This is a genomic window from Pseudomonas peli (genome assembly GCF_900099645.1).
GTDB classification, from domain to species: Bacteria; Pseudomonadota; Gammaproteobacteria; order Pseudomonadales; family Pseudomonadaceae; genus Aquipseudomonas; species Aquipseudomonas peli.
On record NZ_FMTL01000004.1, the window covers coordinates 285,341 to 330,546 of the forward strand.

Genomic DNA, 45,206 nt, shown 5'->3' on the forward strand with positions numbered 1-45,206 from the left:
CAGCAGCCTGTCCAGCTTCATCGATGCCAATGTCAGCGATGCCTGGAACAGTCGCCTGGAAATCGGCCACAGCGAAGACAAACGCGACACCGTTAACGACCAGCCAGACGCCAGTGCCGACGCGTTCTACAGTTTCAGTACCTACCGTGACTCGGTCAACTGGGTGAATACCTTTGCCCTTAACGATCGCCACCAAGTGCTGCTGGGTGCCGATTGGTACGAGGATCGCCTGCGCAGTGACACGGACTTCGTCGAAGACTCGCGCTGGAATCAGGCCGCATTCATTCAGCACCGCTACAACGCTGAATATTTCTCAACCGAGCTGGGTCTGCGCCATGACAAGAACCAGCAGTTCGGCAGTAAAAACACTTGGAACACCGCACTGACCGTGCCGCTCAATGACGACAATGATGTGATCCTGTCCTACAGCGAAGGCTTCCGCGCGCCTACCTTCAACGACCTATACTATCCAGACCTGTGCTATCCAGGCTTCGGATGTTTTACCAGCGCCAACCCGGAACTTAGCCCGGAAACATCTAAAAGCTATGAGGCTCAATGGCGCAGTCGCTTCAGTGAAACTAGCGCGATGGAACTTTCGCTGTACCGTATCGACCTGCAAGACGCGATTGTTCTAGATCAGAATGACATTCCTCAAAACGTCCAAACCGCTCGCATCAACGGTTTCGAAGCGGCGCTTCAGCAGGAGCTGTTCGGCTGGCAGGGCAATCTGGCTCTCGCGCTGATCGACCCACGGGATCGCGACACTGGCCACACCCTCGCCCGCCGCGCCAAACGGACCCTAAGCCTGGACCTGGACCGCCCGTTTGGCGAGTTTGCACTGGGCGCCAGCTGGCGCGCGGTCAGCGGTCGCTATGACGACGCCGCCAACACACGTGAACTGAGTGGTTACGGCCTGATTAGCCTGCGCGGCAAATGGCAAGCGACCGAGGAAGTGGCCTTTGACCTGAAACTGAACAATCTTTTCGACAAGGACTATGCCGAGGCGACTTACAAGACATCTAACGGACGCTTCGGTTACAACAGCGAGGGCCGCACTGCGCTGTTTGCTGTGACCTGGACACCTGAGCTCTGAGTTAGCCACTATCCGCTCAATAGCGCCCTAAAGAGACCCCGCCTGAGTGCGGGGTTTTTCTTAGCGAGCCTCGCTCAACACCTCACACAACCGCCCCACCGCCTCCAGCATCTGAAAGCTTGGCCGCTCCAGTCCCGCATCCGGCACCAGCCACAGCTGCTTACGCTCAACCGCCGCCACGCCTGGCCAGATGCGCCAGGCATCTAGCTGCTCTTGCACACTGGCCAGAATCACCTCGGGGTTTGCTTGCAGCACCGCTTCCACACTGACCTGAGGCGCCGGCAAGCTGAGTTCGGCAAAGACATTCTCGGCGCCGCAGATACGCAGGGCATCACTGATAATCTGCTCGCCGCCGATGGTGTACAGCGGCGTATCCCAGACCTGATAGAACAGCCGCAAAGGCTGTTCACGCTGATAGCGCTGACGCAGTGAGGCTAGCCCGTTATTGAATTGCTGTTGCAGCGCCCTACCATTGTCGAGGCGACCGATACGCGCGCCGATTTCGACGAAGTTCTCCGCCAGATCAGCCAGTTTGCGCGGTTCCACAATCAGCAGGGGAATCCCGATGCGCTCTAGCTGCTGACGTTGCGCACGGCTAATGCTGTCAGGCCAGAGCAGCACTAGGTCAGGCTGCAATTTGAGCACGCTTTCCAGCTCAAGCTGGCCATAGCGGCCCACCGAAGGCAGTTGCGCCACCGCTGCAGGGCGCTCGCCGCCATCCAGCAGGCCAACCAAGAGTTCGCCCGCATCCAGCTCCAGCATGATTTCAGTCAGCGACGGGGCCAGGGTGACCACCCGCTCGACGGCTGCTGCGGGTAACGCCAGCAACAGCAGCACACAGAGAGTGGCAGCGCGCATCAGCCGAGTTGGCGTGGAATACGATAGAGGTACAGCAGAACGATGCTGGAAATCGCGAGAAGGATCAGCGGGATCGCTTCCAGACCGGCGAAGACTGCGATAGCGGCAACCCAGGCTGGCAACGCTGCGCCGAGAAAGGCCAGGCGGCGTACACGCGCCAGTTCCAGCCAGGCATCGTGTTCCGCGGCGGTGTCGAGCGCTTGTTCCGTGGCCACCAGCGCGCGCTTGTAGCCACTGAACAGCGGCAGGCTAACAAACATTGAGGCCAGGCCGGCGATAAACAGCGGCATGGTCAGCAGACCGGTTTTCTGTTCGGCGCCAAACAGCAGATTGAGCACGAACAATGGCGCCAGGGTCACGGCCAGTTGCCGCCACCACTCCAGCGCCAGTCGACGGCGCACTTGACCGCGCGTCACAGGCTTTCCTCGACCTCGCCCTGGTGCAGGCTGCCGAGCATATGCCCGAGTTTGCCGGCCTTGGTCGCGAGGTATTTTTGGTTGTGCGGGTTGTGGTCGATCTGCAGCGGCACACGGGTCGCTACATTGATACCCATGTCGCCCAGCGCCTTGACCTTGCGCGGGTTGTTGGTCATCAGCTTGAGCTGGCTGATACCCAGGTGATCGAGCATCGGCAAGCAGATGGCGTAGTCACGCTGATCCGCGCCAAAGCCCAAGCGCTCATTGGCTTCTACGGTATCCGCGCCGCCATCCTGCAGCTCATAGGCGCGGATCTTGTTCAGCAGGCCGATACCACGGCCTTCCTGACGCAGGTAGAGCAGGACACCGCGGCCTTCATGGGCAATCGCACGCAGCGCCGCTTCGAGCTGGAAACCGCAGTCGCAACGCAAACTGAACAGCGCATCGCCCGTCAGGCATTCGGAGTGCAAACGGCCCAATACGGGCGCGCCATCGGCCACATCACCAAAGGTCAGGGCTACATGTTCCTTGCCTGTGGCCTCTTCGAGGAAGCCATGCATGGTGAACACGCCAAAAGGCGTAGGCAACTGGGAGGCGGCGACAAACACGACGGACACCGGATGCTCCTAAAGAAAATGGGCAGGAATAATCAAGCCGGCATTGTAACAGCAGGCCCTGGCAGCCGCTTAGCTTGAATTACTGATGATAAGAATCGAACCAACGCAAGAGCTAGTATTTGGACTCCAGCACCAGCACATCCTGTTCAACCTTCCAGCCAACGCGACCGAGAAAGCTCATGCCAAGCAGCGCCTCGGTCGGCGAGCCGCCTTCCAACACCACCGCATCAACGCCCAGCACTTCCAGCTCACCAACCTTCACCCGATCCAGCGTCACGCGCCAACCGCGCGCAGTACCGTTGGCAGTGTTGACTTGCAAAGGCGAACCCATCACTCGGTAATCGATCCCCAGACGGCGCGCATGCTCATCATTCAGGGCCACCGAAGTGGCGCCGGTGTCCACCAGGAACTGAATGGACTGACCATTGACCGAACCTGCAATCCAGTAATGCCCACCGATGCCCTTGGCCACACTGAGCTGTTTCTTCTGCGCTTCGGCAAAGCCATCGCTGTACTCACGACTCAAGCTGTAGCTGCGCTCCACGCCATCGACACGCAACACCGCGCCACGACTATCAGCACTGACCACCATGACCCCACCTGGACCAACCTGATCGACTCTGACCAGTTTGCGCTGGCCATCGACATTCAACACCGCAGCGCCAGGGAACAGACCGACAACCCGTACCTGGGTGGCCGCCATGACGCCACTGCTCAGCAGTAGCGGCAGGCTCAACAACAGTACTTTCAAGGCGTACATGGAGCGTCTCGCACAGGTTAGTCAAATGGGTAAGGTTGCTGCCAGCGCTGAAAAATAGGCCGTAGGCTGCCGTCCGCCACCAGGCTGTCCATGCGTTTATCGAACAGCTCAGCCAGCGCCCGGCCACGCGGCGTATCGGCAAAACCCAGGTAAGTCGGCAGGTCGGTCAGCTGAGTAACACGGTAGCGCTCGGGCTGGCTGGTCGTGCGCAACACATCGTCAACTTCGGCCAGGGCATCGATATAGAAATCCACATGGCCCATGTCCAACATACGTAGGATACCGCCGCGACGCAGCACTTCGCGGTACTGGTGCAAATTTGGCAGATAGCGCTGGTATTCATAACCGCGCATCCAGGCCAGGCGGAATTCGCCAAGGGTCTGCTGGGTCGGGATGGGTTTGTCCAGCAAGCCCAGTGCAGAAATCTGATCGAAGTCGTAGTTCCAGCGTGGATAGAACACGCCTTGCTCGACTTCGTTAAGGTAAGAACCCACCCAGGCATCGGCAGCGCCGCGCTGCACCAGACCGATGGAGCGGGTGTAAGGGACCGTCTGGATATCCAGCCTCACGCCAGCAGGCTCGAACACCGTACGGAAAATCTCCCACACCATACCGCTGCCATCAGGATGAGTGCGGCCTTCCCAGGTGTCACTGGCTATACGGATCTGCGTAAGCTCAACGGCGCACAGCGGCCCGCTGACAGCACTTATCACCAGCCACAGCAACCACCGACAGCAGCGGCCCATTTTCAATCCCTTCTGATTACCAGCCCAGCGCAGCGGCCAGCCCATTGCCCCAACCCCAGACAATCAGTTGCAGAGCCATCCAGGCAAACACACCGGCAAGTACGTCATCAAGCATGATGCCGACACCGCCATGCACATGCCGATCAATCCAACGAATCGGCCACGGTTTGAGGATGTCGAACACACGGAACAATAAAAAGCCTAGCAGCAGCCAGCCCCAGCCGTCGGGTACTAACCAAAGCGTAATCCACATGCCGACCATTTCGTCCCAGACGATACCTTCATGGTCATGCACCCGCAGGTCATCCGCCACTTTGCCGCACAGCCAGAAGCCAAACAACATGGTGATGCCAAGCATCAGCCAGTAACCCCAGTCGGGCAGCATCTGAAACAACGGCATAAAGGGCAGCGCCACCAGCGACCCCCAGGTGCCTGGAGCTTTCGGCAAAGTACCGGAGCCAAAGCCAAAGGCCAGGAAATGCCAGGGGTTGCGCCATACCGAAGGTGGTACGAACTCGGCGGGAACTTGCTTGGGATGATCAGTCACTGACACGTCCAAAATGTTGATAGCCGCTAAACGGCAGCTTTACGGGCTGACCTTGCGCGTCCAGCAGGGTAACGCCCTCACCGGCCACAACACGACCAATAACACGTACCGGCCAACCGGCTTGCTGTAAATCCGCCAGATGGGCCGTCGGCAGGGTAAATGCCAGGCGGTAATCATCGCCACCGCTCAATGCGCACTGGCGCGACGCTGACTCACCCGCAAAGGCCAACAGGGCGGCAGACATCGGCACCCGTGCCTGCTCGATGATTAACGCTACGCCAGAGGCGGCGGCGATATGACCACAATCGGCCAGCAAGCCATCGGAGATATCCAATGCAGCCGTCGCTTTGCCGCGCAGTGCCTGGCCCAAGTCGAGCTGCGGCATAGGTGACCAGTAGCGCGCCAGCAAAGGCTCGGCCACTGCGGGCTCGGTTTCCCGTTGCCCCAGCACCAGTTGCAAGGCCCCCGCAGCATCACCCAACTCACCGCCAACGCAGAGCAGATCACCGACATGCGCCCCCTTGCGGGTCAGCGCCATGCCAGCCGGTACGCGGCCAAACACGGTCAGCGTGAGGCTCAGTGGCCCACGGGTGGTATCACCACCGATCAGGCGGATGGCGCACTGCTGGGCCATCCGATCCAGACCAGAGGCGAACGCCTGCAGCCAGTCGGCATCAGCACTGGGCAGGGTCAAGGCCAGGGTAAAGCCAACAGGCGTCGCGCCCATGGCGGCCAGATCGCTGACCGATACGCCCAGCGCACGTTGCGCCAGTAGAAACGGGTCAGGCGATTCAGGGAAATGCACCCCCGCAACCAGGGTGTCAGTAGAAATGGCCAGCTGCTCGCCGACCGGCACCTGCAACAAGGCACAATCGTCGCCGATCCCCAATGCCACGCCTTCGCCGGCCTGCGCACAAGACGCAGCGGCGAAGTAATGACGGATCAGCTCGAACTCACCCAAAACAGGCTTAACGCTTGTTAGCGCGAACTTCATCCGCGCGCAGGCGCGGTGCCAGCTTGTCCAGCACACCATTGACGAACTTGTGTCCGTCGGTTGCACCAAACACCTTGGCCAGCTCGATGCCTTCGTTGATCACCACGCGATAAGGAATATCGATGCGGTTTTTCAGCTCGAAGGTCGACAAGCGCAGGATCGACAGTTCAACCGGGTCGATCTCATCCAGCGGACGATCAAGCAGCGACTCGAACGCGCCATCAATCTCGGTTTTCTGCCGCGGCACGCCGTGCAGGATTTCATGGAAGTAGGCACCGTCCACCGCCGTGAAATCATTGTCGACACGGAACTGTGCTTCGATCTCGTTCAGCGACTGGCCTGCCATGTGCCAGGAATACAGCGCCTGCATGGCCAACGTACGTGCCTGACGGCGCGCCAGCGTCTTGGTGCTGGGGCCTTTTTTGGGTGCTTGAGGCTGCTGCCCGTTACCGTCGTGCTGGCTCACTTGGCCTCCAACTGCGCCAGCAGGCTGACCATTTCCAGGGCGGACAGTGCTGCTTCCGCACCCTTGTTGCCGGCCTTGGTGCCGGAGCGCTCAATGGCTTGCTCGATGGAGTCGACAGTCAGAACACCGAATGCAACCGGCACGCCGAATTCCATGGACACCTGAGCCAGGCCCTTGGTGCACTCGCCTGCCACGTACTCGAAGTGCGGAGTGCCGCCACGGATGACCGCACCGAGGGCGATGATGGCGTCGAAGTCACCGCGCTGGGCGACCTTCTGCGCGACCAGCGGAATCTCGAAGGCACCCGGTGCGCGAATGAGGGTGATGTCGCTTTCGCTCACACCATGGCGCACCAGTGCATCCACCGCACCGCTGACCAGGCTTTCAACAACGAAGCTGTTGAAACGGCCGACAACCAGAGCAAAACGGCCCTTGGGGGCGATAAAAGTACCTTCGATGGTCTTCAGGGTCATAAAACAATTCTCATATAGCGTTAAAGAGCCAGGGGGCAAAAAAGTTATAGCCCAACGGAACAGCGCGTAGCGAGCGCAGGACAGGTGAGGCGGAACAGGTAAGGCCGCGACATTTACCGAGGTAAAGGACAAGCCAAACCTGTTTGCAACGCCGTCTATCCATGCGCAGTAGCGCGGCGGTCGTTATTCAGCGGGCAAGTATTCTACAACTTCCAGGTCGAAACCGGATATCGCGTTGAACTTCATCGGCGAGCTGAGCAAGCGCATCTTGCGCACGCCCAGGTCACGCAGAATCTGTGAGCCGGCACCCACCGTACTGTAGGTCGCCGGGCTGGCTGACTTGCTTTCTGCACTCTGGCTGCGCTCCAGTTGAGCCAACAGCTCCGGACCATTGATCGGATTGCCCAGCAACAGCACCACACCGCTACCAGACTTGGCCACTTCGGCCATGGCCGCACGCAAGCTCCACCGTCCAGCCTGCTTGACCATCAGCAAGTCACGTAACGGATCGGCGTTGTGCACGCGCACCAAGGTTGGGGTCTCGGCGCAGATGGCGCCCAGGGTCAGGGCCATGTGCACGCTGTCATCCAGATCATCGCGGTAGCTGACCAGGTTGAACTGGCCCAGCTCGCTGTCGATCGTCTGTTCGCTGACACGCTGCACAGTGCGCTCGTGGATCAGCCGGTAGTGGATCAGGTCAGCGATGGTGCCAATCTTCAGGCCGTGCTGCTCAGCAAACACTTCCAGCTCCGGGCGACGAGCCATGGTGCCGTCGTCGTTCATGATCTCGCAGATCACTCCGCTCGGCTCGAACCCGGCCATGCGCGCCAGGTCACAGGCCGCTTCAGTATGCCCGGCACGAGCCAGCACGCCACCAGGCTGAGCCATCAAAGGAAAGATGTGGCCAGGGCTAACGATATCGTCGGCGGTCACATTCCGCGCCACCGCAGCCTGCACGGTACGCGCACGGTCAGCGGCGGAAATACCGGTCGTCACGCCTTCGGCGGCCTCAATCGACACGGTGAACTTGGTGCCGAAACCAGAGCCGTTGCGCGGCGCCATCAGCGGCAGCTTGAGCAGCTCGCAGCGCTCACGGGTCATGGGCATACAGATCAGGCCGCGAGCGAAGCGGGCCATGAAGTTAATGTGCTCGGCGGTAACGCATTCCGAGGCGATGATGATGTCGCCTTCGTTCTCACGATCCTCGTCATCCATCAGGATGACCATCTTGCCGGCGCGGATGTCTTCGATCAGTTCTGCTGCAGTATTCAAGGCCATGCGGGCGATCTCACTTATTCAGGTAGCCGTGTTCGGCAAGAAAACTGGCGGTCAGGCCCGAGGCGGCAGGTTCAGCGGCTTTGTCACCGAGCAACAGGCGCTCCAGGTAACGCGCAAGCAGATCCACTTCGAGGTTGACCTGACGGCCAGGGCGGTAGTCGAGCATGATGGTTTCGGCCAGGGTGTGCGGCACGATGGTCAGCTCAAATTCGGCGCCGTTGACCGCATTGACGGTCAGGCTCGTGCCGTCGACGGTGATCGAGCCTTTGTGGGCAATGTACTTGGCCAGTTCGCGTGGTGCACGAATGGTGAATTGCCACGCCCGGGCATTTTCCGCCATCGAGACGATCTCACCGACACCATCAATATGCCCACTGACCAAGTGACCACCCAAGCGACTGGTGGGTGTCAGGGCCTTTTCCAGGTTGACCTTGCTACCGGCCTTGAAGTCGATAAACGCGGTACGAGCCAAGGTTTCGCGGCTGACATCAGCCCAAAAACCATCGCCGGGCAACTCAACTGCAGTCAGGCACACGCCGTTGACCGCAATGCTGTCGCCCAGCTTGACGTCTGCAAGGTCAAGCTTGCCGGTTTCCACATACACCCGCACATCGCCACCCTTAGGTGTCAGGGCACGGATACTGCCAATAGCTTCGATTATGCCGGTAAACATGCCACCCCCTGTATCGCAGCCACAGCAAAGCACTGGCGCACAACGCCAGTAGCCTGAGGCTTGGAATAAAAATCAGACATCTAGACCAACTCCTGTTTTATAAAAAACAGGGCGTGATTGATCGATAGGGATTTCGAGGCACGCCTGAACGCGCCTTCTTGAGGCAATCCCGCTCTCTCTTTATCCGGACTTTAACCGTCGGCCCCGGAATCACACCGGGTCTGCTGACCTTGCCAAGCGGTTTACGCCACCGGGCAAGCGCTCGCGGGCTAGGCTGTGCAGCCATTACCGCCGGTGGGGAATTACACCCCGCCCTGAGAACGTTACGGCCGCTTGCGCAGCCGAGACGCGTTTTACCACATATTGCACGCGCCCTGCACCGGCAAACGACCGTCTGAATGGCGGGCCATTGCGGATAACGGCTGGTTAAACAACCGGCTGTGGCACCGCGATAATCCGCCAATCATCACCGACTGCGCGCATCTCAACAATTTTCAACGCTGGCGCATCGGCCATTCGCGCCAACGGCAGATCAAGCAGTGGCCGCGCGCTGGACCCCAGCAGCTTGGGCGCGACAAACAGCTGGTACTCATCCACCAGGCCCAGACGGGCAAACGCCCCGGCCAACCGCGGCCCGGCTTCCACCAGCACTTCGTTGGCACCACGATTGGCCAGCTCGACCAGCAGACGACGCAGGTCAACATGCCCGTTGCTACCGGGTACGGCCAATAGTTCGTGTCCATCGTCCAGATAGCGATCACGCGCCGAAGCCGCTGCGCACGTCGCCACCAGCGCCGCGCCAGCCTGAAAGAACGGCACGCTCAGCGGTACCCGCAGGCGTCCATCAACCAGCACCCGCAGGGGTGGCCGCGCCTGCGCCAGCGCACTCAACTCTGCCCCAAGGCCCAGCTCGTCAGGGCGTACCGTCAGCCGGGCATCATCGGCCAGCACCGTGTCGGCGCCGGTCAACACCACACTGGCGCGCGCGCGCAGCCGCTGAACCGCCGCTCGGGCGGCGGGCCCGGTGATCCACTGGCTTTCACCACTGGCCATGGCGGTGCGCCCGTCCAGGCTCATGGCCAGCTTGACCCGCACAAACGGCAAGCCCTTCTCCATCCGTTTGATAAAGCCGGCATTCAGCGCCCGTGCCTCGGTTTCCAGCACGCCGCTCTGCACGGCGATACCGGCATGCATCAAGCGCAGCAGACCATCACCACCGACTTGTGGATTGGGATCCTGCATAGCCGCCACCACACGGGCAACGCCGGCATTGATCAAGGCATCGGCACATGGCGGTGTACGCCCATGGTGGCTGCAGGGTTCCAGCGTGACGTAGGCCGTTGCGCCACGAGCCTTGTCGCCTGCCTGACGCAGCGCGTGCACTTCCGCATGCGGTTCACCGGCTCGGGCATGCCAGCCTTCGCCGACGATACGCCCGTCACGCACGATCACGCAGCCCACGCGCGGATTAGGGTGAGTGGAGTACAGGCCTTTACGGGCCAGCTCCAGCGCGCGCGCCATAAAGGCGTGATCTGAATTCATCATCAACCTTTAATAGGCTCGCGGGACAGTCGATCGATTTCCTCGCGGAACTCGTTAAGGTCTTGAAAACGTTTGTACACCGAGGCAAAGCGGATATAAGCCACTTCATCGAGTTTCTGCAGTTCGCCCATCACCAGCTCACCCAGAACCAGCGATTTGATCTCGCGTTCGCCAGTGGCGCGCAGCTTGTGCTTGATGTGGGCAATTGCGGCTTCGAGGCGCTCGATACTCACCGGGCGCTTCTCCAGCGCACGCTGCATGCCGGCACGCAGCTTGTCTTCATCGAAGGGCTGGCGGCTGCCGTCCTGCTTGATCAGACGGGGCATCACCAGCTCAGCGGTTTCAAAGGTGGTGAAACGCTCTTCACAGGCCAAGCATTCACGCCGACGACGCACCTGCTCGCCCTCGGCAACCAGGCGCGAGTCGATCACTTTGGTGTCATTGGCACCGCAGAAGGGACAGTGCATAAATAAGGCCAGCCTTAGAACTAAGGTAGCCATGGTAGCGCATCCCGCAGGCAAGACAAGCCGAGGGGTTTGCGGTATACAGGCGCCCATGTAAACCAGCGCAGTTGAGACCTTCCATGAAAGCCACCACGCCGTTACAACCGCTGATTCTCGTAAGCCTGATCGCTTTGTTGACGGCCTGTGCCAGCGACAGCCCGCCGCCCGCAAAAACCACCGTGCAGACGCCGACGCCTACACCGGTCGAAGCCAAGCCTCTGCCTGCTTATCAACGCGAGCTGAGCGGCAGTCTGTTGAATGTGCCCAATGAAGCGGATGTCGAGCTGGCCCTGCTGGCGGTCGATCAACGCGGCCGGCCACAAACGCTGCTGGGCAATATCCAACTGCGCGGTACCGGCAACCCGCTGGCGTTTCGCTTGCCGTTCAACCCGGAAACCTTCAATAAACACAGCCGTATCGAGCTGCATGGCCGCGCCAATCAGGCTGGCCGGCTGATTCTTCGCCTGCCCGAGCAACCGATTGCTCGCGGCGAAACCCAGAACCTCGGGGAGTTGCGCCTGGTACCTGCGCCATGACAGCACCGGCCGCCCTGCAGGCTGCGCTCAGCGAACTGCTGGGTGACGCCCAGCTCAGCGCGCAAACCCTGCCCGGCACGGAGATCAAGCTGTGGCTGATCGACCCGGCGAACATGGACCGCTGCTTCAGCCCGGAAGAAACCCGCCTGATCCTCGAAGAACCGCCCTACTGGTGCTTCTGCTGGGCCAGCGGGCTGGTCCTGGCGCGCTGGCTGGCCGAGCACCCTGAGTGGGTGCGCGGCAAGCGCGTGCTGGATTTCGGTGCGGGCTCCGGTGTGGCGGCGATTGCTGCTGCCAAAGCCGGCGCGCTGGAAGTAGTGGCCTGTGACCTTGATCCATTAGCGCTTGCATCCTGTCAGGCGAATGCCGCACTCAATAATGTGCAGCTGAGCTACTCCGCAGACTTTTTTGCCGAGGCTGACCGCTTCGACCTGATTATCGTCGCCGACGTGCTCTACGACCGCGCCAACCTGCCGCTGCTCGACCAGTTCCTCAGTCGTGGACGTGAAGCGCTGGTGGCAGATTCACGCGTGCGCGACTTTCAGCACCCGCTGTACCAGCGCCTAGGCATACTCGAAGCCTGCACCTGGCCGGACCTGGCCGAGCCGGCTGAGTTTCGTCATGTCAGCCTGTACCACGCCGAACGCAGCTAGCAGCCCTTGTATCCGCCAGCCCTAGCCCGCATTTATAGTCCATCCCATTTTTCGCATCGCCGAGACCGATCATGAGCACGTCCCCTTACATCGTTGATATCGCAGGCAGCGCCAGCTTCGAACAGCTGGTGATCGAGAACTCCTTCCAGAAGCCGGTGCTGGTGGATTTCTGGGCGGAATGGTGCGCGCCCTGCAAGGCACTGATGCCGCTGCTGGCGAAGATCACCGAGGAATATAACGGCGAGCTGCTGCTGGCCAAGGTCAACTGCGATATCGAGCAGGACATCGTTGCCCGCTTCGGCATCCGCAGCCTACCGACCGTGGTGCTGTTCAAGAATGGCCAGCCGGTCGACGGCTTTGCGGGCGCGCAACCAGAGTCGGCGATTCGCGAAATGCTCAAGCCTCACGTCGCCGAACCGGCACCAGCCGCCGCTGACCCAATGGAAGCCGCGCAGGCGTTGTTTAACGAAGGCCGCTTTGCCGATGCCGAAGCGGTGCTCAAAGTGCTGCTGACGGAAAACAATGAACACGCGGCCGCGCTGATTCTCTATGCACGCTGCCTGGCTGAGCGCGGCGAGCTGGGTGAGGCCGAAGCCGTGCTGGGTGCGGTAAAAGGCGATGAACACAAACAGGCCCTGGCCGGTGCCCGCGCGCAGCTGACTTTCCTGCGTCAGGCCAGTGAGCTGCCAGATGTGGCCAGCCTGAAAACTCGTTTAGCGCAAAATGCAGACGACGATGAAGCCAGCTACCAGTTAGCGATTCAACAACTGGCGCGCCAGCACTACGAACCAGCGCTGGACGCCCTGCTGATGCTGTTTATTCGCAACCGCAGCTACGCCGACGGCCTGCCGCACAAGACCCTGTTGCAGGTCTTCGACCTGCTGGGCAATGACCATCCTCTGGTCACCGCTTACCGGCGCAAGCTGTACCAAGCAATTTACTAATTTCTACCCGCGTCGATGGGTAACCCCATCGACGTGACCTAGCCCACCCAGTGGTAAATCGGCGCATCGACGCCGGTTTCAACGCGCGCCTGTGCGCAATGGCGCAGCCGCACCAGCAGGCGTTTGCCCGCTGCCTCACCACCCGCCAGCCCAGCCAATTGCCCGAGCAGCTGCGGCCCGTCGATCTGCCCCGCCTGGCGCAGCAACTCCAGCGTGGTTTGCCACAGCGCATCATTGGCCACAGGCGCGACAGCGGCTGCGGGGGCTGCAGGCGGCTCAAGGCTTACGTGCTGAGCCAGCTGCGCCCAGTCCTGCGCATCCAGCTCAACCGTAAGGTCCACCGGCCAGGCGCCGATCTGCCCACGAATTCGCACCATCACTCTGCCCTCAGCTAATAAGCGGCCATGCTCCCACGTCCGCTGCAGGCCGCCAAGCAAGGCTGGCCATGAACGTTAAAAAATTGTTATAACGTAACAAGCATTAACTTCTGATCGGAGATCACCATGCGCCGCCTGCTACTTGCCCTGCCGTTTGCCTTACTGCCCCTGGCCGCCCTCGCGGCCGAACACAGCCATGAACATGACCACGCGCATGATCACGCCGAGCACAGCAGCCTGGACGCTCACGAGCACGGCGCCGCGCAACTCAACGTGGTACTCGACGGCAAGGTGCTGGAGCTGCAACTGGAAAGCCCGGCAATGAACCTGGTGGGCTTCGAGCATGCTGCCAAGAGCGACGCCGACAAAGCCAAGGTTGCCGCCGCACGCAGCCAGCTGGAACAACCGCAGCCGCTGTTCGGCCTGAACGCGGGCGATTGCCAGATCAGCAAGCAGGAGCTGGAAAGCCCGCTGTTTGCTGAGCATAAGCACGAAGAACACCACGACCATGACAGCGAGCACAGTGATATCCACGCGCACTACACACTCGACTGCCAGAAGCCTGAAGAATTGAAACAACTTAACCTCGGCGAACTGTTCAAGCGCTTCCCCGCCACAGAGAAAATTCAGGTACAACTGATCGGCCCGAATGGCCAGCAGGGCATGGAGCTGACGCCCGCGCAGCCGACCCTGAGTTTCTAACCACCTTTTTGCAGCAGAACGGCCGGGGTAACCCGGCCGCTTACTTTATGAGCTCAGCCCTTATCCACCTGTCCAACCTCGGCTTTGCCTGGCCCGGCCAGCCTGAGCTGCTGGACATCGCCGCGTTCACCCTGCAACGCGGCGAAAGCCTGTTTCTCAAAGGCCCCAGCGGTAGCGGCAAGACCACCTTGCTCGGCCTGCTCGGCGGTGTACAGAAACCTAATCGCGGCAGCATCCAGCTGCTTGAGCAGGACTTAAGTACACTGTCCGCCAGCGCTCGCGACCGTTTCCGGGTCGATCACACCGGCTACATCTTCCAGCAATTCAACCTGCTGCCGTTTCTCTCGGTGCGCGAGAACGTCGAGCTGCCCTGCCATTTCTCCAAGCTGCGCGCCAGCCGCGCTGTGCAGCGCCATGGCAGCGTGGCCAAGGCCACCAACGCCCTGCTCGCCCACCTTGGGTTACACCAGCATGAGCTGCTGCAACGCCGCGCAGGTGATCTGTCGATCGGCCAGCAGCAGCGCGTCGCCGCTGCCCGTGCGCTGATCGGTCAGCCGGAACTGGTGATCGCCGACGAACCCACCTCGGCGCTGGATGCCGATGCCCGCGAAGCCTTTCTCGAACTGCTGTTCGCCGAATGCCGCGAGGCTGGCTCCAGCCTGCTATTTGTCAGCCACGACCAGAGCCTGGCACGGCTGTTTGACCGCAGCCTGTCGCTAGCCGAGCTGAACAAAGCCACCCGCTTGGCGGAGATTTAACGATGTACCTATTGCGTCTCGCCCTCGCCAGCCTGGGCAACCGCCGCTTTACCGCCTGGCTAACGGTGTTTGCCATCGCCCTCTCTGTATGCCTATTGCTCGCGGTCGAGCGGGTGCGCACCGAAGCCCGCGCCAGCTTTGCCAACACCATCAGCGGCACCGACCTGATCGTCGGCGCACGCTCCGGCAGCGTGAACCTGCTGCTGTACTCGGTATTCCGCATCGGCAACGCCACCAACAATATTCGCTGGGACAGCTTCGAGCAGTTAGCCCAGCACCGTCAGGTCAAATGGGCCATCCCGATCTCACTCGGCGATTCGCACCGTGGCTACCGGGTGATGGGCACCAGCCCGGCGTATTTCGAACACTACCGTTATGCCCGTAGCCAACCGCTGCAACTGAGCAGCGGCCGCGCCTTTGCCGATGACCCGTTCGAGGTTGTACTTGGCGCAGAAGTTGCGCAAGCGCTCAACTACCAGCTCGATCAGGAGCTGGTGCTGGCCCATGGCGTGGCCACCATCAGCCTGGTCAAACATGACGACAAGCCCTTCAAGGTGGTCGGCATCCTCAAGCGCACCGGCACACCGGTGGACCGCACCCTGCATATTTCCCTGGCCGGCATGGAGGCCCTGCATGTCGACTGGCAAAACGGCATGCCCGCACGCGGCGCGGCAAAGGTCAGTGCTGAGCAGGCGCGGGCGATGGACCTGCAACCCAAGCAGATCACCGCCGTCATGCTCGGCCTGAACAGCAAGATCGCCACCTTCAGCTTGCAACGCGAGATCAACGAATTTCGCGGCGAACCGCTGCTGGCGATTCTCCCCGGCGTTGCGCTGCAGGAGCTGTGGAGCCTGATGGGCACCGCCGAGAAGGCGCTATTCGTGGTTTCGCTGTTCGTGGTGCTGACTGGATTGATCGGCATGCTTACGGCGATTCTCACCAGCCTTAACGAGCGCCGCCGCGAGATGGCGATTCTGCGCTCGGTCGGTGCGCGGCCCTGGCATATCGCCAGCCTGCTGATCGTCGAAGCCTTTGCGCTTGCCCTGGCCGGCGTACTGCTCGGTTTGCTGTTGCTGTACCTGGGCATCGCCGGAGCGCAGGGCTATGTGCAGGCGAATTACGGCTTGTACCTGCCACTGAATCTGCCGACCCGCTATGAGTGGACGCTGCTCGGCGCTATTCTGAGCGCCGCCCTGTTGATGGGCTGTGTACCGGCCTGGCGCGCGTACCGCCAATCCCTGGCCGATGGCTTATCGATCCGTTTATGAGGCTCTTGCATGCACCGCTCCCTGCTCGCCACCCTGCTGCTCACCCTGGCCCTGCCCCTGGCGGCTGCCGAGGTGCGCGAGCTGACCTGGTCGGAAATGGTCCCAGCCGATGCACCACCGCAAGTCGTTGAGCCGGCACCGATTCATGACCTCTCGCAGTTGGCCGACGCCCTCGCCGAATCTGGCCCGGCGGCCATGCAGCAATCGCCCGCAGCGCCGGTGGTGCAGGCACTGGATGGCCAATCGGTAAAACTACCGGGCTATATCGTACCGCTGGATGTCACCGACGAAGGCCGGGTGACCGAGTTCCTCTTGGTGCCGTACTTCGGTGCGTGCATCCACGTGCCACCACCGCCGTCGAACCAAATCGTACATGTCACCAGCGAGCTGGGTGTGCTGCTCGATGCGCTGTATCAGCCGTTCTGGATCGAGGGCCCGCTCAAGGTCGAGCAGACCAGCAGCGAGCTGGCCGAAGCCGGTTATCAGATGGAGGCGGAAAAGATCTACGCCTATGAGCTGCCAGATAGCTAAGAACCTATCCACGATCTGCTGCGCGTCGGCCCTGCTGCGTTAAAAACAGGTTCGGAATGCTCATGTACAACTCGTACACTCCGCTTCCTCACCGCTTTGACCAGCCGGAGGCTGTTACTGCGTAGCGCCTTACATGGCTCTAGCTCGCGAGAGCGTGAACAGGTTCTAGGCAGCCCCGGGGACAAAAAAGCCAGACCTTAGGTCTGGCTTTTTTATTGGGCGCTACACACCGATAGTCGACTAGCCGGCGCTGGCCACGTGTTTTTCACGCTGATAGCTCAACTCGCTTTCCGCCCACTGGCGCCAGGCGCGCACTTTGCTGCGTTCGGCGCCAGCACGTTCGGCCTTGGCCAGGGCGTCGAGCCCGGCCTGCCAGCGCGCCTGTTCCAGCTCCAGCTGGGCCAGGTGCAGCCAGTGCTTGGCACTGCCCGAGCGCTGCGCCAGTTCACGGAAGATCAACGCTGACTTGCTGCGTTCACGTGCCTGCCACCAGAGCAGCCCCAGCCGCTCTTCGCGGGCACTGGTGCGCGGCAACAGGCCCTGGTCGAGCATCCCGGCGAGCAGCTTGGCGCCTTGCCAAGGTTGATCGGCAGCGCCAGCCAGCAGCACCAGGTTGTCCAGCTCGCTTTCATTGAAGCGCAGGCCCTTGTGGTACGCCGCGCGCAAGGTTGCCAGCGACTTGTCGTGACTGCCGCTCAGCTGCTGCAAGGCCGCCAGCTGACGCCAACCTTGAGCGTTATTCGGCTGGCGCGCAAGCAACTGGCGCTGCCAGCGCTCGGCGGCAGCGTACTTCTTCAGATCAGCGTTCATTGCGACGAGAAACTGCAACCAGCTATCGGCGGCCTGCGGATTAACCTGCACATAACGCTCGGCCAACGGCAGCGCCTTGGCCGGCTGACCGAGGCCCTGATAGGCCTGCACCAGCATCTGCAGCACCTCTTCATTGGCGTTGGCTTGCCCCGGGGCCAGCAGGGTCACCACCTGGGCGTAGCGGCGCTCGACCAGGTTTAGACGGGCTAGGTTCAGCTCTTCAGCGGCCTGCAGCTCGGCATCCAGCTTGCCGCTCTTCAGTACCTTTTCAAGCAGCTCGATGGCCTGAGCATTCTGCCCTTCGGCCCAGGCCAGATAACCGCGGCTGCGCCACAGCAACGCTTCTTCCAGGCTACCCGGCGTGCCCTTGGCAGCATCCAGAGCGCGGCGCGCGGCCGTGTAGTCGCCCTTCTTCTGTGCGGTCTGCGCCGTATCCAGCGCGCGAAACACGCCCGGATCAACACTCTGTCCAGCCGCCTGCGCAGCACCAGCGCCGCACAGCGCGATCAGCAGCAGTAGACGATACATATCAGCGAGCTCCTTCCAGGCGGAAGTACAGGGTTTTCACCGCTTCACGGGCCACCGCCAGACCGCCTTCGGTGCGCGGCGCAAACCGCCAGCGCACGGCAGCGCGGCGGGCTTCGCGTTCAAACACGTTCTGCGGGCTGGCTTCGATAACTCGCACGTTTTCTACCGCACCTGCGCGGTTGATGGTGAACGCCAGCTTCACATGCCCTTCAATGCCGCGCTGCAAAGCGTAGCGCGGGTAATCCGGGCTGACATCGTTGAGCGGCATCACTTCACTTTCCGGGCCACCTGGCTGACCACCGGCATCGCTCGAGGCCGGTGCGCTTGGCGCCGAGGCACCCGCTGCCAAACCCGTCAGGCTTGGTGTCGGCGCGCTGTTCACGGCAATCCCCGTGCTCAGGCTCGGCACCGGCAGATCCAGGGCCGGCAGATTGGCGCTTGGGGTAGCAGCCATCGGCGTTGGCGGTGTCGGGGTTTGCGGCGTTTGTGCTTGCGGCGGCTGCGGTGCCTGCTGGCGGGTACGCGTCGCGGTGTCGCTGGAGTCGCCGTCGAGACGGACGAAATTGGCCACCGTCAGCGGTTCCTCACTCGGCTTGCTGCTGGGCGGCGCGACCATGTAAAGCATCAGGCCGAACAGCGCCAGCGCCATCACACAGGCCGCGACAAAGGACAGTGGCAAACGCATCAAAGCGCTCCCGCCGTAGCGGCCAGGGCCACGTCATGTACTCCGGCCAGGCGCGCCTGATCCATCACCTGCACGACCAGGCCGGTACGCGCATCCTGATCGGCCTGAACCACCACAGCGCCGTCCGGCTGGTCGACGCGCATGCGCTCGACATGGGCACGCACGCTGCGCACATCGACGACTTTCTTGTCCATCCACACCTGCCCATCGGCGGTGATGGCGATGAGGATATTGCCTTTGTCCTGCGGGCTGGCGGTTTCCGCCTGGGGCCGCTGCACTTCGACGCCGGCTTCCTTGATAAAGGAGCTGGTGACGATAAAGAAGATCAGCATGATGAAAACCACGTCGAGCATCGGCGTCAGGTCGATGCCGGTGTCTTCGTCTTGCTGGTGATGACGGCGCATTCTCATGTGTCGAATCTCAGTCGTGACGCAGCTGGTCAGCCAGCCGCTCTAGAGCCCGGCGTGCATCGCGTTCGAGGCGCGCCAGGCTGAACAATCCACTAATCGCCAAGACCATGCCGGCCATGGTCGGCAGAGTCGCCTGCCAGACCCCGGCCGCCATGCCGCGCGGGTTACCGGTGCCATTGATGGCAAGCACGTCGAACACCGCGACCATACCGCTGACCGTGCCAAGCAAGCCCAGCAGCGGGTACATCGCCACCAGGGTCTTGCTCAGGCGCAAGGGCCCGAGCAGGTGCTGCTGCGCCTGCGCCAGCCAGGCACTGCGCACCGCGCGCTGCCAGTTGCCGGTGTCGTCGCTCAGCACCTGCTGCCAGGCCTGACGGCGCTCGGCGACCCACTGCGGGAATACCCGGCGCATGTACCAGAAGCGCTCGAATACCAGGGTCCAGAACACCACGCACAGGCCCGCCAGCGCCCACATCGCCAGCCCACCGGCGCTCATGAAATCGAGCAGGGCATGGCTGCTATCGACCAGGCGCAACCACAGCGCCAGCCAATCAGTCACGACGCGGCGCCCCGGACAGGTGCAGGGCAATCAACCCGGCGCTTTGCTGCTCGAGCAGCTGAATCAGGCCCTTGCTACGGCTGGCCAGCATGGTGTGTAGGAACAGCAGCGGAATCGCTACTACCAGCCCCTGCACTGTGGTCACCAGCGCTTGCGAGATACCGTCGGCCATCAGTCGTGAATCGCCGCCACCGCCCTGGGTGATCGCCTGGAAGGTGACGATCATGCCGGTCACGGTGCCGAGCAGACCGAGCAGCGGCGCCACGGCACACAGCAACTTGAGCAGGCCTTGGCCTGTTTCCAGCGGCGGGGTCTCTTGCAGGATCGCCTCGTCGAGCTTCAGCTCCAGGGTTTCCAGATCAGCCAGCTGCGGTTTCGGTCCCAGTACGCCGATGATCCGCCCCAGCGGGTTGTCGGCACGCGGAGCGCTGAGGTCATGCATCTGCGCACTGACGCTGCGGGCGACGCGGGCCAGGTAAATCATCCGCCAGGCTGCCAGCAGCAGGCCGAATATCCCCAACGCAACAATCACCCAGCCCACCAAGCCACCTTGCTGCAGGCGATCCCAGAAGCCTGGCTCACGCTGCAACTGCGCCAGCAAGGTGCCACGGCTTGGGTCTATTGGCAGGCTGGCTACCGTTGCATCGCTGTCCAGATAATCCGCAACCTGGCCCAAACCAGACGGCTGACGCGGCGGCGCAAGCAGCTCGCCGGCATCGGCGTCATAACGCAGGAAGGCATCGGCAGCGTAGGCGGAGAACGCGCCGACCCGCAGCACATCCTGCGGATTACGCGTACCGTCGGCAGCCACTACCGGCAGTTGCAGCTGTTCAACCCGGCCACTGGCGGTGAGGTCTTCGAGCAGCAGCATCCAGTAGCCATCCAGGTCGGCGGCCGAGGGCAGCGTGCGGCTTTCGGCCAGCGCCTTGAGACGCGCCAGGCGCTGGGGGTACTGAGCATTGAGCAGGCTGTCCTGCCATTGGCCGGCGACATCACCGGCGCTCTGGCGGACCACGCCAAACAACTCGCCGAGGTGACCGGCACGCTGGCTGAGGAGTTTTTCCTGCTCAGCCAATTCGGCTTCCTGGCGGTCAAATTCAGCCTTCAGTCGCTCGGCTTCGGCCTTCTGTGTGGCCAGGGCGCTGCGGGCAGTGGCCAGCAGCTGGGCACGCTCGCCACGTTCGGCAATAAAGGTCTGCTCGCGGCTTTGCATGGCGCTGACTTCAGCCGCGCGCTCGCTGCGAATCCGTTGCAGCAGTTGATCCGGGCTCAGCGGTTCGGCAGCTCCAGCCAGGGCAGGCAGCAGGGCCAGGGTAAAAGCGAGAACGCGACGATTCATGGCTTGGCCTCCAGCGCCAGGGTCTTCACGGGCAGGTCAAGCACGGCCGGGGCCTGCTCCTGGCGGGCAATCGCAATAGCTTGGCGCAACGGGCGCCGGGCGCTGCCGTCGAGGATCTGCCAGCTGCGGGTTTGCGGGTTCCACCAGCCACTTTCATGGCCATCGAGGGTCTGGAAATACAGCATCACGCGACCCAGACGGAGGAATTCGACGCTGCGCGACGTGCCTTCATTCGGCAGTTCACCGCGCCAAGCTTCCAGGGTGCGGCCGTAATCGCTCTCCACCTGATACGCCTCGAGGATGCGCCGGTATTTTTCGGCCAGGCTGACATCCGCACGCGGCAGCAAGTCCTGCAACTGAGCCAGGCGATCACTGCGCTCATCCGGTAGGAACGGCAAGTCAGCGGCAATAAACTCACCCAGCACCTCAACCATGCGGCGCATCTGTGGCGTCACCGCCTCCTGAGTGCGCTCGATGCCATCGAGCTGCTGCTGATAACCAGCAAGCTCTTTGCGTTGCGCCGCTACCAGCTCGCGTAATTGAGCGTTATAACCCTGCAACGCTTCAGCCTGCTGCAATGCGTTACGGTACTCGGTGAGCATCTCCCGGCTGGCGTCATCGAGCTGCTCGATACGCGCCTGCGAGGCCTTGGCATCGGCAGCCAATTGCTGACTTTCATCCAGCGCGGCATCCAGAGGGGTCGCCGCTAAAGGCGCACTGGCCAGAACCAGAGCGACTGCCAACAGGCGCTTCGGCAGAGGGATCATGAAATATTCCTTGAACTGAGTGGCGCAATAAAGAGAACTATTATCAACTGCATCCCGCCTTTTGAGCAACCAGCAGCAATACTTATTCGCTTGGACACGCACAAAAAAGATACAATATAACATGTTATTTGCGACACGCTCGCAAACGCAACCCTACATAATTAGATAGCCAGCTACTTTATTGAGCTGGATCAACAGTCGTTTTTTTCGCGCCCCTAACATCGTACTCAGCCAATACGAACCGATGCTTTATGGGAGCACACCATGCGTACCTCACTGTTTACCGCTTCACTGCTGGCCCTTGCTATCGCCGCCCCACTGGCGCACGCGCACCAAGCTGGCGACATCATCGTGCGGGCCGGCGCCATCACGGTTGACCCACAGGAAAGCAGCAGTGACATCTGGGTCGGCGCACTCGGCACTGACGTAGCCGGTACCAAAGCGACCCTGGACAGCGACACTCAGTTGGGCCTGAACTTCGCGTATATGCTGACCAACAACATCGGCATTGAGCTGCTGGCAGCCACCCCATTCAGCCATGACGTTGGCGTCAAAGGCATGCCCGGCGGCTTTGCCGGCCTGAACGGTAAGCTCGGTGAGCTCAAGCACCTGCCGCCGACCCTGAGCGTGGTGTATTACCCACTGGATTCCAGTTCGGCATTCCAGCCCTATGTAGGCGCAGGCATCAACTACACGTGGTTCTTCGACACCAAACTGAGCAGCGAAGCAGAAGGTAAAGGCTTTAGCGGCCTGGACATGAAAGATTCCTGGGGCCTGGCCGCGCAGGTGGGCATGGACTACATGCTGACCGACAACATCATGCTCAACGCCCAAGTGCGTTATATCGACATCGAAACCACTGGCACCACCAACTTTGGCGGCAGCAAGGTTAAAGTCGATGTAGACGTAGACCCGTTCGTTTACATGGTCGGCCTGGGCTATAAGTTCTAAACCATCAGCCATAAAAAAACCGGCCATCAAGGCCGGTTTTTTATGGCAAAGTGCATTCATCCTTGCGCCAGCAAACGCCGCAGGCCTTCACCGATCGGCGTGGCTGTGGGCAGTTGGTACTGCGCCTGCAAACGCCGGTTATCCGCACGCGAGTGGCGAATATCACCCGCGCGCGGCGCCTGATACTGCACATCAGGCAAGCCACCACACAGCCCACCAATCTGCGCCAGCAGCTGATTCAGACTGACCGCCTGATTCCAGCCAACGTTCACCGCCCCCTCCACCGCCTGCGACGCAGTCAGCGCTTGAGTCAGCAGCACAACCAGGTCCTCGACATAGAAAAAGTCGCGGGTCTGCTCACCATCGCCGAATACGCTGATCGGCAAGCCCTGCTGGACGCGCTGGGTGAAGATGCTGATCACCCCGGAGTACGGCGAAGACGGATCCTGACGCGGCCCGAAGATATTAAAGAAACGAAAAATCGCTGGTTCGAGGCCATGCTGGCGACGATAGAAATCCAAGTAATGCTCACTGGCCAGTTTGTCAGCGGCATAAGGCGTCAGCGGCGCCTTCGCCGTGGCTTCATCAATCGCCTGGCCTTCACCATTGTTGCCATACACCGCTGCACTGGAAGCAAACAGCACACGCTTGACGCCATGCAGGCGCATCGCCTCACAGACATTCAGCGTGCCGACAAAATTGCTCTGGTGCGTCGCCACCGGATCATCCACCGAGGCCTGCACCGAAGCCACTGCAGCCAGGTGCGCCACTGCCTCACATCCGGCCACCGCCTGCGCGACCACTGCAGCATCGGCCACATCGCCCTCGATGAACTGCAACTGCGGATTATCCAACGGCAGATTAGTCAGCTTGCCCATCGACAGGTTGTCCAGCACACGGACGCTGTAGCCCCGAGCCAGTAACGCATCGACCAGGTGCGAACCGATAAAGCCAGCGCCACCAGTAACCAAAACAGAACGTGAGTCAGACATGGCGATAATAACGATCCAGTAGGCTCGGCAGCCCCGAGCGCCAGGCTCGCGGTTTGATGCCGAAGGTGTGAAGGATTTTCTTGCAGGACAGCACCGCATGTTGCGGCTCTTCGGCGGCATCCGGCCGCGCGCTGTGCGCCTGCGGCCCCACGTCCTCAACCAGATTGCTGCGGAAGTGGCGCGCCTCACTGAGTACCGCCTGGCCCAACGCCAGCGAGGTGGTCGCCTCATGCCCACCGTAGTGGTAAGTGCCCCACAGCGGTGTCTGGCAATCCAGCTGCTTGAGCACCGCGAGAATCACCCGGGCTGCATCATCGATTGGCGTCGGATTACCGCGCCGATCATCCGCCAGTAGCAGGGGTTCATCATGCGCAGCGCGGGTCAGAAAGCGTCCGAGCAGGCCATTGGCACTGTCATCCAGCAACCAACCAAAGCGCAATAGCACATGCCGCGGACAGGTGGCACGCACGCGCTGCTCGAAGCGCCACAGCGCCTGGCCGCGGATACCCAGCGGTGCAGGCTCTTCCCGCTCGCTGTAGGCAGTCGCCCGCGAGCCATCGAAGACGCGATAACTGGAAGGTTGCAGCAGACGGATCTGATGGTGCTGACAGAGCTCGGCCAGACGCTCAACGGAACGCTCCTGGGCAGCAAACTGCGCCTCGCTGACCGCTTCGGCCTGGAACCAGTCGAAGTAGTAAGCAAGGTTAATCAGGGCATCGGGGCGGGTGTCATCCAGCAACTGAGTGAGGCTGGCGGGGTCCCAGCCTGACTCCGGCGGTTTGGGGGCGAGAAAGCCAATGTCTTCCTCGGCGCCGAGGCGGATTAGTGCCTGCCCCAGCGCATTACCGCCACCTAGCAGCATCAGCCGCATACGCATGATCGGCGTTAACTCAGCAGATCAGAACGGGATATCGTCATCGAAACTGTCAAAATCCGCAGCGGGCTGAGGTGCCTGCTGTGGCGCGGGGCGCGGGGCTGACTGCTGCTCGCGCTGCGGTGCAGGGCGCTGCTGACGCGGGGCCGAGTCACCACCGGCGTTGTCCGGACGGCCGCCCAGCAGCTGCATGGTGCCCTGCATGTCGACAATGATTTCAGTGGTGTAGCGTTTAATACCGTCTTTTTCCCACTCGCGGGTCTGCAACTTACCTTCGATGTACACCTGCGAACCTTTGCGCAGGTATTCACCGGCTATCTCGGCAACTTTGCCGAACAGCGACACACGGTGCCATTCGGTTTTTTCGACTTTCTGACCGGTCTGCTTATCGGTCCACTGCTCGCTGGTTGCCAGGCTCAGGTTGGTGACCGCGTTGCCGCTCGGCAGGTAGCGGGTTTCCGGGTCCTGTCCGCAGGTACCGACCAGAATGACTTTGTTAACCCCACGGGCCATAACGTTCTCCTAGGCTTTCAGCACGCCATCGGCGCCGGCTCTATGAGGCGCTCAAGGGACGTGCGGTCCAATTGTTGGGTATCCACTTTGATATAGATGGCCGCTTCGTCGCGCACCACTACGGCATCCGCCACTCCGGGCACAGCCTGTAAACGCTCGACCAACCCCGCCTCTTGCAAAGCCGCAGCTGAAAGCGGCAGACGCAGGCTGGTGACATACGGCGGTTCGCGCATAGTAACAGCAAAGGCCAGCCAAAAAAGAGCCAGCAGGGCACAGCCCGCAAACACACCCGACAGGCTGTAGTGCTGATACAACCAGCCACCCAAGATGCCGCCGAGGGCCGCGCCGAGGAACTGACTGGTGGAATACACGCCCATCGCCGTGCCTTTGCCGCCAGCCGGAGCGACCTTGCTGATCAACGACGGCAACGAGGCTTCCAGCAGGTTGAATGCGGTGAAGAACACCACCGTGCCAAGCACCAGCGCGCGCAGGCTGGTGCCGAACCACCAGAAGAACAGCTCACACAGCAACAGCACCGTCACCGCGCCAAGCAGCACATGCTTCATCCGGCGTTTCTTCTCACCGTAGATGATGAAGGGCACCATGCCGAAGAAGCCCACCAGCAGCGCGGTCAGGTAGACCCACCAGTGCTCTTCCTTGGCCAGGCCGCCCTGCTCTACCAGCGCCAACGGCAAAGCGATAAAGCTAGCCATTAGAATCGCGTGCAGCACCAGAATACCGAAATCCAAACGCAACAAGTCGGCGTGCTTGAGCGTAGGCAGCAACGCCTGCGTGCTTACACCCGACTCACGGTGCTGCAACGGCCCTGCGGAACGCGGCACCAGCCCGGCAACAATCAGAATACCGAGCAGCGCCATGGCGGCGGTGGCGAGAAACAGTCCGGACAGCCCGAACGCACGCGTCAGCAGAGGGCCAACCACCATCGCCACGGCAAACGACAGACCGATGCTCATGCCGATCATGGCCATGGCCTTGGTCCGATGTTGCTCACGGGTCAGGTCGGAGAGCAGCGCCATAACCGCAGCGGAAATCGCCCCGGCACCCTGCAGAATGCGTCCGGCAATCACCCCATAAATCGAGTCGGCATTGGCCGCTAACAGGCTGCCGGCGGCGAAAACCAGCAGGCCGACATAGATCACCGGCCGTCGACCTATGCGGTCACTGAGCATGCCAAACGGAATCTGCAGAAAGGCCTGGGTCAAACCGTAGGCGCCTATCGCCAGGCCGATCAGCGCCGGTGTACTGCCCTGCAACTCCATGCCATAGGTCGCCAGCACCGGCAGCACCATAAACATACCGAGCATGCGGAACGCGAACACCAACGCCAGGCCACCGGCCGCGCGGGTTTCACTGCCGCTCATGCGCTCGTTGTGCGGATCGTGCATGGAAAACGCCCTGTCGAAATAGGCGGCGATTCTAGCAGCACCAATGGTTACGGCACAGCAGTGACGCTTTGCCGCGCCTACCTTCGGGCCCGTATACTCGGTGGTTTTCCGCCCGCCATGCGAGGCCGTTGTTTGTGGACAAGATTCTGATTCGGGGTGCGCGCACCCACAACCTAAAAAACATCGACCTGACCCTGCCGCGCGACAAGCTGATCGTGATCACCGGCCTGTCCGGTTCCGGCAAGTCGTCATTGGCCTTCGACACCCTCTACGCCGAGGGCCAGCGCCGTTATGTCGAGTCGCTGTCGGCCTACGCCCGGCAATTTCTGTCGATGATGGAAAAGCCCGATGTCGACACCATCGAAGGCCTGTCGCCGGCGATCTCCATCGAGCAGAAATCCACCTCGCACAACCCGCGCTCCACCGTGGGCACCATCACCGAGATCTACGACTACCTGCGCCTGCTCTACGCCCGCGCCGGTATTCCACGCTGCCCGGACCATGATCTGCCACTGGAAGCGCAAACCGTCAGCCAGATGGTCGACCAGGTGCTGGCCCTGCCCGAAGGCAGCAAGCTGATGCTGCTGGCCCCGGTGATTCGCGAACGCAAAGGCGAACACCTGGCAGTCTTTGATGAACTGCGCGCCCAGGGTTTCGTCCGCGTGCGGGTCAACGGCAAGATTTACGAGCTGGACGAACTGCCGAAACTCGACAAGCAGAAGAAGCACAGCATCGATGCGGTGGTCGACCGCTTCAAGGCACGTGGCGATTTACAGCAGCGACTGGCCGAATCCTTCGAAACTGCCCTGAAGCTGGCCGACGGCCTGGCACTGATCGCCCCGATGGAAGGAGAGGAAGGCGAAGAAATCATTTTCTCCGCCCGCTTTGCCTGCCCGGTGTGCGGCCACTCGATCAGCGAGCTGGAGCCTAAGCTGTTTTCCTTCAACAACCCGGCCGGCGCCTGCCCGACTTGCGACGGCCTGGGTGTAAAACAGTTCTTCGACACCAAGCGCCTGGTCAATGGCGAGCTGACTCTGGCCGAAGGCGCAATCCGCGGCTGGGACCGGCGCAACGTCTATTACTTCCAGATGCTTGGCTCTTTGGCCGCGCATTACGGCTTTAGCCTAGAAGTGCCGTTCGACGAGCTCAGCGCCGAGCACCAGAAGTGCATTCTGTTCGGCAGCGGCACGCAGAACGTCGACTTCAAATATCTCAACGACCGTGGCGATATAGTCAAGCGCTCGCATCCCTTCGAAGGCATCGTGCCGAACCTGGAGCGGCGTTACCGCGAAACCGAATCCACCAGCGTGCGCGAGGAGCTGGCCAAGTTTCTCAGCACCCAGGCCTGCCAGGATTGCCGCGGCACCCGCCTGCGCCGTGAGGCGCGGCATGTGTGGGTCGGCGAGAAGACCCTGCCAGCGGTCAGCGGCATGCCGATTGGCGACGCCACCGAGTATTTCGGCAGCCTGGCGCTACCCGGCCGCCGTGGCGAGATCGCCGAGAAGATCCTCAAGGAAATCCGCGAGCGCCTGCAGTTTCTGGTCAACGTCGGCCTCGACTACCTGACCCTGGACCGCAGCGCCGACACCCTGTCCGGTGGTGAAGCGCAGCGTATTCGTCTGGCCAGCCAGATCGGCGCTGGCCTAGTGGGCGTTATGTACATCCTCGACGAACCGAGCATCGGCCTGCATCAACGCGACAACGAGCGCCTGCTCGGCACCCTGCGCCACCTTCGCGATATCGGTAACACGGTGATTGTGGTCGAGCACGACGAAGACGCCATTCGCATGGCCGACTACGTAGTGGATATAGGTCCGGGTGCCGGCGTGCACGGCGGGCAGATCGTCGCCCAGGGCACCGCAGCTGAAGTCATGGCCCATCCGGACTCGCTGACAGGTAAATATCTGTCAGGCCGAGTGAAGATCAAAGTGCCAGCCAAGCGCACGCCACGGGACAAGAAGCTCTCGCTGAAGATCAAGGGCGCTCGCGGCAACAACCTGCGCAACGTCGACCTGGAAATACCGATAGGCCTGCTCACCTGCGTCACCGGCGTGTCTGGTTCGGGCAAATCAACACTGATCAACAACACCCTATTCCCGCTCAGCGCCACCGCGCTGAATGGCGCCACTACCCTGGAGGCTGCGGCCCACGACAGCATCGACGGCCTGCAGCACTTGGATAAGGTGGTGGATATCGACCAAAGCCCCATTGGCCGTACGCCACGCTCGAACCCGGCGACCTACACCGGGCTGTTTACCCCGATCCGCGAGCTGTTCGCCGGCGTGCCGGAGTCGCGCTCGCGCGGTTACGGGCCGGGACGCTTCAGCTTCAACGTCAAGGGTGGGCGCTGCGAAGCCTGCCAGGGCGACGGCCTGATCAAAGTGGAAATGCATTTCCTGCCGGACATCTACGTGCCCTGCGACGTGTGTAAGAGCAAGCGCTACAACCGCGAAACTCTGGAAGTGAAGTACAAGGGCAAGAGCATCACCGAAGTGCTGGATATGACCATCGAGGAAGCGCGGGTGTTCTTCGATGCCGTACCGGCCCTGGCGCGCAAGCTGCAGACGCTGATGGATGTCGGCCTGTCCTACATCAAGCTGGGGCAGAGCGCGACGACGCTGTCCGGCGGCGAGGCGCAGCGGGTCAAGCTAAGCCGTGAGCTGAGCAAGCGCGACACCGGCAAGACCCTGTATATCCTTGATGAGCCGACCACTGGCTTGCACTTTGCCGATATCCAGCAACTGCTTGACGTGCTGCACCGCCTGCGCGACCACGGCAATACCGTGGTGGTGATTGAGCACAACCTGGACGTGATCAAGACCGCCGACTGGCTGGTAGATCTCGGCCCGGAAGGTGGCTCCAAGGGCGGCCAGATCATCGCCGTCGGCACGCCCGAAGAAGTAGCCGAGATGCCGCAGTCGCACACCGGTTACTTCCTCAAACCGCTGCTGGAACGTGATCGCGACTAAGCCCGCGACCAACAAAAAGCCCCGCACATGCGGGGCTTTTTGTTGGCTGCAGAAGTTTTACATTTGCGTCTGCAGGTAATTCTCCAGGCCAATTCGGTCGATCAACCCTAGCTGAACCTCCAGCCAATAGGCGTGATCCTCTTCGGTATCTTTGAGCTGAACCAAAAGAATATCGCGGGTTTGGTAATCCTGATGCTGCTCGCACAGGGCGATGCCTTTGCTCAGCGCCGCACGCACATGGTATTCGAGGGCGAGATCCAGCTTGAGCATCTCCGGAACGCTCTGCCCGAAGCGGAAGCTGTCAGGGACCATGTCCGGCGTCCCCTCAAGAAATAGAATGCGCTTGAGGATGGCGTCAGCATGCTGAGTTTCCTCCTCCATTTCATGGTTGATCCGCTCATACAACTTGCTGAACCCCCAATCCTCATAGAGGCGCGAATGCACGAAGTACTGATCCCGGGCCGCCAGCTCGCCCTTGAGCAGCATCTTCAGGTAATCGATAACTTCAATATGGCCTTTCATGGATATTTTCCTTAGGACGCCACAAACATTGGCTAATGCTGGCCGCCGAACGCTAACGGGTCAAGCACAGCGCATGCGACCCAGATGAACATGCTACTGCGGGGCATTCTCCAGCCATAAAAAAACCGGGCCAAGGCCCGGTTTTTTCGTACAACCTACGACTTACTCAGCGTCTACAGCTGCACCAGCGACCGGACGGTCAACCAGTTCAACATAAGCCATTGGAGCATTGTCGCCAGTGCGGAAACCGCACTTGAGGATACGCAGGTAACCGCCCTGACGGGTGGCGTAGCGCTTGCCCAGGTCGTTGAACAGCTTGCCGACGATGGCTTTCGAACGAGTACGATCGAAAGCCAGACGACGATTGGCAACGCTGTCTTCTTTAGCCAGAGTAATCAGCGGCTCGGCAACGCGACGCAGCTCTTTGGCTTTCGGCAGAGTAGTTTTGATCAGCTCATGCTCGAACAGCGATACTGCCATGTTCTGGAACATGGCCTTGCGGTGTGCGCTGGTGCGGCTGAGGTGACGGCCACTTTTACGATGACGCATGGTTCAATTCCTTACCAAACTCACGTTCGGTGATGATGACGATCAGGCAGTCGCCTTATCGTCTTTCTTCAGACTTGCCGGCGGCCAGTTGTCGAGGCGCATACCGAGGGACAGACCGCGAGAAGCCAGAACATCCTTGATTTCAGTCAGGGATTTCTTGCCTAGGTTCGGCGTTTTCAACAGTTCTACTTCGGTGCGCTGAATCAGATCACCGATGTAGTAAATGTTCTCTGCTTTGAGGCAGTTAGCCGAACGCACAGTCAGTTCCAGGTCATCAACCGGACGGAGGAGGATCGGATCGATCTCATCTTCCTGCTCGATAACAACAGGCTCACTGTCACCTTTGAGGTCGACGAACGCAGCCAACTGCTGTTGCAGAATGGTTGCAGCGCGGCGGATAGCCTCTTCAGGGTCCAGAGTACCGTTGGTCTCCAGGTCAATAACCAGTTTGTCCAGGTTAGTACGCTGCTCAACACGAGCGTTTTCCACCACGTACGACACACGGCGTACCGGGCTGAACGAAGCATCCAGCTGCAAGCGACCAATGCTGCGGCTTTCATCTTCATCGCTCTGACGAGCATCAGCCGGCTCATAGCCGCGACCACGAGCTATGGTGAGCTTCATGTTCAGCGCGCCAGTGGAAGCCAGGTTGGCGATTACGTGGTCGCCATTGACGATTTCGACATCGTGATCCAGCTGAATATCGGCAGCGGTAACTACGCCCGAGCCCTTCTTCGCCAGAGTCAACGTCACTTCGTCACGACCGTGCAGTTTGACAGCCAGACCTTTCAGGTTGAGCAGGATTTCAATGACGTCTTCCTGAACACCTTCGATGGCGCTGTACTCATGGAGTACACCGTCAATCTCGGCCTCGACTACTGCACAGCCAGGCATGGAGGACAACAGGATGCGACGCAGCGCGTTGCCCAGCGTATGGCCAAAACCACGCTCGAGAGGCTCGAGAGTGATCTTGGCGCGGGTCGAACTGACCACCTGCACATCAATGTGACGGGGGGTCAGGAACTCATTTACCGAAATCTGCATGGATGCACCTATTTTCTAGCCCTTACTTGGAGTAGAGCTCGACAATCAGGCTTTCGTTGATGTCAGCGGAGAGATCACTGCGCGCCGGGACGTTTTTGAACACGCCAGACTTCTTCTCAGTGTCTACTTCTACCCATTCAACGCGGCCACGCTGGGCACACAGCTCAAGAGCTTGAACAATGCGCAGCTGATTCTTCGATTTCTCGCGAACTGCAACAACGTCACCAGCTTTAACCTGGTAGGACGGTACGTTGACAGTTTTACCGTTTACGCTGATCGCCTTGTGCGATACCAGCTGACGGGATTCAGCGCGAGTTGCGCCGTAGCCCATGCGGTAAACCACGTTATCCAGGCGGCACTCGAGCAGTTGCAGCAGGTTCTCACCAGTAGCGCCTTTCTTGCCGGCAGCTTCTTTGTAATAACCGCTGAATTGACGCTCAAGCACACCGTAGATACGACGAACTTTTTGCTTCTCACGCAGCTGGGTGCCGTAGTCGGACTGACGGCCACGGCGCTGACCGTGAATACCTGGGGCTGCTTCGATGTTGCACTTCGATTCCAGAGCGCGTACACCGCTTTTCAGGAAAAGATCTGTGCCTTCACGACGAGACAGTTTGCATTTGGGACCAATGTAACGAGCCATTTCTCACTGTCTCCTGATTACACGCGACGCTTCTTCGAAGGACGGCACCCGTTATGCGGGATTGGCGTCACATCGGTGATGCTGGCGATCTTATAGCCACAGCCGTTCAAAGCACGGACAGCGGACTCACGACCCGGACCTGGGCCCTTGACGTTAACGTCGAGGTTCTTCAGACCGTATTCCAGCGCAGCTTGACCAGCACGTTCAGCAGCCACCTGGGCAGCGAACGGGGTGCTTTTACGCGAACCGCGGAAACCCGAACCACCAGAGGTAGCCCAAGACAGAGCATTGCCCTGACGGTCAGTAATGGTCACGATTGTGTTGTTGAAAGAAGCGTGGATGTGGGCGATGCCATCAACCACCGTCTTTTTGACTTTCTTACGAGTACGAGCAGCAGGTTTTGCCATGACTAGATTCCTGTCGATGCGCGAATGCGATTACTTGCGGATCGGCTTACGCGGGCCCTTGCGGGTACGCGCGTTGGTCTTGGTACGCTGACCGCGAGCCGGCAGACCACGACGATGACGCAGGCCGCGGTAGCAACCCAGGTCCATCAAGCGCTTGATTTTCATGTTCACTTCACGACGCAGGTCGCCTTCGGTATTCACCTTGGCTACTTCGCCACGCAGCTGCTCGATCTGCTCGTCAGAGAGATCTTTGATCTTTGCAGCCGGATTAACGCCGGCGGCAGCACAGACTTTCTGTGCAGTAGTACGACCAACACCATAGATGTAGGTCAACGAGATAACAGTGTGCTTGTTATCCGGAATGTTAACGCCTGCAATACGGGCCATTCAGTGGAACTCCAATTGACAGCTACCTACGCCCCGGAAGCCAAGAAATAGGGCGCGAGATATTAGCGCTGTAGAAACAAATAATCAACCCGGCAGCGCACTAGCTGCCGGGCTTGTAACTTCACTCACACTCAGCCTTGGCGCTGTTTGTGACGCGGCTCCGCGCTGCAAATAACGCGAACAACACCTTCGCGACGGATAATCTTGCAGTTACGGCACAGCTTTTTCACCGATGCACGAACTTTCATCACCAACTCCTCGAACCTTATGGACTTCAGCGCAGCATGCCGCTGCCGTAGCCCTTCAGGTTGGCTTTCTTCATCAGGGATTCGTACTGGTGCGAAACGAGGTGCGATTGTACTTGCGACATAAAGTCCATAACAACCACGACCACGATCAGCAACGAGGTCCCGCCAAGATAGAACGGTACGTTGGCAGCCACCACCAGGAACTGGGGCAACAAGCATACGGCCGTCATGTACAGAGCACCGAACATGGTCAAGCGAGTCAACACGCCATCGATATAGCGTGCCGATTGCTCACCGGGACGGATACCCGGAATAAAGGCACCGGACTTCTTCAGGTTCTCCGCTACGTCTTTCGGGTTGAACATCAACGCTGTATAGAAGAAGCAGAAGAAAACGATCCCTGCACTAAACAGCAAAATGTTCAACGGCTGACCAGGAGCGATAGCCTGCGAAATATCCTGCAGCCAGCCCATACCTTCAGACTGACCAAACCAGGCACCCAGCGAAGCCGGGAATAACAGAAGGCTGCTGGCGAAAATAGCCGGGATAACCCCCGCCATATTCACCTTCAACGGCAAGTGGCTAGTCTGCGCAGCGAAGACCTTGCGGCCCTGCTGACGCTTGGCGTAGTGCACCGCAATGCGACGCTGACCACGCTCAATGAACACCACGAAACCGATAATCGCTACTGCCAGCAAACCGATGGCAATCAGAGCAAAGATATTGATATCACCCTGACGAGCAGACTCGAAAGACTGCCCAATCGCCGACGGCAGACCGGCTACGATGCCTGCAAAAATCAGCATCGAAATACCGTTGCCAACACCACGCTCAGTGATTTGCTCGCCCAGCCACATCATGAACATTGCACCCGCCACAAACGTGGTGACCGCAACGAAGTGGAAGCCGAAATCGACTGTAAACGCTACGCCCTGACTGGCCAGGCCGACGGACATGCCGACTGCTTGGACAATAGCCAGAACGAGGGTGCCGTAGCGGGTGTACTGGCTAATCTTGCGACGGCCAGCTTCACCTTCCTTCTTCAACTGCTCCAGCTGCGGGCTAACAGCGGTCATGAGCTGCATGATGATCGACGCCGAAATGTACGGCATGATCCCCAGTGCAAAAATGCTCATGCGCTCCAGCGCGCCGCCGGAAAACATGTTGAACAAGCTAAGAATGGTCCCCTCATTCTGTCGAAACAGGTCCGCTAGCCGGTCCGGATTGATACCTGGAACTGGGATGTGTGCACCTATCCGATAGACGATGATCGCCATGAACAGAAAGCGCAAACGAGCCCAGAGTTCGGACAACCCGCCATTGCTGAGCGCTGAGAGAGCACCTTGCTTAGCCATTTATTCCTCGAACTTACCGCCAGCTGCTTCGATAGCCGCGCGCGCACCTTTGGTGACGGCGATACCTTTAAGGGTGACTGCCTGAGTAACTTCACCGGACAGCATGACTTTCACACGCTGTACGTTTTGGTTGATCAGGTTGGCATCCTTCAGCGACTGCAGAGTAACAATGCCGCCTTCGATTTTATTCAGCTCGGAAGTACGCACTTGTGCGCGATCCATAGCCTTCAAAGAAACGAAACCGAACTTAGGCAGACGGCGGTGCAGAGGCTGCTGGCCGCCTTCGAAACCCGGAGCAATGGTGCCACCGGAGCGGGAGGTTTGACCTTTGTGGCCGCGGCCACCAGTCTTACCCAAACCGCTACCGATACCACGGCCCGGACGGTGCTTCTCGCGACGGGAACCCGGCGCAGGACTCAAATCGTTCAGGTACATGTATTAACCCTCGACTCGCAGCATGTAGTAAGCCTTGTTGATCATCCCGCGATTCTCGGGAGTATCCAGCACTTCTACGGTGTGACCGATGCGACGCAGACCCAGACCCTTAACGCAGAGCTTATGGTTAGGGATGCGGCCGGTCATGCTTTTGATCAGCGTGACTTTTACGGTATTAGCCATGATTAGAGAATCTCCTCGACGCTCTTGCCACGCTTAGCCGCAACAGAACCTGGCGACTGCATAGCTTTCAAACCTTTGAAAGTGGCGTACACCACGTTCACTGGGTTAGTCGAGCCGTAGCACTTAGCCAGAACGTTCTGCACGCCAGCCACTTCCAGAACGGCACGCATAGCGCCGCCGGCGATGATGCCGGTACCTTCAGAAGCAGGCTGCATGTACACCTTGGAGGCGCCATGAGCAGACTTCATTGCGTACTGCAGAGTAGTGCCGTTCAGATCAACCTGGATCATGTTGCGACGAGCAGCTTCCATCGCTTTCTGGATGGCAGCAGGCACTTCACGGGATTTGCCACGGCCGAAACCGACGCGACCCTTACCATCACCAACCACGGTCAACGCGGTGAAAGTGAAGATACGGCCACCCTTAACGGTCTTGGCAACGCGGTTAACCTGTACCAGCTTCTCGATATAGCCTTCGTCGCGCTTTTGGTCGTTATTTGCCATAACTTAGAACTCCAGCCCGCCTTCACGAGCAGCATCAGCCAGCGCCTTGACGCGGCCGTGGTACTTGAAGCCAGAACGGTCGAATGCAACCTGAGTTACACCAGCGGCTTTCGCACGCTCGGCAACCAGCTCACCAACTTTCTTGGCCGCGTCGACGTTGCCAGTGGCGCCGTCACGCAGTGCTTTGTCCAAGGTAGAGGCGCTGGCCAGAACCTTGCTGCCGTCGGCCGAAATGACCTGGGCATAGATGTGCTGCGAAGAGCGATACACGCAGAGACGCACGGCTTCGAGCTCGTGCATTTTCAGGCGTGCTTTGCGAGCGCGACGCAGTCGAGTAACTTTTTTGTCGGTCATTTGCTATGCCCTACTTCTTCTTGGCTTCTTTACGGCGGACGACTTCGTCAGCGTAACGAACACCTTTGCCCTTATAAGGTTCAGGACGACGGAAGTCACGAATCTCCGCAGCGACCTGACCAACCAGTTGTTTGTCGACACCCTTGATCAGGATCTCGGTCTGGTTCGGGGTTTCAGCAACTACACCGTCCGGCAACTCATAGTCGATCGGATGGGAGAAGCCGAGAGCGAGGTTCAGCACCTGACCTTTGGCTTGCGCTTTGTAACCAACACCAACCAGCTGCAGCTTACGCTCGAAGCCAGCGCTAACACCGATCACCATATTGTTGACCAGGGCGCGAGTGGTACCGGCCATTGCACGAGTCTGCTGATCGCCATTGCGAGCAGCAAAACGCAGCTCACCAGCTTCTTGCAGAACTTCAACGGACGAGTGAACGTTCAGTTCGAGAGTGCCCTTGGCACCCTTTACCGAAAGCTGTTGGCCGGCGAGTTTGATCTCAACACCAGCGGGCAGCTTTACGGGGTTCTTAGCAACGCGAGACATGCTTATCCCCCCTTAGAACACTGTGCAAAGCACTTCGCCGCCGACACCGGCAGCGCGCGCAGCGCGGTCCGTCATCACACCCTTGTTGGTGGAGACGATGGATACACCGAGACCGCCACGAACTTTCGGCAGATCATCGACGGATTTGTATTGGCGAAGGCCTGGACGGCTAACGCGCTTAACTTCTTCGATAACCGGACGGCCTTCGAAGTATTTCAGCTCGATGGACAGCTGCGGCTTAACTTCACCGCTGATCTGATAACCCGCAATATAACCTTCGTCTTTCAAAACTTTGGCTACAGCCACCTTCAACGTGGAAGACGGCATGCTTACGACGGACTTTTCAGCCATCTGGGCATTACGGATACGAGTTAGCATGTCCGCTAACGGGTCCTGCATACTCATGGGCTAGACGCTCCTGATACAAAAAGAATTAGCCTTGCGGCTACAGTCGCTGAGAATTCTGAGAAAAATTGAACCCAGGCTCAGGCGAGCCGAGCATTCTAGAGACTGAACAAAAATGAATCAAGCCCCAAAGGGGCCTGATTCACAGATAAGACAAAGCCGGCACAAGGCCGGCTTTGTTTTTTACCAGCTGGCTTTAACCAGACCTGGTACATCACCACGCATTGCAGCTTCACGCAGCTTGATACGCGACAGACCGAACTTGCGATAAACGCCGTGCGGACGACCGGTAATGCGGCAGCGATTACGCAGGCGCGAAGCGCTGGCGTCACGCGGCTGCTTCTGCAGCGCTACTTGTGCTGCCCAACGCGCTTCTGGACTGGCGTTCAGATCGGCGATGGTAGCTTTCAGCTCGGCACGCTTCTTAGCGTACTTGGCTACCGTTTGCTGACGTTTCAGCTCGCGGTTTTTCATGCTGGTTTTGGCCATGATCCAACTCCAATCAGTTGCGGAACGGGAATTTGAAAGCACGCAGCAAGGCGCGACCTTCATCATCCGTACGGGCAGTGGTGGTCAGGGTAATGTCCAGACCACGCAGAGCATCGATCTTGTCGTAGTCGATTTCCGGGAAGATGATCTGCTCTTTCACGCCCATGCTGTAGTTGCCACGACCATCGAAGGACTTGGCATTCAGGCCGCGGAAGTCACGCACGCGCGGCAGGGAGATGGACAGCAGACGATCCAGGAACTCGTACATACGCTCACGGCGCAGAGTTACTTTAACGCCGATCGGCCAGCCCTCACGAACCTTGAAGCCTGCAATCGACTTACGGGCATGAGTCACAACGACTTTCTGACCGGTAATCTTTTCCAGGTCGGCAACAGCGTGCTCGATGATTTTCTTGTCACCGATTGCTTCGCCCAGGCCCATGTTAAGGGTGATCTTGGTGATACGCGGAACTTCCATCACGTTGGCAAGCTTAAGTTCTTCCTTAAGCTTGGGAGCGATTTCTTTCCGATAAATCTCTTTTAGTCGTGCCATGGTCTTCTACCTAGCAGTGTTCAAGCATCAACCGCTTTTTGGGTCGACTTGAAGACACGAATTTTTTTACCTTCTTCTACTTTGAAACCAACGCGGTCAGCCTTGTTGGTTTCGCCATTGAAGATGGCCACGTTAGAAGCGTGCAATGGCGCTTCTTTCTCGACGATACCGCCCTGAACGCCCGACATCGGGTTCGGCTTGGTATGGCGCTTCACCAGGTTGATCCCACCAACGACCAAACGGTCGTCAGCGAGAACCTTGAGCACCTTGCCACGCTTACCTTTGTCTTTACCGGCGATCACGATGATCTCGTCGTCACGACGAATCTTTTGCATGTCGGATCTCCTTAGAGCACTTCAGGGGCGAGCGAGACGATCTTCATGAACTTCTCAGTACGAAGCTCACGAGTCACTGGCCCAAAAATACGAGTGCCAATTGGCTCTTGCTTGTTGTTCAGCAGAACAGCAGCGTTGCCATCAAAGCGAATGATCGAGCCATCAGGGCGACGAACGCCGTGACGAGTGCGGACTACAACAGCAGTCATCACTTGGCCTTTCTTCACTTTACCGCGCGGAATTGCTTCCTTAACGGTGACTTTGATGATGTCGCCGATGCCAGCATAACGGCGGTGCGAACCGCCCAGCACCTTGATACACATAACGCGACGAGCACCGCTGTTGTCAGCGACGTCGAGCATGGATTGAGTCTGAATCATATAATTTCTCCGACCCTTAGTCCTTAGACGTCCACTGCGCGTTCGAGGATCTCAACCAGCGCCCAAGACTTAGTCTTGGCAACGGGACGAGTTTCGCGAATGGAAACTTTGTCACCGATCTTGCTCTGGTTGGTTTCGTCGTGTGCGTGCAGCTTGGTCGAACGCTTGACATATTTGCCGTAGATCGGGTGCTTAACGCGACGCTCGATCAATACGGTGATGGTCTTGTCCATCTTGTCGCTGACGACACGGCCGGTCAGCGTACGGACTGTTTTTTCGGCTTCAGCCATGATCACTTACCTGCCTGCTGGTTGAGCACAGTTTTCACACGAGCGATGTCGCGCTTAACTTGCGAGAGCAGGTGAGACTGCCCCAACTGGCCAGTTGCTTTCTGCATACGCAGATTGAACTGGTCGCGCAGCAGGCCGAGCAGTTGCTCGTTCAGCTGCTGTGCTGATTTTTCACGAAGTTCATTCGCCTTCATCACATCACCGTCCGCTTAACAAAAGTGGTGGCGAGTGGCAGCTTTGCAGCAGCCAGGGCGAAAGCCTCACGCGCCAACTCTTCGGAAACGCCTTCGATCTCATACAGGACTTTGCCTGGCTGGATCTGAGCTACCCAATATTCAACGCTACCCTTCCCTTTACCCATCCGCACTTCAAGAGGCTTCTTGGAGATCGGCTTGTCCGGGAAAACGCGAATCCAGATTTTGCCGCCACGCTTAACGTGACGAGTCAGAGCACGACGAGCGGACTCAATCTGACGGGCGGTGAGACGACCGCGGGCAACAGACTTCAGCGCAAACTCGCCGAAGCTGACTTTGCTACCGCGCTGAGCCAGACCACGGTTGTGGCCGGTCATCTGCTTACGGAACTTCGTACGCTTTGGTTGCAACATTTTGCGTACTCCTTACTTAGCAGCTTTTTTACGAGGCGCAGGCGCTTGAGGTTTTAGTTCTTCTTTAAGGCCACCGATTACTTCGCCTTTGAAGATCCAAACCTTGACACCGATCACACCGTAAGTGGTGTGCGCTTCGTACGTGGCATAGTCGATATCAGCACGCAGGGTGTGCAACGGCACACGACCTTCGCGATACCATTCGGTACGTGCAATTTCAGCACCGCCGAGACGACCGCTCACTTGGATTTTGATGCCCTTGGCACCAATACGCATGGCGTTCTGTACAGCGCGCTTCATGGCGCGACGGAACATCACACGGCGCTCCAGCTGCTGAGCTACGCTCTGCGCAACCAGCATACCGTCGAGCTCCGGCTTGCGGATCTCTTCGATATTGATGTGCACAGGCACACCCATTTGCTTGGTCAGGTCCTGACGCAGTTTCTCAACATCTTCACCTTTCTTACCGATAACGATACCGGGACGAGCGGTGTGGATGGTGATACGTGCAGTTTGAGCCGGGCGAGCAATGTCGATACGGCTTACGGACGCGCTTTTTAGTTTGTCTTGGAGATACTCACGCACCTTCAGATCAGCGAACAAATAGTCCGCATAAGTCCGACCGCTGGCGTACCAGACGGAGGTGTGCTCCTTGACGATTCCCAGGCGAATGCCAATGGGATGTACTTTCTGACCCATCTGATCGACTCCGTTACTTGTCCGCAACCTTGACAGTGATATGGCAAGACCGCTTGACGATGCGATCAGCGCGGCCTTTGGCACGCGGCATGATGCGCTTCAGCGAACGCCCTTCGTTGACGAAAACGGTGCTGACCTTCAAGTCATCAACGTCTGCGCCTTCGTTGTGCTCGGCGTTGGCTACAGCCGACTCCAGCACTTTCTTGATGATCTCGGCGGCTTTCTTACTGCTGAAAGCCAGGAGGTTGAGCGCTTCGCCCACCTTCTTCCCACGAATCTGGTCGGCGACCAAGCGGGCTTTTTGGGCGGAGATGCGAGCGCCCGACAACTTAGCGGCTACTTCCATTTCCTAACCCCTTAACGCTTGGCTTTCTTGTCAGCCACGTGCCCACGATAGGTACGAGTGCCGGCAAATTCGCCCAGTTTGTGACCGACCATGTCTTCGTTCACCAGAACTGGGACATGTTGACGACCGTTATGTACAGCGATGGTCAGACCGACCATTTGTGGCAGGATCATCGAACGGCGCGACCAGGTTTTCACCGGTTTGCGATCATTCTTTTCCACCGCCACTTCGATCTTCTTCAGTAGGTGAAGATCAATAAAAGGACCTTTTTTCAGAGAACGTGGCACTGTCGTATCCCTCTATTTACTTGCGACGACGGACGATCATGTTGTCGGTGCGTTTGTTACCACGAGTCTTCGCGCCCTTCGTCGGGAAGCCCCATGGAGACACCGGATGACGACCACCAGAGGTACGACCTTCACCACCACCATGTGGGTGGTCAACCGGGTTCATGGCAACACCACGAACGGTTGGGCGAACGCCACGCCAGCGTTTGGCACCAGCTTTACCCAGCGAACGCAGGCTGTGCTCAGAGTTCGAGACTTCGCCCAGGGTCGCACGGCACTCAGCCAGTACTTTACGCATCTCACCGGAACGCAGACGCAGGGTCACGTAGACACCTTCACGCGCAATCAGCTGAGCCGAAGCACCAGCGGAACGAGCGATCTGAGCACCTTTACCCGGCTTCAGTTCGATACCGTGAACAGTGCTACCAACTGGAATGTTTCGCAGTTGCAGACTGTTGCCCGGCTTGATCGGAGCCATGATGCCAGCTACCAGCTGATCGCCAGCACTCACGCCTTTAGGGGCGATGATGTAGCGACGCTCGCCGTCTGCATACATCAGCAGAGCGATGTGTGCGGTACGGTTCGGATCGTATTCAATACGCTCGACAGTGGCTGGAATGCCATCTTTGTCGTTGCGACGGAAATCGACCAGACGGTAATGCTGCTTGTGGCCACCACCGATATGACGGGTGGTGATACGACCATTGTTGTTACGACCGCCAGTCTTCGACTTCTTCTCAAGCAGCGGAGCGTAAGGAGCGCCTTTATGCAGCTCCTGATTGACCACCTTGACCACAAAACGGCGGCCAGGGGAAGTCGGTTTGCATTTAACGATTGCCATGATGCACCCCTTCCTTACTCAGCACTGCTGGCGAAATCGAGATCTTGGCCTGGCTGAAGCGAAATGATCGCTTTCTTCCAGTCGTTACGCTTGCCCAGGCCGCGAGCATTGCGCTTGGTCTTACCGAGAACATTCACGGTATTAACAGCAGCAACATTCACGTTGAACAGGCTTTCGACGGCCTTCTTGATTTCCAGCTTGGTTGCATCGGTTGCAACCTTGAAAACGAACTGACTTTTCTTGTCAGCGAGAACCGTGGCCTTCTCGGAGATGTGCGGGCCAAGCAGCACTTTAAATACGCGTTCCTGGTTCATCCCAGCAGCTCCTCGAATTTCTTCACGGCAGAAACGGTGACCAGCACCTTTTCATACGCGATCAGACTAACTGGATCGGAACCTTGCACGTCACGGACATCAACGTGTGGCAGGTTGCGAGCAGCCAGGTACAGATTCTCATCAATAGCATCGGACACGATCAGCACATCGGTCAGACCCATGCCATTCAACTTGCCCAACAGTTCTTTAGTCTTCGGAGCTTCAACGCTGAAGTCTTCGACGACGATCAAACGATCAGTACGAACCAGCTCGGCAAGAATCGAACGCAATGCAGCGCGATACATTTTCTTGTTCAGCTTTTGATCGTGATTCTGCGGACGAGCCGCGAAGGTCACACCACCGCCACGCCAGATCGGACCACGAGTGGTACCTGCACGAGCACGGCCAGTACCCTTCTGACGCCAAGGGCGCTTACCGCCACCTGATACGTCGGAACGAGTCTTCTGCTGCTTGCTGCCCTGACGGCCGCCGGCCATGTAGGCCACAACTGCTTGGTGAACCAGGGTCTCGTTGTATGCGCCGCCAAAAGTGGCTTCGGATACTTCGATTGCTTGAGCGCCATTTACATTTAATTGCATGTCAGCTTCCCCTTAACCGCGAGCCTTGGCCGCTGGACGTACAACCAGGTTGCCGCCAGTAGCGCCAGGAACAGCACCCTTGACCAGCAACAGATTGCGTTCAGCGTCAACCCGCACTACTTCCAGGGACTGCACGGTCACGCGCTCAGCGCCCATATGACCGGACATTTTTTTGCCCTTGAATACGCGACCCGGAGTCTGGCACTGGCCAATGGAACCCGGAACACGGTGGGACACGGAGTTACCGTGAGTGTTGTCTTGGCCGCGGAAGTTCCAACGCTTGATGGTACCGGCAAAGCCTTTACCTTTGGACTGACCGGTGACATCCACCAGTTGACCAGCTTGGAATATTTCAGCGTTGATCAGATCACCTGCCTGGTACTCGCCTTCTTCAAGACGGAATTCCATAACAGTACGACCTGCCGCGACATTCGCCTTAGCGAAGTGACCGGCTTGCGCCTTGCTGACACGTGAAGCACGACGCTCGCCGACAGTGACTTGCACTGCACGATAGCCATCGGACTCTTCAGTTTTGAACTGAGTGACGCGATTCGGCTCGATCTCAATGACCGTAACCGGAATGGAGACACCTTCTTCGGTGAAAATACGGGTCATACCCGCCTTTCGACCGACTACACCAATAGTCATGTTGTAACCTCATGAGTGTACGGGGCTTTCACCCGCTATGGCCGCCCATTTCAGAGCGTTACACGACTAAAACCTAAAGCGGTCTTAGCCGAGGCTGATCTGCACTTCCACACCAGCCGCAAGATCAAGCTTCATCAGCGCATCAACGGTTTTATCCGTTGGCTGGACGATGTCCAGAACACGCTTATGAGTACGGATCTCGAACTGATCACGCGCGTCTTTGTTGACGTGTGGCGAGGTCAGAACGGTGAACCGCTCTTTGCGGGTAGGCAGAGGAATAGGACCACGCACCTGAGCACCAGTACGTTTCGCGGTTTCCACGATTTCCTGGGTTGATTGATCGATCAGGCGATGGTCAAAAGCCTTCAACCGAATACGGATTTGTTGGTTTTGCATTTTGACCTCAGATTCCAAGCTGCTATTCCCAACGGACGCAATACGCCCGTTAAAAGGAGGCGTGATTCTATAGACGCCCCTAGCAGGTGTCAACCCAATAAAAAAGCCCCCGCAAGCGGGGGCTTTTTCTCAAACCATCACTTACGCGATGATCTTGGCTACGACGCCAGCGCCGACGGTACGACCGCCTTCACGAATAGCGAAACGCAGACCTTCTTCCATTGCGATGGTCTTGATCAGAGTGACAGTCATCTGGATGTTGTCACCTGGCATTACCATCTCAACGCCTTCCGGCAGTTCGCAGTTACCAGTTACGTCAGTAGTACGGAAGTAGAACTGAGGACGGTAGCCTTTGAAGAACGGAGTGTGACGACCGCCTTCTTCTTTGCTCAACACATACACTTCTGCAGTGAAGGTGGTGTGCGGCTTAACCGAACCTGGCTTGACCAGAACCTGGCCACGCTCTACGTCGTCACGCTTGGTGCCACGCAGCAGAACGCCGCAGTTCTCACCAGCACGACCTTCGTCGAGCAGCTTGCGGAACATTTCAACACCGGTACAGGTGGTCTTGGTGGTATCACGCAGACCAACGATCTCGATTTCTTCCTGGATCTTGACGATACCGCGCTCGATACGGCCAGTTACCACGGTGCCACGACCGGAGATCGAGAATACGTCTTCGATTGGCATCAGGAACGGCTTGTCGATTGCACGAACTGGCTCTGGGATGTAGCTGTCCAGAGTTTCAACCAGCTTCTTAACAGCGCTGGTGCCCATTTCGTTGTCGTCTTGGCCGTTCAGAGCCATCAGAGCAGAACCGATGATGATCGGAGTGTCGTCGCCCGGGAAATCGTAAGTGCTGAGCAGGTCGCGCACTTCCATTTCAACCAGCTCCAGCAGCTCAGCGTCGTCAACCATGTCAGCCTTGTTCAGGAAGACAACGATGTACGGAACACCTACCTGACGCGACAGCAGGATGTGCTCACGAGTTTGCGGCATCGGACCATCAGCGGCCGAGCAAACCAGGATAGCGCCGTCCATCTGCGCAGCACCGGTGATCATGTTTTTTACGTAGTCGGCGTGACCTGGGCAGTCAACGTGTGCGTAGTGACGCACGGACGAATCGTATTCAACGTGAGCGGTGTTGATGGTGATACCGCGAGCTTTTTCTTCTGGGGCGCTGTCGATCTTGTCGAAGTCAACCTTGGCCGAACCGAATACTTCGGAGCAGACGCGGGTCAGAGCAGCGGTCAGAGTGGTTTTACCGTGGTCAACGTGACCGATAGTGCCAACGTTGACGTGCGG

64 protein-coding genes and 1 riboswitch (1 of these 65 cut by a window edge) are annotated in these 45,206 nt (G+C 59.1%); of the genes, 10 read left to right on the plus strand and 54 right to left on the minus strand.

The genetic code is table 11. The features are described from left to right. On the plus strand, positions 1 to 1,093 hold the 3' portion of the coding sequence (locus BLO50_RS18480) for a TonB-dependent receptor domain-containing protein (protein WP_090255713.1). The gene continues 782 nt to the left of window position 1, outside the view; 1,093 of the gene's 1,875 nt are visible here — the last part of the coding sequence; its start codon lies beyond the left edge, outside the window; its stop codon occupies positions 1,091 to 1,093. A gap of 60 nt (positions 1,094 to 1,153) precedes the next feature. On the opposite strand, the gene BLO50_RS18485 is transcribed toward BLO50_RS18480, so the two are convergent. From BLO50_RS18485 to nrdR, 13 genes are all read right to left on the minus strand, one after another. Further along, positions 1,154 to 1,951: a cobalamin-binding protein gene (locus BLO50_RS18485; RefSeq protein ID WP_090255715.1), complete on the minus strand. Its 798-nt coding sequence runs from the start codon at positions 1,949 to 1,951 to the stop codon at positions 1,154 to 1,156. Then, a complete protein-coding gene (locus BLO50_RS18490) occupies positions 1,951 to 2,367 on the minus strand; it encodes an MFS transporter (RefSeq protein ID WP_090255718.1) in 417 nt (138 codons plus the stop codon). The genes BLO50_RS18485 and BLO50_RS18490 overlap by 1 nt, the downstream gene beginning before the upstream one ends. Beyond that, positions 2,364 to 2,984 (minus strand): GTP cyclohydrolase II, encoded by a 621-nt coding sequence (gene ribA, locus BLO50_RS18495; RefSeq protein ID WP_090255721.1) that lies wholly within the window; start codon positions 2,982 to 2,984, stop codon positions 2,364 to 2,366. Before ribA ends, BLO50_RS18490 begins: the two co-directional genes overlap by 4 nt. Positions 2,985 to 3,096: 112 nt before the next feature. After that, positions 3,097 to 3,744 carry a retropepsin-like aspartic protease family protein gene (locus BLO50_RS18500; protein WP_090255723.1) on the minus strand — a complete coding sequence of 216 codons (648 nt, stop codon included), beginning with the start codon at positions 3,742 to 3,744 and terminating at the stop codon, positions 3,097 to 3,099. Between the two features lie 17 nt (positions 3,745 to 3,761). Next, positions 3,762 to 4,490, minus strand: a complete 729-nt coding sequence (locus BLO50_RS18505; RefSeq protein ID WP_090255820.1) for a substrate-binding periplasmic protein — start codon at positions 4,488 to 4,490, stop codon at positions 3,762 to 3,764. A 16-nt stretch (positions 4,491 to 4,506) separates the two neighbouring features. Continuing rightward, a complete protein-coding gene (locus BLO50_RS18510; RefSeq protein WP_090255725.1) occupies positions 4,507 to 5,037 on the minus strand; it encodes a phosphatidylglycerophosphatase A family protein in 531 nt (176 codons plus the stop codon). Then, positions 5,030 to 5,998 carry a thiamine-phosphate kinase gene (gene thiL, locus BLO50_RS18515; RefSeq protein ID WP_090255727.1) on the minus strand — a complete coding sequence of 323 codons (969 nt, stop codon included), beginning with the start codon at positions 5,996 to 5,998 and terminating at the stop codon, positions 5,030 to 5,032. Before thiL ends, BLO50_RS18510 begins: the two co-directional genes overlap by 8 nt. Before the next feature lie 7 nt (positions 5,999 to 6,005). Next, entirely contained in the window at positions 6,006 to 6,497 is a 492-nt protein-coding gene (gene nusB / locus BLO50_RS18520) for a transcription antitermination factor NusB (protein WP_169852851.1), read from the minus strand. Continuing rightward, positions 6,494 to 6,970 carry a 6,7-dimethyl-8-ribityllumazine synthase gene (gene ribH / locus BLO50_RS18525; protein WP_090255729.1) on the minus strand — a complete coding sequence of 159 codons (477 nt, stop codon included), beginning with the start codon at positions 6,968 to 6,970 and terminating at the stop codon, positions 6,494 to 6,496. Before ribH ends, nusB begins: the two co-directional genes overlap by 4 nt. A gap of 183 nt (positions 6,971 to 7,153) precedes the next feature. Further along, complete coding sequence (ribBA, locus tag BLO50_RS18530) at positions 7,154 to 8,248, minus strand: bifunctional 3,4-dihydroxy-2-butanone-4-phosphate synthase/GTP cyclohydrolase II (RefSeq protein WP_090255731.1); 1,095 nt, start codon at positions 8,246 to 8,248, stop codon at positions 7,154 to 7,156. Positions 8,249 to 8,258: 10 nt separating this feature from the next. Continuing rightward, positions 8,259 to 8,921, minus strand: coding sequence for a riboflavin synthase (locus BLO50_RS18535; RefSeq protein WP_090255733.1), 663 nt, complete (start codon positions 8,919 to 8,921; stop codon positions 8,259 to 8,261). 167 nt (positions 8,922 to 9,088) lie between these two features. Next, a riboswitch (FMN riboswitch) is annotated at positions 9,089 to 9,247 on the minus strand. Between the two features lie 100 nt (positions 9,248 to 9,347). After that, complete coding sequence (ribD, locus tag BLO50_RS18540) at positions 9,348 to 10,466, minus strand: bifunctional diaminohydroxyphosphoribosylaminopyrimidine deaminase/5-amino-6-(5-phosphoribosylamino)uracil reductase RibD (protein WP_090255735.1); 1,119 nt, start codon at positions 10,464 to 10,466, stop codon at positions 9,348 to 9,350. Continuing rightward, positions 10,466 to 10,930: a transcriptional regulator NrdR gene (nrdR, locus tag BLO50_RS18545; RefSeq protein ID WP_090255738.1), complete on the minus strand. Its 465-nt coding sequence runs from the start codon at positions 10,928 to 10,930 to the stop codon at positions 10,466 to 10,468. The genes ribD and nrdR overlap by 1 nt, the downstream gene beginning before the upstream one ends. A gap of 116 nt (positions 10,931 to 11,046) precedes the next feature. Here nrdR and BLO50_RS18550 point away from each other — a divergent pair, with 116 nt between their 5' ends. The 3 genes from BLO50_RS18550 to trxA all read left to right on the plus strand — a co-directional run bounded on the left by BLO50_RS18550 (position 11,047) and on the right by trxA (position 13,099). Further along, the gene (locus BLO50_RS18550; RefSeq protein WP_090255741.1) at positions 11,047 to 11,502 is read left to right on the plus strand and encodes a YbaY family lipoprotein; all 456 of its coding nucleotides are present in this window, start codon (positions 11,047 to 11,049) and stop codon (positions 11,500 to 11,502) included. Further along, positions 11,499 to 12,155 (plus strand): class I SAM-dependent methyltransferase, encoded by a 657-nt coding sequence (locus tag BLO50_RS18555; protein WP_090255743.1) that lies wholly within the window; start codon positions 11,499 to 11,501, stop codon positions 12,153 to 12,155. The genes BLO50_RS18550 and BLO50_RS18555 overlap by 4 nt, the downstream gene beginning before the upstream one ends. Before the next feature lie 71 nt (positions 12,156 to 12,226). Then, positions 12,227 to 13,099: a thioredoxin gene (trxA, locus tag BLO50_RS18560; protein ID WP_090255745.1), complete on the plus strand. Its 873-nt coding sequence runs from the start codon at positions 12,227 to 12,229 to the stop codon at positions 13,097 to 13,099. 38 nt (positions 13,100 to 13,137) lie between these two features. Here trxA and BLO50_RS18565 read toward each other — a convergent pair whose 3' ends face one another. Beyond that, complete coding sequence (locus BLO50_RS18565) at positions 13,138 to 13,476, minus strand: hypothetical protein (protein ID WP_090255746.1); 339 nt, start codon at positions 13,474 to 13,476, stop codon at positions 13,138 to 13,140. A 126-nt stretch (positions 13,477 to 13,602) separates the two neighbouring features. Between BLO50_RS18565 and BLO50_RS18570 the strand changes: the two genes are divergently transcribed. The 4 genes from BLO50_RS18570 to BLO50_RS18585 are packed head-to-tail and all read left to right on the plus strand — an operon-like array spanning position 13,603 to position 16,735. Beyond that, a complete protein-coding gene (locus BLO50_RS18570) occupies positions 13,603 to 14,178 on the plus strand; it encodes a DUF2796 domain-containing protein (RefSeq protein WP_090255748.1) in 576 nt (191 codons plus the stop codon). Positions 14,179 to 14,225: 47 nt separating this feature from the next. Further along, positions 14,226 to 14,936, plus strand: coding sequence for an ABC transporter ATP-binding protein (locus BLO50_RS18575; RefSeq protein ID WP_090255751.1), 711 nt, complete (start codon positions 14,226 to 14,228; stop codon positions 14,934 to 14,936). Between the two features lie 2 nt (positions 14,937 to 14,938). Continuing rightward, complete coding sequence (locus BLO50_RS18580; protein ID WP_090255753.1) at positions 14,939 to 16,204, plus strand: ABC transporter permease; 1,266 nt, start codon at positions 14,939 to 14,941, stop codon at positions 16,202 to 16,204. A 9-nt stretch (positions 16,205 to 16,213) separates the two neighbouring features. Continuing rightward, entirely contained in the window at positions 16,214 to 16,735 is a 522-nt protein-coding gene (locus BLO50_RS18585; protein ID WP_090255756.1) for a DUF3299 domain-containing protein, read from the plus strand. Positions 16,736 to 16,975: 240 nt separating this feature from the next. On the opposite strand, the gene BLO50_RS18590 is transcribed toward BLO50_RS18585, so the two are convergent. From BLO50_RS18590 to BLO50_RS18615, 6 genes are read right to left on the minus strand one after another with little or no spacing between them, the layout of a single operon-like run. Next, positions 16,976 to 18,073 (minus strand): tetratricopeptide repeat protein, encoded by a 1,098-nt coding sequence (locus tag BLO50_RS18590; protein WP_090255758.1) that lies wholly within the window; start codon positions 18,071 to 18,073, stop codon positions 16,976 to 16,978. A gap of 1 nt (position 18,074) precedes the next feature. Then, entirely contained in the window at positions 18,075 to 18,758 is a 684-nt protein-coding gene (locus BLO50_RS18595; RefSeq protein WP_090255760.1) for an energy transducer TonB, read from the minus strand. Then, complete coding sequence (locus BLO50_RS18600) at positions 18,758 to 19,168, minus strand: ExbD/TolR family protein (protein WP_090255761.1); 411 nt, start codon at positions 19,166 to 19,168, stop codon at positions 18,758 to 18,760. Before BLO50_RS18600 ends, BLO50_RS18595 begins: the two co-directional genes overlap by 1 nt. 10 nt (positions 19,169 to 19,178) lie before the next feature. Next, positions 19,179 to 19,727: a MotA/TolQ/ExbB proton channel family protein gene (locus BLO50_RS18605; RefSeq protein WP_090255763.1), complete on the minus strand. Its 549-nt coding sequence runs from the start codon at positions 19,725 to 19,727 to the stop codon at positions 19,179 to 19,181. Beyond that, positions 19,720 to 21,066, minus strand: a complete 1,347-nt coding sequence (locus tag BLO50_RS18610) for a MotA/TolQ/ExbB proton channel family protein (protein ID WP_090255765.1) — start codon at positions 21,064 to 21,066, stop codon at positions 19,720 to 19,722. Before BLO50_RS18610 ends, BLO50_RS18605 begins: the two co-directional genes overlap by 8 nt. Then, positions 21,063 to 21,833, minus strand: a complete 771-nt coding sequence (locus BLO50_RS18615) for a DUF3450 domain-containing protein (RefSeq protein WP_090255767.1) — start codon at positions 21,831 to 21,833, stop codon at positions 21,063 to 21,065. The genes BLO50_RS18610 and BLO50_RS18615 overlap by 4 nt, the downstream gene beginning before the upstream one ends. 264 nt (positions 21,834 to 22,097) lie before the next feature. Between BLO50_RS18615 and BLO50_RS18620 the strand changes: the two genes are divergently transcribed. Further along, a complete protein-coding gene (locus tag BLO50_RS18620) occupies positions 22,098 to 22,784 on the plus strand; it encodes an OmpW/AlkL family protein (RefSeq protein ID WP_090255768.1) in 687 nt (228 codons plus the stop codon). Between the two features lie 56 nt (positions 22,785 to 22,840). On the opposite strand, the gene BLO50_RS18625 is transcribed toward BLO50_RS18620, so the two are convergent. Genes BLO50_RS18625 through BLO50_RS18640 form a run of 4 tightly spaced genes read right to left on the minus strand, consistent with a single transcriptional unit; the run spans position 22,841 to position 26,569 of the window. Beyond that, entirely contained in the window at positions 22,841 to 23,776 is a 936-nt protein-coding gene (locus BLO50_RS18625; protein ID WP_090255770.1) for an NAD-dependent epimerase/dehydratase family protein, read from the minus strand. After that, positions 23,769 to 24,653 (minus strand): sugar nucleotide-binding protein, encoded by an 885-nt coding sequence (locus BLO50_RS18630; protein WP_090255772.1) that lies wholly within the window; start codon positions 24,651 to 24,653, stop codon positions 23,769 to 23,771. The genes BLO50_RS18625 and BLO50_RS18630 overlap by 8 nt, the downstream gene beginning before the upstream one ends. A gap of 21 nt (positions 24,654 to 24,674) precedes the next feature. Next, positions 24,675 to 25,163: a single-stranded DNA-binding protein gene (locus tag BLO50_RS18635; RefSeq protein ID WP_090255774.1), complete on the minus strand. Its 489-nt coding sequence runs from the start codon at positions 25,161 to 25,163 to the stop codon at positions 24,675 to 24,677. 17 nt (positions 25,164 to 25,180) lie between these two features. Then, positions 25,181 to 26,569, minus strand: coding sequence for an MFS transporter (locus BLO50_RS18640; protein ID WP_090255776.1), 1,389 nt, complete (start codon positions 26,567 to 26,569; stop codon positions 25,181 to 25,183). A gap of 134 nt (positions 26,570 to 26,703) precedes the next feature. On the opposite strand from BLO50_RS18640, the gene uvrA reads away from it, so the two are divergent. Next, positions 26,704 to 29,538, plus strand: coding sequence for an excinuclease ABC subunit UvrA (uvrA, locus tag BLO50_RS18645; RefSeq protein ID WP_090255822.1), 2,835 nt, complete (start codon positions 26,704 to 26,706; stop codon positions 29,536 to 29,538). Between the two features lie 57 nt (positions 29,539 to 29,595). On the opposite strand, the gene bfr is transcribed toward uvrA, so the two are convergent. From bfr to tuf, 30 genes are all read right to left on the minus strand, one after another. Then, positions 29,596 to 30,060 (minus strand): bacterioferritin, encoded by a 465-nt coding sequence (bfr, locus tag BLO50_RS18650; protein WP_090255778.1) that lies wholly within the window; start codon positions 30,058 to 30,060, stop codon positions 29,596 to 29,598. A 162-nt stretch (positions 30,061 to 30,222) separates the two neighbouring features. Next, positions 30,223 to 30,609: a 50S ribosomal protein L17 gene (rplQ, locus tag BLO50_RS18655; RefSeq protein ID WP_069519894.1), complete on the minus strand. Its 387-nt coding sequence runs from the start codon at positions 30,607 to 30,609 to the stop codon at positions 30,223 to 30,225. A 42-nt stretch (positions 30,610 to 30,651) separates the two neighbouring features. Further along, on the minus strand, positions 30,652 to 31,653 hold the full coding sequence (locus BLO50_RS18660) for a DNA-directed RNA polymerase subunit alpha (protein ID WP_090255780.1): 1,002 nt from the start codon (positions 31,651 to 31,653) through the stop codon (positions 30,652 to 30,654). Positions 31,654 to 31,675: 22 nt separating this feature from the next. Continuing rightward, the gene (rpsD, locus tag BLO50_RS18665; RefSeq protein ID WP_090255783.1) at positions 31,676 to 32,296 is read right to left on the minus strand and encodes a 30S ribosomal protein S4; all 621 of its coding nucleotides are present in this window, start codon (positions 32,294 to 32,296) and stop codon (positions 31,676 to 31,678) included. 17 nt (positions 32,297 to 32,313) lie between these two features. After that, positions 32,314 to 32,703, minus strand: a complete 390-nt coding sequence (gene rpsK, locus BLO50_RS18670) for a 30S ribosomal protein S11 (protein WP_013789773.1) — start codon at positions 32,701 to 32,703, stop codon at positions 32,314 to 32,316. A 30-nt stretch (positions 32,704 to 32,733) separates the two neighbouring features. Next, on the minus strand, positions 32,734 to 33,090 hold the full coding sequence (gene rpsM, locus BLO50_RS18675) for a 30S ribosomal protein S13 (RefSeq protein ID WP_090255786.1): 357 nt from the start codon (positions 33,088 to 33,090) through the stop codon (positions 32,734 to 32,736). 131 nt (positions 33,091 to 33,221) lie between these two features. After that, on the minus strand, positions 33,222 to 33,338 hold the full coding sequence (rpmJ, locus tag BLO50_RS18680; protein WP_002555468.1) for a 50S ribosomal protein L36: 117 nt from the start codon (positions 33,336 to 33,338) through the stop codon (positions 33,222 to 33,224). Positions 33,339 to 33,364: 26 nt separating this feature from the next. Continuing rightward, positions 33,365 to 34,693: a preprotein translocase subunit SecY gene (gene secY / locus BLO50_RS18685; RefSeq protein WP_090255788.1), complete on the minus strand. Its 1,329-nt coding sequence runs from the start codon at positions 34,691 to 34,693 to the stop codon at positions 33,365 to 33,367. Continuing rightward, the gene (gene rplO, locus BLO50_RS18690; protein ID WP_090243121.1) at positions 34,694 to 35,128 is read right to left on the minus strand and encodes a 50S ribosomal protein L15; all 435 of its coding nucleotides are present in this window, start codon (positions 35,126 to 35,128) and stop codon (positions 34,694 to 34,696) included. It lies immediately after the preceding gene. Between the two features lie 3 nt (positions 35,129 to 35,131). Beyond that, positions 35,132 to 35,311 (minus strand): 50S ribosomal protein L30, encoded by a 180-nt coding sequence (rpmD, locus tag BLO50_RS18695; protein WP_079204534.1) that lies wholly within the window; start codon positions 35,309 to 35,311, stop codon positions 35,132 to 35,134. A 2-nt stretch (positions 35,312 to 35,313) separates the two neighbouring features. Then, on the minus strand, positions 35,314 to 35,814 hold the full coding sequence (rpsE, locus tag BLO50_RS18700) for a 30S ribosomal protein S5 (protein ID WP_090255789.1): 501 nt from the start codon (positions 35,812 to 35,814) through the stop codon (positions 35,314 to 35,316). Positions 35,815 to 35,817: 3 nt separating this feature from the next. Then, positions 35,818 to 36,168, minus strand: coding sequence for a 50S ribosomal protein L18 (gene rplR / locus BLO50_RS18705; protein WP_003293038.1), 351 nt, complete (start codon positions 36,166 to 36,168; stop codon positions 35,818 to 35,820). A gap of 10 nt (positions 36,169 to 36,178) precedes the next feature. Next, positions 36,179 to 36,712 carry a 50S ribosomal protein L6 gene (rplF, locus tag BLO50_RS18710; RefSeq protein ID WP_090255791.1) on the minus strand — a complete coding sequence of 178 codons (534 nt, stop codon included), beginning with the start codon at positions 36,710 to 36,712 and terminating at the stop codon, positions 36,179 to 36,181. A 12-nt stretch (positions 36,713 to 36,724) separates the two neighbouring features. Further along, entirely contained in the window at positions 36,725 to 37,117 is a 393-nt protein-coding gene (gene rpsH / locus BLO50_RS18715; RefSeq protein WP_069519903.1) for a 30S ribosomal protein S8, read from the minus strand. 183 nt (positions 37,118 to 37,300) lie between these two features. Continuing rightward, entirely contained in the window at positions 37,301 to 37,606 is a 306-nt protein-coding gene (gene rpsN, locus BLO50_RS18720; protein WP_090255793.1) for a 30S ribosomal protein S14, read from the minus strand. Positions 37,607 to 37,619: 13 nt separating this feature from the next. Further along, entirely contained in the window at positions 37,620 to 38,159 is a 540-nt protein-coding gene (rplE, locus tag BLO50_RS18725; RefSeq protein WP_090255796.1) for a 50S ribosomal protein L5, read from the minus strand. 20 nt (positions 38,160 to 38,179) lie between these two features. Continuing rightward, positions 38,180 to 38,494 (minus strand): 50S ribosomal protein L24, encoded by a 315-nt coding sequence (gene rplX, locus BLO50_RS18730; RefSeq protein WP_008374158.1) that lies wholly within the window; start codon positions 38,492 to 38,494, stop codon positions 38,180 to 38,182. Positions 38,495 to 38,505: 11 nt separating this feature from the next. Further along, positions 38,506 to 38,874: a 50S ribosomal protein L14 gene (rplN, locus tag BLO50_RS18735; protein ID WP_003281831.1), complete on the minus strand. Its 369-nt coding sequence runs from the start codon at positions 38,872 to 38,874 to the stop codon at positions 38,506 to 38,508. Positions 38,875 to 38,897: 23 nt separating this feature from the next. Further along, the gene (gene rpsQ, locus BLO50_RS18740; RefSeq protein ID WP_090255823.1) at positions 38,898 to 39,164 is read right to left on the minus strand and encodes a 30S ribosomal protein S17; all 267 of its coding nucleotides are present in this window, start codon (positions 39,162 to 39,164) and stop codon (positions 38,898 to 38,900) included. 2 nt (positions 39,165 to 39,166) lie between these two features. Further along, positions 39,167 to 39,358 carry a 50S ribosomal protein L29 gene (gene rpmC / locus BLO50_RS18745; protein WP_002555481.1) on the minus strand — a complete coding sequence of 64 codons (192 nt, stop codon included), beginning with the start codon at positions 39,356 to 39,358 and terminating at the stop codon, positions 39,167 to 39,169. After that, on the minus strand, positions 39,358 to 39,771 hold the full coding sequence (rplP, locus tag BLO50_RS18750) for a 50S ribosomal protein L16 (protein WP_090255798.1): 414 nt from the start codon (positions 39,769 to 39,771) through the stop codon (positions 39,358 to 39,360). Before rplP ends, rpmC begins: the two co-directional genes overlap by 1 nt. A gap of 12 nt (positions 39,772 to 39,783) precedes the next feature. Then, positions 39,784 to 40,470: a 30S ribosomal protein S3 gene (gene rpsC, locus BLO50_RS18755; protein ID WP_069519907.1), complete on the minus strand. Its 687-nt coding sequence runs from the start codon at positions 40,468 to 40,470 to the stop codon at positions 39,784 to 39,786. A gap of 13 nt (positions 40,471 to 40,483) precedes the next feature. Then, positions 40,484 to 40,816 carry a 50S ribosomal protein L22 gene (rplV, locus tag BLO50_RS18760; protein ID WP_003210077.1) on the minus strand — a complete coding sequence of 111 codons (333 nt, stop codon included), beginning with the start codon at positions 40,814 to 40,816 and terminating at the stop codon, positions 40,484 to 40,486. 11 nt (positions 40,817 to 40,827) lie between these two features. After that, the gene (rpsS, locus tag BLO50_RS18765) at positions 40,828 to 41,103 is read right to left on the minus strand and encodes a 30S ribosomal protein S19 (RefSeq protein ID WP_010486981.1); all 276 of its coding nucleotides are present in this window, start codon (positions 41,101 to 41,103) and stop codon (positions 40,828 to 40,830) included. 16 nt (positions 41,104 to 41,119) lie between these two features. Further along, the gene (gene rplB, locus BLO50_RS18770; RefSeq protein ID WP_090255801.1) at positions 41,120 to 41,944 is read right to left on the minus strand and encodes a 50S ribosomal protein L2; all 825 of its coding nucleotides are present in this window, start codon (positions 41,942 to 41,944) and stop codon (positions 41,120 to 41,122) included. A gap of 14 nt (positions 41,945 to 41,958) precedes the next feature. Further along, entirely contained in the window at positions 41,959 to 42,258 is a 300-nt protein-coding gene (gene rplW / locus BLO50_RS18775) for a 50S ribosomal protein L23 (protein WP_090255803.1), read from the minus strand. Beyond that, positions 42,255 to 42,857 (minus strand): 50S ribosomal protein L4, encoded by a 603-nt coding sequence (gene rplD / locus BLO50_RS18780; protein ID WP_090255805.1) that lies wholly within the window; start codon positions 42,855 to 42,857, stop codon positions 42,255 to 42,257. The genes rplW and rplD overlap by 4 nt, the downstream gene beginning before the upstream one ends. A gap of 12 nt (positions 42,858 to 42,869) precedes the next feature. Continuing rightward, positions 42,870 to 43,505: a 50S ribosomal protein L3 gene (rplC, locus tag BLO50_RS18785; protein WP_090255807.1), complete on the minus strand. Its 636-nt coding sequence runs from the start codon at positions 43,503 to 43,505 to the stop codon at positions 42,870 to 42,872. A gap of 84 nt (positions 43,506 to 43,589) precedes the next feature. Continuing rightward, positions 43,590 to 43,901 carry a 30S ribosomal protein S10 gene (rpsJ, locus tag BLO50_RS18790; RefSeq protein ID WP_010486970.1) on the minus strand — a complete coding sequence of 104 codons (312 nt, stop codon included), beginning with the start codon at positions 43,899 to 43,901 and terminating at the stop codon, positions 43,590 to 43,592. A gap of 141 nt (positions 43,902 to 44,042) precedes the next feature. Next, positions 44,043 to 45,206: elongation factor Tu (gene tuf, locus BLO50_RS18795; protein WP_090255809.1), on the minus strand; the 1,164-nt coding region annotated here is incomplete at its 5' end.

Excerpts from the sequence above, each read along its gene's own strand:
- BLO50_RS18485 (WP_090255715.1), bottom strand. The coding sequence starts at position 1,951 with ATGCGCGCTGCCACTCTCTGTGTGCTGCTGTTGCTGGCGTTACCCGCA.
- BLO50_RS18500 (WP_090255723.1), bottom strand. The coding sequence starts at position 3,744 with ATGTACGCCTTGAAAGTACTGTTGTTGAGCCTGCCGCTACTGCTGAGC.
- BLO50_RS18505 (WP_090255820.1), bottom strand. The coding sequence starts at position 4,490 with ATGGGCCGCTGCTGTCGGTGGTTGCTGTGGCTGGTGATAAGTGCTGTC.
- ribH (WP_090255729.1), bottom strand. The coding sequence starts at position 6,970 with ATGACCCTGAAGACCATCGAAGGTACTTTTATCGCCCCCAAGGGCCGT.
- ribBA (WP_090255731.1), bottom strand. The coding sequence starts at position 8,248 with ATGGCCTTGAATACTGCAGCAGAACTGATCGAAGACATCCGCGCCGGC.
- BLO50_RS18535 (WP_090255733.1), bottom strand. The coding sequence starts at position 8,921 with ATGTTTACCGGCATAATCGAAGCTATTGGCAGTATCCGTGCCCTGACA.
- ribD (WP_090255735.1), bottom strand. The coding sequence starts at position 10,466 with ATGATGAATTCAGATCACGCCTTTATGGCGCGCGCGCTGGAGCTGGCC.
- nrdR (WP_090255738.1), bottom strand. The coding sequence starts at position 10,930 with ATGCACTGTCCCTTCTGCGGTGCCAATGACACCAAAGTGATCGACTCG.
- BLO50_RS18550 (WP_090255741.1), top strand. The coding sequence starts at position 11,047 with ATGAAAGCCACCACGCCGTTACAACCGCTGATTCTCGTAAGCCTGATC.
- BLO50_RS18555 (WP_090255743.1), top strand. The coding sequence starts at position 11,499 with ATGACAGCACCGGCCGCCCTGCAGGCTGCGCTCAGCGAACTGCTGGGT.
- trxA (WP_090255745.1), top strand. The coding sequence starts at position 12,227 with ATGAGCACGTCCCCTTACATCGTTGATATCGCAGGCAGCGCCAGCTTC.
- BLO50_RS18565 (WP_090255746.1), bottom strand. The coding sequence starts at position 13,476 with ATGGTGCGAATTCGTGGGCAGATCGGCGCCTGGCCGGTGGACCTTACG.
- BLO50_RS18570 (WP_090255748.1), top strand. The coding sequence starts at position 13,603 with ATGCGCCGCCTGCTACTTGCCCTGCCGTTTGCCTTACTGCCCCTGGCC.
- BLO50_RS18575 (WP_090255751.1), top strand. The coding sequence starts at position 14,226 with ATGAGCTCAGCCCTTATCCACCTGTCCAACCTCGGCTTTGCCTGGCCC.
- BLO50_RS18580 (WP_090255753.1), top strand. The coding sequence starts at position 14,939 with ATGTACCTATTGCGTCTCGCCCTCGCCAGCCTGGGCAACCGCCGCTTT.
- BLO50_RS18585 (WP_090255756.1), top strand. The coding sequence starts at position 16,214 with ATGCACCGCTCCCTGCTCGCCACCCTGCTGCTCACCCTGGCCCTGCCC.
- BLO50_RS18590 (WP_090255758.1), bottom strand. The coding sequence starts at position 18,073 with ATGTATCGTCTACTGCTGCTGATCGCGCTGTGCGGCGCTGGTGCTGCG.
- BLO50_RS18595 (WP_090255760.1), bottom strand. The coding sequence starts at position 18,758 with ATGCGTTTGCCACTGTCCTTTGTCGCGGCCTGTGTGATGGCGCTGGCG.
- BLO50_RS18600 (WP_090255761.1), bottom strand. The coding sequence starts at position 19,168 with ATGAGAATGCGCCGTCATCACCAGCAAGACGAAGACACCGGCATCGAC.
- BLO50_RS18610 (WP_090255765.1), bottom strand. The coding sequence starts at position 21,066 with ATGAATCGTCGCGTTCTCGCTTTTACCCTGGCCCTGCTGCCTGCCCTG.
- BLO50_RS18615 (WP_090255767.1), bottom strand. The coding sequence starts at position 21,833 with ATGATCCCTCTGCCGAAGCGCCTGTTGGCAGTCGCTCTGGTTCTGGCC.
- BLO50_RS18620 (WP_090255768.1), top strand. The coding sequence starts at position 22,098 with ATGCGTACCTCACTGTTTACCGCTTCACTGCTGGCCCTTGCTATCGCC.
- BLO50_RS18625 (WP_090255770.1), bottom strand. The coding sequence starts at position 23,776 with ATGTCTGACTCACGTTCTGTTTTGGTTACTGGTGGCGCTGGCTTTATC.
- BLO50_RS18630 (WP_090255772.1), bottom strand. The coding sequence starts at position 24,653 with ATGCGTATGCGGCTGATGCTGCTAGGTGGCGGTAATGCGCTGGGGCAG.
- BLO50_RS18635 (WP_090255774.1), bottom strand. The coding sequence starts at position 25,163 with ATGGCCCGTGGGGTTAACAAAGTCATTCTGGTCGGTACCTGCGGACAG.
- BLO50_RS18640 (WP_090255776.1), bottom strand. The coding sequence starts at position 26,569 with ATGCACGATCCGCACAACGAGCGCATGAGCGGCAGTGAAACCCGCGCG.
- bfr (WP_090255778.1), bottom strand. The coding sequence starts at position 30,060 with ATGAAAGGCCATATTGAAGTTATCGATTACCTGAAGATGCTGCTCAAG.
- rplQ (WP_069519894.1), bottom strand. The coding sequence starts at position 30,609 with ATGCGTCATCGTAAAAGTGGCCGTCACCTCAGCCGCACCAGCGCACAC.
- BLO50_RS18660 (WP_090255780.1), bottom strand. The coding sequence starts at position 31,653 with ATGCAGATTTCGGTAAATGAGTTCCTGACCCCCCGTCACATTGATGTG.
- rpsD (WP_090255783.1), bottom strand. The coding sequence starts at position 32,296 with ATGGCTCGTTACATTGGTCCCAAATGCAAACTGTCTCGTCGTGAAGGC.
- rpsK (WP_013789773.1), bottom strand. The coding sequence starts at position 32,703 with ATGGCAAAACCTGCTGCTCGTACTCGTAAGAAAGTCAAAAAGACGGTG.
- rpsM (WP_090255786.1), bottom strand. The coding sequence starts at position 33,090 with ATGGCCCGTATTGCAGGCGTTAACATTCCGGATAACAAGCACACTGTT.
- rpmJ (WP_002555468.1), bottom strand. The coding sequence starts at position 33,338 with ATGAAAGTTCGTGCATCGGTGAAAAAGCTGTGCCGTAACTGCAAGATT.
- secY (WP_090255788.1), bottom strand. The coding sequence starts at position 34,693 with ATGGCTAAGCAAGGTGCTCTCTCAGCGCTCAGCAATGGCGGGTTGTCC.
- rplO (WP_090243121.1), bottom strand. The coding sequence starts at position 35,128 with ATGTACCTGAACGATTTGAGTCCTGCGCCGGGTTCCCGTCGCGAGAAG.
- rpmD (WP_079204534.1), bottom strand. The coding sequence starts at position 35,311 with ATGGCTAATACCGTAAAAGTCACGCTGATCAAAAGCATGACCGGCCGC.
- rpsE (WP_090255789.1), bottom strand. The coding sequence starts at position 35,814 with ATGGCAAATAACGACCAAAAGCGCGACGAAGGCTATATCGAGAAGCTG.
- rplR (WP_003293038.1), bottom strand. The coding sequence starts at position 36,168 with ATGACCGACAAAAAAGTTACTCGACTGCGTCGCGCTCGCAAAGCACGC.
- rplF (WP_090255791.1), bottom strand. The coding sequence starts at position 36,712 with ATGTCTCGCGTTGCTAAGAACCCCGTAAAGCTGCCCGCTGGTGTTGAG.
- rpsH (WP_069519903.1), bottom strand. The coding sequence starts at position 37,117 with ATGAGTATGCAGGACCCGTTAGCGGACATGCTAACTCGTATCCGTAAT.
- rpsN (WP_090255793.1), bottom strand. The coding sequence starts at position 37,606 with ATGGCCAAAACCAGCATGAAAAACCGCGAGCTGAAACGTCAGCAAACG.
- rplE (WP_090255796.1), bottom strand. The coding sequence starts at position 38,159 with ATGGCACGACTAAAAGAGATTTATCGGAAAGAAATCGCTCCCAAGCTT.
- rplX (WP_008374158.1), bottom strand. The coding sequence starts at position 38,494 with ATGCAAAAGATTCGTCGTGACGACGAGATCATCGTGATCGCCGGTAAA.
- rplN (WP_003281831.1), bottom strand. The coding sequence starts at position 38,874 with ATGATTCAGACTCAATCCATGCTCGACGTCGCTGACAACAGCGGTGCT.
- rpsQ (WP_090255823.1), bottom strand. The coding sequence starts at position 39,164 with ATGGCTGAAGCCGAAAAAACAGTCCGTACGCTGACCGGCCGTGTCGTC.
- rpmC (WP_002555481.1), bottom strand. The coding sequence starts at position 39,358 with ATGAAGGCGAATGAACTTCGTGAAAAATCAGCACAGCAGCTGAACGAG.
- rplP (WP_090255798.1), bottom strand. The coding sequence starts at position 39,771 with ATGTTGCAACCAAAGCGTACGAAGTTCCGTAAGCAGATGACCGGCCAC.
- rpsC (WP_069519907.1), bottom strand. The coding sequence starts at position 40,470 with ATGGGTCAGAAAGTACATCCCATTGGCATTCGCCTGGGAATCGTCAAG.
- rplV (WP_003210077.1), bottom strand. The coding sequence starts at position 40,816 with ATGGAAGTAGCCGCTAAGTTGTCGGGCGCTCGCATCTCCGCCCAAAAA.
- rplB (WP_090255801.1), bottom strand. The coding sequence starts at position 41,944 with ATGGCAATCGTTAAATGCAAACCGACTTCCCCTGGCCGCCGTTTTGTG.
- rplW (WP_090255803.1), bottom strand. The coding sequence starts at position 42,258 with ATGAACCAGGAACGCGTATTTAAAGTGCTGCTTGGCCCGCACATCTCC.
- rplD (WP_090255805.1), bottom strand. The coding sequence starts at position 42,857 with ATGCAATTAAATGTAAATGGCGCTCAAGCAATCGAAGTATCCGAAGCC.
- rplC (WP_090255807.1), bottom strand. The coding sequence starts at position 43,505 with ATGACTATTGGTGTAGTCGGTCGAAAGGCGGGTATGACCCGTATTTTC.
- rpsJ (WP_010486970.1), bottom strand. The coding sequence starts at position 43,901 with ATGCAAAACCAACAAATCCGTATTCGGTTGAAGGCTTTTGACCATCGC.